General features: G+C 60.3%; 60 protein-coding genes (2 of these 60 cut by a window edge). 26 read left to right on the forward strand and 34 right to left on the reverse strand.

The annotated features are described in order from the left end of the window. On the forward strand, positions 1-291 hold the 3' portion of the coding sequence (locus V0U79_RS01880) for an exopolysaccharide biosynthesis polyprenyl glycosylphosphotransferase (RefSeq protein ID WP_330197760.1). 1,215 nt of this gene lie to the left of the window's left edge; only the last 291 of its 1,506 coding nucleotides appear in the window; its start codon lies off the left edge, out of view; it ends in the stop codon at positions 289-291. On the opposite strand, the gene V0U79_RS01885 is transcribed toward V0U79_RS01880, so the two are convergent. Next, entirely contained in the window at positions 288-1,406 is a 1,119-nt protein-coding gene (locus V0U79_RS01885) for a glycoside hydrolase family 5 protein (protein WP_330197761.1), read from the reverse strand. The two genes, V0U79_RS01880 and V0U79_RS01885, sit on opposite strands and share 4 nt — an antisense overlap. Further along, on the reverse strand, positions 1,400-2,488 hold the full coding sequence (locus tag V0U79_RS01890; RefSeq protein ID WP_330197762.1) for a GNAT family N-acetyltransferase: 1,089 nt from the start codon (positions 2,486-2,488) through the stop codon (positions 1,400-1,402). The genes V0U79_RS01885 and V0U79_RS01890 overlap by 7 nt, the downstream gene beginning before the upstream one ends. A 135-nt stretch (positions 2,489-2,623) precedes the next feature. Here V0U79_RS01890 and V0U79_RS01895 point away from each other — a divergent pair, with 135 nt between their 5' ends. The 3 genes from V0U79_RS01895 to V0U79_RS01905 are packed head-to-tail and all read left to right on the forward strand — an operon-like array spanning position 2,624 to position 5,777. Next, the gene (locus V0U79_RS01895) at positions 2,624-4,081 is read left to right on the forward strand and encodes an oligosaccharide flippase family protein (protein ID WP_330197763.1); all 1,458 of its coding nucleotides are present in this window, start codon (positions 2,624-2,626) and stop codon (positions 4,079-4,081) included. Beyond that, positions 4,078-5,013, forward strand: a complete 936-nt coding sequence (locus V0U79_RS01900; protein WP_330197764.1) for a glycosyltransferase family 2 protein — start codon at positions 4,078-4,080, stop codon at positions 5,011-5,013. The genes V0U79_RS01895 and V0U79_RS01900 overlap by 4 nt, the downstream gene beginning before the upstream one ends. Continuing rightward, a complete protein-coding gene (locus V0U79_RS01905) occupies positions 5,010-5,777 on the forward strand; it encodes a polysaccharide deacetylase family protein (RefSeq protein WP_330197765.1) in 768 nt (255 codons plus the stop codon). The genes V0U79_RS01900 and V0U79_RS01905 overlap by 4 nt, the downstream gene beginning before the upstream one ends. On the opposite strand, the gene V0U79_RS01910 is transcribed toward V0U79_RS01905, so the two are convergent. The 3 genes from V0U79_RS01910 to V0U79_RS01920 are packed head-to-tail and all read right to left on the reverse strand — an operon-like array spanning position 5,753 to position 9,227. After that, positions 5,753-7,021, reverse strand: a complete 1,269-nt coding sequence (locus V0U79_RS01910; RefSeq protein ID WP_330197766.1) for an O-antigen ligase family protein — start codon at positions 7,019-7,021, stop codon at positions 5,753-5,755. The genes V0U79_RS01905 and V0U79_RS01910 overlap by 25 nt on opposite strands. Continuing rightward, entirely contained in the window at positions 7,018-7,677 is a 660-nt protein-coding gene (locus V0U79_RS01915; protein WP_330197767.1) for a hypothetical protein, read from the reverse strand. Before V0U79_RS01915 ends, V0U79_RS01910 begins: the two co-directional genes overlap by 4 nt. Positions 7,678-7,718: 41 nt before the next feature. Next, positions 7,719-9,227: a GumC family protein gene (locus tag V0U79_RS01920; protein ID WP_330197768.1), complete on the reverse strand. Its 1,509-nt coding sequence runs from the start codon at positions 9,225-9,227 to the stop codon at positions 7,719-7,721. Between the two features lie 91 nt (positions 9,228-9,318). Here V0U79_RS01920 and V0U79_RS01925 point away from each other — a divergent pair, with 91 nt between their 5' ends. After that, on the forward strand, positions 9,319-10,131 hold the full coding sequence (locus tag V0U79_RS01925) for a polysaccharide biosynthesis/export family protein (RefSeq protein ID WP_330197769.1): 813 nt from the start codon (positions 9,319-9,321) through the stop codon (positions 10,129-10,131). An 8-nt stretch (positions 10,132-10,139) separates the two neighbouring features. On the opposite strand, the gene V0U79_RS01930 is transcribed toward V0U79_RS01925, so the two are convergent. Then, positions 10,140-10,412 (reverse strand): SEL1-like repeat protein, encoded by a 273-nt coding sequence (locus V0U79_RS01930; protein ID WP_330197770.1) that lies wholly within the window; start codon positions 10,410-10,412, stop codon positions 10,140-10,142. A 362-nt stretch (positions 10,413-10,774) separates the two neighbouring features. Here V0U79_RS01930 and V0U79_RS01935 point away from each other — a divergent pair, with 362 nt between their 5' ends. Further along, complete coding sequence (locus tag V0U79_RS01935) at positions 10,775-11,719, forward strand: isopenicillin N synthase family dioxygenase (RefSeq protein WP_330197771.1); 945 nt, start codon at positions 10,775-10,777, stop codon at positions 11,717-11,719. Here the strand turns inward: V0U79_RS01935 and V0U79_RS01940 are convergent. The 9 genes from V0U79_RS01940 to gatC form a co-directional block, all read right to left on the reverse strand. Next, a complete protein-coding gene (locus tag V0U79_RS01940) occupies positions 11,716-11,853 on the reverse strand; it encodes a hypothetical protein (protein WP_330197772.1) in 138 nt (45 codons plus the stop codon). The genes V0U79_RS01935 and V0U79_RS01940 overlap by 4 nt on opposite strands. A 146-nt stretch (positions 11,854-11,999) precedes the next feature. Beyond that, positions 12,000-12,131: a hypothetical protein gene (locus V0U79_RS01945; RefSeq protein WP_330197773.1), complete on the reverse strand. Its 132-nt coding sequence runs from the start codon at positions 12,129-12,131 to the stop codon at positions 12,000-12,002. A 2-nt stretch (positions 12,132-12,133) separates the two neighbouring features. After that, positions 12,134-12,367 carry a GFA family protein gene (locus V0U79_RS13685; RefSeq protein WP_373696419.1) on the reverse strand — a complete coding sequence of 78 codons (234 nt, stop codon included), beginning with the start codon at positions 12,365-12,367 and terminating at the stop codon, positions 12,134-12,136. Between the two features lie 156 nt (positions 12,368-12,523). Next, the gene (locus V0U79_RS01955; protein WP_330197775.1) at positions 12,524-12,889 is read right to left on the reverse strand and encodes a hypothetical protein; all 366 of its coding nucleotides are present in this window, start codon (positions 12,887-12,889) and stop codon (positions 12,524-12,526) included. A 49-nt stretch (positions 12,890-12,938) separates the two neighbouring features. Beyond that, the gene (gene gatB / locus V0U79_RS01960; RefSeq protein WP_330197776.1) at positions 12,939-14,432 is read right to left on the reverse strand and encodes an Asp-tRNA(Asn)/Glu-tRNA(Gln) amidotransferase subunit GatB; all 1,494 of its coding nucleotides are present in this window, start codon (positions 14,430-14,432) and stop codon (positions 12,939-12,941) included. Beyond that, positions 14,429-14,674: a hypothetical protein gene (locus tag V0U79_RS01965; RefSeq protein ID WP_330197777.1), complete on the reverse strand. Its 246-nt coding sequence runs from the start codon at positions 14,672-14,674 to the stop codon at positions 14,429-14,431. The genes gatB and V0U79_RS01965 overlap by 4 nt, the downstream gene beginning before the upstream one ends. After that, positions 14,671-16,146: an Asp-tRNA(Asn)/Glu-tRNA(Gln) amidotransferase subunit GatA gene (gene gatA, locus V0U79_RS01970; RefSeq protein WP_330197778.1), complete on the reverse strand. Its 1,476-nt coding sequence runs from the start codon at positions 16,144-16,146 to the stop codon at positions 14,671-14,673. Before gatA ends, V0U79_RS01965 begins: the two co-directional genes overlap by 4 nt. Next, positions 16,143-16,625: a GNAT family N-acetyltransferase gene (locus V0U79_RS01975; RefSeq protein WP_330197779.1), complete on the reverse strand. Its 483-nt coding sequence runs from the start codon at positions 16,623-16,625 to the stop codon at positions 16,143-16,145. The genes gatA and V0U79_RS01975 overlap by 4 nt, the downstream gene beginning before the upstream one ends. Next, the gene (gene gatC, locus V0U79_RS01980) at positions 16,625-16,912 is read right to left on the reverse strand and encodes an Asp-tRNA(Asn)/Glu-tRNA(Gln) amidotransferase subunit GatC (RefSeq protein WP_330197780.1); all 288 of its coding nucleotides are present in this window, start codon (positions 16,910-16,912) and stop codon (positions 16,625-16,627) included. Before gatC ends, V0U79_RS01975 begins: the two co-directional genes overlap by 1 nt. 112 nt (positions 16,913-17,024) lie before the next feature. Here gatC and ruvX point away from each other — a divergent pair, with 112 nt between their 5' ends. Together ruvX and V0U79_RS01990 are read left to right on the forward strand one after the other, a co-directional pair. Next, complete coding sequence (gene ruvX, locus V0U79_RS01985) at positions 17,025-17,468, forward strand: Holliday junction resolvase RuvX (protein WP_330197781.1); 444 nt, start codon at positions 17,025-17,027, stop codon at positions 17,466-17,468. Beyond that, positions 17,465-18,391 carry an AEC family transporter gene (locus tag V0U79_RS01990; protein WP_330197782.1) on the forward strand — a complete coding sequence of 309 codons (927 nt, stop codon included), beginning with the start codon at positions 17,465-17,467 and terminating at the stop codon, positions 18,389-18,391. Before ruvX ends, V0U79_RS01990 begins: the two co-directional genes overlap by 4 nt. On the opposite strand, the gene V0U79_RS01995 is transcribed toward V0U79_RS01990, so the two are convergent. Together V0U79_RS01995 and V0U79_RS02000 are read right to left on the reverse strand one after the other, a co-directional pair. Further along, the gene (locus tag V0U79_RS01995; protein ID WP_330197783.1) at positions 18,388-19,350 is read right to left on the reverse strand and encodes an MBL fold metallo-hydrolase; all 963 of its coding nucleotides are present in this window, start codon (positions 19,348-19,350) and stop codon (positions 18,388-18,390) included. The two genes, V0U79_RS01990 and V0U79_RS01995, sit on opposite strands and share 4 nt — an antisense overlap. Continuing rightward, the gene (locus V0U79_RS02000; protein WP_330197784.1) at positions 19,350-19,856 is read right to left on the reverse strand and encodes a GNAT family N-acetyltransferase; all 507 of its coding nucleotides are present in this window, start codon (positions 19,854-19,856) and stop codon (positions 19,350-19,352) included. The genes V0U79_RS01995 and V0U79_RS02000 overlap by 1 nt, the downstream gene beginning before the upstream one ends. A gap of 85 nt (positions 19,857-19,941) precedes the next feature. Between V0U79_RS02000 and V0U79_RS02005 the strand changes: the two genes are divergently transcribed. The 4 genes from V0U79_RS02005 to dprA are packed head-to-tail and all read left to right on the forward strand — an operon-like array spanning position 19,942 to position 23,911. Further along, a complete protein-coding gene (locus V0U79_RS02005) occupies positions 19,942-20,910 on the forward strand; it encodes an aspartate carbamoyltransferase catalytic subunit (protein ID WP_373696425.1) in 969 nt (322 codons plus the stop codon). Beyond that, on the forward strand, positions 20,907-22,184 hold the full coding sequence (locus tag V0U79_RS02010) for a dihydroorotase (protein WP_330197786.1): 1,278 nt from the start codon (positions 20,907-20,909) through the stop codon (positions 22,182-22,184). The genes V0U79_RS02005 and V0U79_RS02010 overlap by 4 nt, the downstream gene beginning before the upstream one ends. Positions 22,185-22,187: 3 nt before the next feature. Then, the gene (gene plsY / locus V0U79_RS02015) at positions 22,188-22,793 is read left to right on the forward strand and encodes a glycerol-3-phosphate 1-O-acyltransferase PlsY (RefSeq protein WP_330197787.1); all 606 of its coding nucleotides are present in this window, start codon (positions 22,188-22,190) and stop codon (positions 22,791-22,793) included. Then, positions 22,790-23,911, forward strand: coding sequence for a DNA-processing protein DprA (dprA, locus tag V0U79_RS02020; protein ID WP_330197788.1), 1,122 nt, complete (start codon positions 22,790-22,792; stop codon positions 23,909-23,911). The genes plsY and dprA overlap by 4 nt, the downstream gene beginning before the upstream one ends. Here the strand turns inward: dprA and V0U79_RS02025 are convergent. After that, entirely contained in the window at positions 23,890-24,078 is a 189-nt protein-coding gene (locus V0U79_RS02025; RefSeq protein WP_330197789.1) for a hypothetical protein, read from the reverse strand. The two genes, dprA and V0U79_RS02025, sit on opposite strands and share 22 nt — an antisense overlap. A 152-nt stretch (positions 24,079-24,230) precedes the next feature. Between V0U79_RS02025 and topA the strand changes: the two genes are divergently transcribed. The 5 genes from topA to rpmG all read left to right on the forward strand — a co-directional run bounded on the left by topA (position 24,231) and on the right by rpmG (position 31,144). Continuing rightward, the gene (gene topA / locus V0U79_RS02030; protein WP_330197790.1) at positions 24,231-26,792 is read left to right on the forward strand and encodes a type I DNA topoisomerase; all 2,562 of its coding nucleotides are present in this window, start codon (positions 24,231-24,233) and stop codon (positions 26,790-26,792) included. After that, complete coding sequence (gene rnr / locus V0U79_RS02035) at positions 26,789-29,041, forward strand: ribonuclease R (protein ID WP_330197791.1); 2,253 nt, start codon at positions 26,789-26,791, stop codon at positions 29,039-29,041. The genes topA and rnr overlap by 4 nt, the downstream gene beginning before the upstream one ends. After that, on the forward strand, positions 29,038-29,706 hold the full coding sequence (locus V0U79_RS02040) for an NUDIX domain-containing protein (protein WP_330197792.1): 669 nt from the start codon (positions 29,038-29,040) through the stop codon (positions 29,704-29,706). Before rnr ends, V0U79_RS02040 begins: the two co-directional genes overlap by 4 nt. Continuing rightward, positions 29,693-30,910 (forward strand): MFS transporter, encoded by a 1,218-nt coding sequence (locus V0U79_RS02045; protein ID WP_330197793.1) that lies wholly within the window; start codon positions 29,693-29,695, stop codon positions 30,908-30,910. Before V0U79_RS02040 ends, V0U79_RS02045 begins: the two co-directional genes overlap by 14 nt. A gap of 66 nt (positions 30,911-30,976) precedes the next feature. Further along, on the forward strand, positions 30,977-31,144 hold the full coding sequence (rpmG, locus tag V0U79_RS02050; RefSeq protein WP_330197794.1) for a 50S ribosomal protein L33: 168 nt from the start codon (positions 30,977-30,979) through the stop codon (positions 31,142-31,144). Between the two features lie 19 nt (positions 31,145-31,163). Here rpmG and V0U79_RS02055 read toward each other — a convergent pair whose 3' ends face one another. After that, positions 31,164-32,537: a PleD family two-component system response regulator gene (locus V0U79_RS02055; protein ID WP_330197795.1), complete on the reverse strand. Its 1,374-nt coding sequence runs from the start codon at positions 32,535-32,537 to the stop codon at positions 31,164-31,166. Beyond that, entirely contained in the window at positions 32,534-32,911 is a 378-nt protein-coding gene (locus V0U79_RS02060; protein ID WP_330197796.1) for a response regulator, read from the reverse strand. Before V0U79_RS02060 ends, V0U79_RS02055 begins: the two co-directional genes overlap by 4 nt. Positions 32,912-33,094: 183 nt before the next feature. On the opposite strand from V0U79_RS02060, the gene V0U79_RS02065 reads away from it, so the two are divergent. From V0U79_RS02065 to V0U79_RS02075, 3 genes are all read left to right on the forward strand, one after another. After that, positions 33,095-33,997, forward strand: a complete 903-nt coding sequence (locus tag V0U79_RS02065) for an ROK family protein (protein WP_330197797.1) — start codon at positions 33,095-33,097, stop codon at positions 33,995-33,997. After that, complete coding sequence (locus tag V0U79_RS02070) at positions 33,994-35,259, forward strand: DNA polymerase IV (protein WP_330197798.1); 1,266 nt, start codon at positions 33,994-33,996, stop codon at positions 35,257-35,259. The genes V0U79_RS02065 and V0U79_RS02070 overlap by 4 nt, the downstream gene beginning before the upstream one ends. A gap of 92 nt (positions 35,260-35,351) precedes the next feature. After that, positions 35,352-35,813: a RidA family protein gene (locus V0U79_RS02075; protein ID WP_330197799.1), complete on the forward strand. Its 462-nt coding sequence runs from the start codon at positions 35,352-35,354 to the stop codon at positions 35,811-35,813. Here V0U79_RS02075 and V0U79_RS02080 read toward each other — a convergent pair. Together V0U79_RS02080 and V0U79_RS02085 are read right to left on the reverse strand one after the other, a co-directional pair. Then, a complete protein-coding gene (locus tag V0U79_RS02080; RefSeq protein ID WP_330197800.1) occupies positions 35,810-36,430 on the reverse strand; it encodes a Pr6Pr family membrane protein in 621 nt (206 codons plus the stop codon). The two genes, V0U79_RS02075 and V0U79_RS02080, sit on opposite strands and share 4 nt — an antisense overlap. Then, positions 36,427-37,170 carry an SDR family NAD(P)-dependent oxidoreductase gene (locus V0U79_RS02085; RefSeq protein WP_330197801.1) on the reverse strand — a complete coding sequence of 248 codons (744 nt, stop codon included), beginning with the start codon at positions 37,168-37,170 and terminating at the stop codon, positions 36,427-36,429. Before V0U79_RS02085 ends, V0U79_RS02080 begins: the two co-directional genes overlap by 4 nt. Positions 37,171-37,249: 79 nt before the next feature. Here V0U79_RS02085 and V0U79_RS02090 point away from each other — a divergent pair, with 79 nt between their 5' ends. From V0U79_RS02090 to V0U79_RS02100, 3 genes are read left to right on the forward strand one after another with little or no spacing between them, the layout of a single operon-like run. Beyond that, positions 37,250-38,395, forward strand: coding sequence for a GNAT family N-acetyltransferase (locus V0U79_RS02090; protein WP_330197802.1), 1,146 nt, complete (start codon positions 37,250-37,252; stop codon positions 38,393-38,395). A gap of 16 nt (positions 38,396-38,411) precedes the next feature. Then, positions 38,412-38,855, forward strand: coding sequence for a putative signal transducing protein (locus V0U79_RS02095; RefSeq protein WP_330197803.1), 444 nt, complete (start codon positions 38,412-38,414; stop codon positions 38,853-38,855). Positions 38,856-38,866: 11 nt separating this feature from the next. After that, positions 38,867-39,298, forward strand: coding sequence for an HIT family protein (locus tag V0U79_RS02100; protein WP_330197804.1), 432 nt, complete (start codon positions 38,867-38,869; stop codon positions 39,296-39,298). Here V0U79_RS02100 and V0U79_RS02105 read toward each other — a convergent pair. Then, complete coding sequence (locus V0U79_RS02105) at positions 39,295-40,116, reverse strand: DUF2306 domain-containing protein (protein ID WP_330197805.1); 822 nt, start codon at positions 40,114-40,116, stop codon at positions 39,295-39,297. The two genes, V0U79_RS02100 and V0U79_RS02105, sit on opposite strands and share 4 nt — an antisense overlap. 166 nt (positions 40,117-40,282) lie before the next feature. On the opposite strand from V0U79_RS02105, the gene V0U79_RS02110 reads away from it, so the two are divergent. Continuing rightward, positions 40,283-41,383, forward strand: coding sequence for a helix-turn-helix domain-containing protein (locus tag V0U79_RS02110; RefSeq protein ID WP_330197806.1), 1,101 nt, complete (start codon positions 40,283-40,285; stop codon positions 41,381-41,383). Between the two features lie 5 nt (positions 41,384-41,388). Here V0U79_RS02110 and clpA read toward each other — a convergent pair whose 3' ends face one another. From clpA to V0U79_RS02125, 3 genes are all read right to left on the reverse strand, one after another. Next, the gene (gene clpA, locus V0U79_RS02115) at positions 41,389-43,713 is read right to left on the reverse strand and encodes an ATP-dependent Clp protease ATP-binding subunit ClpA (protein WP_330197807.1); all 2,325 of its coding nucleotides are present in this window, start codon (positions 43,711-43,713) and stop codon (positions 41,389-41,391) included. 3 nt (positions 43,714-43,716) lie between these two features. Continuing rightward, positions 43,717-44,046, reverse strand: coding sequence for an ATP-dependent Clp protease adapter ClpS (clpS, locus tag V0U79_RS02120; RefSeq protein ID WP_330197808.1), 330 nt, complete (start codon positions 44,044-44,046; stop codon positions 43,717-43,719). A gap of 232 nt (positions 44,047-44,278) precedes the next feature. Next, positions 44,279-44,935 (reverse strand): phasin family protein, encoded by a 657-nt coding sequence (locus tag V0U79_RS02125; protein ID WP_330197809.1) that lies wholly within the window; start codon positions 44,933-44,935, stop codon positions 44,279-44,281. A gap of 178 nt (positions 44,936-45,113) precedes the next feature. Here V0U79_RS02125 and V0U79_RS02130 point away from each other — a divergent pair, with 178 nt between their 5' ends. Beyond that, positions 45,114-46,361 (forward strand): D-alanyl-D-alanine carboxypeptidase family protein, encoded by a 1,248-nt coding sequence (locus tag V0U79_RS02130; RefSeq protein ID WP_330197810.1) that lies wholly within the window; start codon positions 45,114-45,116, stop codon positions 46,359-46,361. Here V0U79_RS02130 and V0U79_RS02135 read toward each other — a convergent pair. From V0U79_RS02135 to V0U79_RS02145, 3 genes are all read right to left on the reverse strand, one after another. Next, positions 46,358-46,801: a J domain-containing protein gene (locus V0U79_RS02135; RefSeq protein WP_330197811.1), complete on the reverse strand. Its 444-nt coding sequence runs from the start codon at positions 46,799-46,801 to the stop codon at positions 46,358-46,360. The genes V0U79_RS02130 and V0U79_RS02135 overlap by 4 nt on opposite strands. Next, positions 46,801-47,682, reverse strand: a complete 882-nt coding sequence (locus V0U79_RS02140; protein ID WP_330197812.1) for a division plane positioning ATPase MipZ — start codon at positions 47,680-47,682, stop codon at positions 46,801-46,803. The genes V0U79_RS02135 and V0U79_RS02140 overlap by 1 nt, the downstream gene beginning before the upstream one ends. 88 nt (positions 47,683-47,770) lie before the next feature. Further along, a complete protein-coding gene (locus V0U79_RS02145; protein ID WP_330197813.1) occupies positions 47,771-48,319 on the reverse strand; it encodes an SPOR domain-containing protein in 549 nt (182 codons plus the stop codon). Positions 48,320-48,382: 63 nt separating this feature from the next. Between V0U79_RS02145 and panC the strand changes: the two genes are divergently transcribed. Continuing rightward, positions 48,383-49,276 (forward strand): pantoate--beta-alanine ligase, encoded by an 894-nt coding sequence (gene panC / locus V0U79_RS02150; RefSeq protein WP_330197814.1) that lies wholly within the window; start codon positions 48,383-48,385, stop codon positions 49,274-49,276. Here the strand turns inward: panC and V0U79_RS02155 are convergent. The 5 genes from V0U79_RS02155 to V0U79_RS02175 form a co-directional block, all read right to left on the reverse strand. Continuing rightward, positions 49,253-49,690 carry a DUF1489 family protein gene (locus V0U79_RS02155; RefSeq protein ID WP_330197815.1) on the reverse strand — a complete coding sequence of 146 codons (438 nt, stop codon included), beginning with the start codon at positions 49,688-49,690 and terminating at the stop codon, positions 49,253-49,255. The genes panC and V0U79_RS02155 overlap by 24 nt on opposite strands. A 38-nt stretch (positions 49,691-49,728) precedes the next feature. Then, a complete protein-coding gene (locus tag V0U79_RS02160; protein ID WP_330197816.1) occupies positions 49,729-50,457 on the reverse strand; it encodes a hypothetical protein in 729 nt (242 codons plus the stop codon). Between the two features lie 86 nt (positions 50,458-50,543). Continuing rightward, a complete protein-coding gene (locus tag V0U79_RS02165; RefSeq protein WP_330197817.1) occupies positions 50,544-51,494 on the reverse strand; it encodes a hypothetical protein in 951 nt (316 codons plus the stop codon). A gap of 155 nt (positions 51,495-51,649) precedes the next feature. Beyond that, on the reverse strand, positions 51,650-53,830 hold the full coding sequence (locus V0U79_RS02170; RefSeq protein ID WP_330197818.1) for an ATP-binding protein: 2,181 nt from the start codon (positions 53,828-53,830) through the stop codon (positions 51,650-51,652). 1 nt (position 53,831) lies between these two features. Further along, on the reverse strand, positions 53,832-54,624 hold the 3' portion of the coding sequence (locus V0U79_RS02175; RefSeq protein WP_330197819.1) for a DUF817 domain-containing protein. Its footprint extends 2 nt past the window's final position; the window shows 793 of its 795 coding nt (coding positions 3-795); its start codon straddles the right edge of the window (only 1 of its three bases is visible, at position 54,624); its stop codon occupies positions 53,832-53,834.

Consider the following 54,624-nt stretch of genomic DNA (forward strand, 5'->3'; position numbering starts at 1 on the left):
GGCGATATGTCGCTTGTCGGACCTCGCCCGCATGCCCCGGGCATGAAAACGGGGGGAACCCTGACCTCCAGCCTTGTCGCCGAATACGCGCACCGCCATCGCGTGAAGCCGGGCCTGACCGGTTGGGCTCAGGTCAATGGTTCACGCGGTCCGCTTCATACCCCCGAAGCTGCACGGGAACGTATCCGCTACGATGTGGAGTATATCACTCGCGCCAGCCTCTGGTTTGATTTCTGGATCATGCTGCGGACCGGCCCGGCCCTGCTGGGCGACAAGATCAATATCCGCTAGGGCCGGATCGAATTTCGCGACCAGTAGCGCCTCAGGACCTGCAGCAAAGGCGCATTGGCCATCCGGCGGTTATTTCCTGTATCAGACCCCATGAGCGGGTTCCAGGCATTCTCGACCTGTTCATAAACCTGCCAACCGGTTGGCCAATGAAAGAAAGCGGAATTCGCCCCCTGCTCTTCCAGCGACTGCAAGCGTAATCTCAAAAACAGATCGGCATCCCGCACCCAACGCTGCACACCGAATTCACCGATCGCCCATCGCGTTGCAGACGGCGGCGAAATCGCAGCATCCGCCTCGTTAAAATAGGCCGCTCCACGTGCCGGTGCGTGCGTGTACTCATAGGGCGAATAATCGTGCAGCATCAGCACGGATAACGGAACAAGCGACAGATCAAGTTCCGCAGCATAATCGGCGTTGGCATAGCCGTCCGGGCTTAACAATACAGGTGTTTCCGCATCGGCCTCACGGATCGCGTTTGCCATCCGCATGGCAAATCGTGGCCAGTTGAAGTGCGTAACCACATGGCTGGCATTCGGCTCGACCATCGGCAGGTAGCCGGCAATGCCCCGATGTCCGGAAAATTGCTGCGCAACATAGCGCCACATGCTGCACCAGGCATCCTGGGCAAGCGGGTCTTGCCAGACACGCTCATTGATCATGGAAGCCGGGAACCAGTCGCCGGCACTGTCACGATGAAAGGTGAACTCGGAACGCCCCGGGCCGGACCGAAACCCGATCACCACAAAAATTCCGCGTTGCACGCAGCGCTCAACCAGCTCCGCCAGATGATCCTCGATCGCCGGGTCGGGCTGGTACGGCGCCCGCTCGGTGAATATTCCGGGATAAGACAAGAGGGCCAAATTGGCGCCCGCTGCCGCCAGCTCGTCCAGCGAACGATTCGTTATGGGGGCACCGACTGGCCCCGGTCCGAGAAACGTGTCCCCATCAATTTCCGGGTAAACGCGCCTTTGCGGGAAAACGACGCCGCGCAAATGCGGTCCGGACGCGTTGTCCCAGAGATCTATTTTGCTCCGGGTCTGACGCGTAGCGCTTCCCAGACCAAACGCCGCGCTTCCTGCGATCAGCACATGTCGGCGGCTGGGACCCGTTACCATGCGTAGAACGCCGCAAGCTTGTCGGCTTTCCGCATGGCGCGGCGCGGAAAGGACGCCAAACCCGGAACGGGCAGGCGTTCAAATCCTTCGGCCAATGCGTCTGCCGTATGCCGCAAGAGGCATGGGGCTGACCGTGTCATCACGCAGCCTTGCCAAAGCGGAACCTGATAAGACCCCATTTCTTCCTTGAAGCGATAATTCCCCGGTCCCAGATCCATCCCGATCTCGCCACGAGCGGCTGCGTCCCGAAGAATTTCCATTAACAGTAATATGCCGGGACTGACCCGGCTGTGATCGGGGTCATACACCGGGAACCAGTAGTGTGAGAGCTTTTCGCTAGCCATTCCGATATGGGCGGCCGCGATCTTGTTCCCGATAAGCAAGGTTGAACATGTTCCCCGGAAACGGTCGGAACGTTTGGCCAGAAGCGCAGCGAGCAGTTTGCCGGTCCAGCCCACTGAGAAAACGTCAAAAACGCCAGTGCGGCGATATTGTTCGCGCTTCCAGGCAACCACTGTGCTCAAGACTTCCGGACGGAAGTCTTCGATTCGGTATTCAAAGCCTTCTTCCATCGCTTCCAGACGTCGCTGACGAGAGCGTATGTTCCGCATTGCGCTGGAACTCATTTTCTTCCGATTGTCGACATAAGCATCAAATCCCGAGGCCAGGTCGCAGATCCACGATCCGTCCTGGACCACGCCATGATTGCGCCATGCCTGCCGGACACCGGCGGCACTATGAAACTCCAGAAGCCCAACATTAGCTGCGCGCATATAGTCTAGCGGATCTGCATCATAGCCCGGCGGCACAATCAGCCCGTGAACGTCGCCCAGAGGCCCGGCGAGCGGCCGAGCATATCCGAATTTGCCAAGCTGCAAGGGCAGGAAGCCGGCGATCTGATCCGCTTTCCGTCCTACGATAACGCGCGTATCGCTCCGCACCTCCTCGCAACAGTCGGCAAACTCTATCCGGAAATAGGGGCTGGCCAGCTCGTCATTATGATCCGTGAAGCTGACCCAGGCCTCGCGCTCTGCAGCGCTCAGCTCGCTCGGCTTTTTCAACTCTGCTGAAAGACGCGACATAAACCGGCACCCTGAAAACTCCGGCGAACACTAGCCGAACAGGGTTGAATATTCCTTTCGATTGAAATCAGCGTGTTCACGGCATTTTAGGTGGTTTGTGACAGGCTCCGCGTTCAGATCGGAGGCCGGGCCCGGATGCTAGGCAAACACATTCTCGGATATCTGCCGGTGCAGATTGCCCGGGCCCTTGTCGGGTTCGGCGGCGTTGCCGTGCTGACACGGCTGATGCCGGCTGAAATGTATGGTCAATACGCTCTGGCGCTGACCGCCATGCACATAACCGCAATGGCATTTCATACCTGGCTGGATGCGGCCGTCGCCCGCTTCCATGAAAGGGCCTCGGAGCGCGGCCAGCTGGCAGCACATCTTGCAACCATCTACACGACCTTTGCCTGGGTTTCTGCGGGCCTGATCCTGCTCGGTGCGCTCGGCCTCTGGGTCGCACCGCTTTCGATCGAGATGAAAACCGCTCTGGCTTTCGCGCTTGGCTCGCTGATCCTGCGTTCAATGCTGATGATCGGTCTGGAGACGAGACGGGCTGCTGGCGAAGTCACAGCCTATTCGGTCTATGAGACCTTTTCGACACTAGCCGGTTTTGCTCTCGGAATCGGCATTCTTCTGGTCACACCTCTCGGGGCAGCAGGGCCAATTGCCGGGCTTGCGCTTGCCAGCCTGATCACCCTTTTCTTCGAGTTTCCGGCGCAAGCGCGCAAGACGCGTGGCGGCAAGCTGCGCAAACGGCGCATCGCGGTCTATTTTGCTTATGGCTTGCCGGTCTCGATTTCCCTGGTGTTCGAGCATTTGTTATCGGCGGGAGACCGCTTCCTGATCGCCGGGCTGATGAATGAGGCCGCCGTCGGTATCTATTCCGCCGGTTATGGCCTGGCCGACCGGACGATCGATATTCTGTTTATCTGGCTGGGCGCCGCCGCCACGCCGTTGATGATCCGGGCGTTGGAACGTGACGGCGAGGATGCAGCCCGGGAAGTCGCTGGCCAATCTGCGCGCGTGATGGGTTTGCTGGGATTTCCTGCAGCAGCAGGCCTTGCGCTGGTTGCCGCCCCATTGACCAGCGTGATGGTTGGTGAGGAGTTTCGGGCAGGCGCCACGCTTATTCTTCCCTGGATTGCCCTGGCCGGCCTGATGAAAGGCCTGATGACCTATTATTTCCACGAAGCCTTTATCCTTCGCCGGAAAACCCGCTGGATGGCCGCCATCATGGCCGCCGCCGCAATTTTCAATATCGGCCTCAACATCGCGCTGATCCCGCACTTCGGCATTGCCGGCGCAGCAGCCGCAACCCTGGCCGCCTATGCCGCCAGCCTGGTCGCCTGCGCAGTGATTGGCCGCAATCTCTTTCCACTGCCCCTGCCCTGGCTGGACTGGGGCAAGGCTGCCATGGCGACGCTTGGCATGGCGGCAATTGTCATGTCCCTGCCATTGAGCGGGCCGGCATTCGTCGTCCTGATGGCCAAGGCTATTGCGGGTGGGCTGACCTATGTGGCGATCGCTCTTGCCCTGAATATTGCGGGCTGCCGCAGCTGGCTGGGCGTTGCACAGAACTGGTTGCGGCCTTCGGAGGCGGTGTCATGAGCGAGTATGCCGACTTCGCCAATCCCGCCGCCCTGGACCTTTCGCACGCGCAATTATCAGTCCTTGTGCCATTTTATCGGGACGACCCGATGCCGCTGGCAAAAGCCCTCGCCGCTGGGGCCGAAACATCCGGCCTTCCGGTGGAAATCCTGCTTTTCGACGATGGCGAACCTGATCCCGAATTGAACGCAGCCGTCAACGTCGGAATTCGTGATTTCACGGTAGCAACGCGCCTGCTGACGTCCCGGCGCAATGTCGGCCGGGCCGCAGGGCGTAACCGGCTGGCTTCAGCAGCGATTGGCGATTGGCTTCTCTTTCTTGATGCCGACATGACGATCGGTCCGGATTTTCTTCGTGGTTGGCTGGATCTGATCAGCCAATATGAGTTCGATGCAGCGTTTGGCGGCTATACAGCTGATCCTGTCACTCGGGGCGATCACCGGCTTCACGCCGCGCTCGCCCGTTCCAGCGACGAGAACACCGCAGACCGGAGAAACCGGATCGGGGCGACGGCCTTCTGCACCAGCAACCTCCTCGTCAAGGCCGATCTGATGCGCAGCACGCCATTCGACGAACACTTCACCGGCTGGGGCTGGGAGGATGTCGACTGGGCCGTGAGAGCGGATCAACGCGGCGAACTCGTCCATTTCGACCACCCCGCAGGTCATTCCGGTTGGCAGACACCCGATATCCTGCTTCGGAAGTTCAAGGACGCCGCCGTGAACTATGCCCGGCTTCTGGAAAAGCATCCCCAGCTGGCACAATTGCCGGGCGCCAAGGCGGCTCGTTTCCTGAAAGCTGTGCCGGGGCAAGCCTTGCTGCGCGGTGTTTGGGCCTTGATGGCGCAATCCCCCGTCGCGCCGATGAAAGCACGCACCACAGCACTGAAATTGTGGCGGGCCAGCTGGGCCGCTGAGGCCATTCACTCATGACACAACAGGCTTACATCCCTGCCCGCGGCCTCCGGGGCAAGTTCGGTCGCCTCGCCGCGCGATTGTTCGAGCGTGATCCGATCCGGATTGCGCCGGATCGCTTTGTCGTCAGCTTCACTTTTGACGACTTTCCCAGATCAGCCGTCGAGAACGGATTGCCTGAACTGGAAAAGCGCGGCTGGCGCGGCACATGGTATGCAGCGGCGGGATTTGCCGGTCAGCGCAATCATCATGGCGCCCTGCTTGAACCGGATGACCTCGCTCAACTGGCGCGGTCGGGGCATGAAATCGGATGCCATACCCATAATCACATCGATCTGGGACAGGCGCCCGCTGACCGGGTTTACCAGGAAATCGACGACAACCGCATCTCGCTGGCGAATATGGGCCATGCGCAATCATTGACGGCTTTTGCCTATCCTTATGGCGAATCCTCGCCACGCACCAAGCGAGTACTGAGCGGTCAGTTCGAAACCCTTCGTGGTGTCCGGCCGGGCATCAACCGCTCCGGTGATGACCGTCATCTTCTGAAATCTGTCGGTATTGATGGCGGGCCGGAGGGCATTCAGCGCGTTCTGGACTTCATCGCCGAGGGCCGCGAGACACCTGGTTGGCTGATACTTTATGCTCACGACATTCAGGACAAACCGACCGAGTGGGGTTGCACGCCAGCGGATTTCCGCCGGGTTTGCGAGGTTGTCGATGACAGTGGTGCCTCTGTGCTGCCCGTCACAGACGCTTACCGTTCGCTTGTCCGGTCATAGCGCGCCGGCAAGGCAAGCCGTGCGGCTGTCGCGACAAACAGAACCCAGATAATGCTGTTGCGTTGCGCGAGATTGCTCTCGGATACGCTGATCAGCGCCAGCAATACCAGGAAGATCAGCGCCCAATAGGCTTCCGGCCCCCGAAACAACCGGCCCAGAGCCCTGAACAGGCTGCTACCAAGCGACAACACCATCAACGCGACTCCCGGCACCCCCACCGAGAGCGCCAGCTCCAGCCAGCCATTATGCGCGGTTGGAACATCCCATTGCGTGCGTTGGCGAACCCAGAACGCCGGCCCGTAATCACCTTGCCAGAAGGCGCTGTATCCAAAACCCGTCCAGGGCCGGGTCTGGACCTGTTCTGCGAGTACGACCCAGATGTCGGTCCGCCCAGTCAACGTCGCATCCCGGCCAAGCGCTTCGAGAACCGCCACCGGCGCGATCGACAGGACCAGCCCGGCGATAAAAGCCAGAAGCCCGCCGCCGAGAAGGATCAAGGCCGCAAACCCGAAACCGCGCCTGACCAGATGAATGGCAGCACTACCCGAGAGCGCCAGCAGCAAGGCCAGCAAGGCTGTCTTCGAGGTGGACATCAGCACCATGGCTGCCATGAAGCCCGCCATCCCCCACCAGATAAAACGCCGATGGGGCTGACAGACGGACGCTGCAATCGCCGCCGCCGTTCCGAACGCCATCATCGCGCCCAGAGTGTTCTTTTCCCAGAATATGCCGCGCCAAGCACCGACATGGATGTCATGGTGGACACCCATTGTAGGATAGCCCAGAGAGATCGCTGCACTCAGCACGCCGATCACCACAAACACCACGGCGATCAACGGGATCAGCTCGCGCCAGCTGAACCGCGAAGCCAGCAAAATGCCAAACAGGGTCGTCATGATCAGCGCAAAGCCACGCCGCTGGGTAATCCCGGAATCCACCGACCACAGAAACGATACAAAGCAGAGTAACGACAGTGCCAGAATAAGCGGCGTTCGCCAGATCACATCCAGTGTCCGGCCCGGCGTCACCGCCAGCCATAGCAGCGTCAGCCCGTAGACCGGCAGCCACATCGTCCGCAGCAGCGCAGAACTTTCCGGATCTCCATCCGCCGCCAATAACGGCCCGAGCAAACCTTGTGACAAGAGGAAAAGGATGATCCCGGCCGCCAGGAATTCCAGCGGCCGAAGCAGGTTCAGACGCGGCGCTGCGCGAAACGCATCGATATGAGGCGTGAGGACACTCAAGCGGCCCGGCGCGCGGCTCGCGCCCGGTTCGAGACGATGCCGGCGACCACACCGCCTCGCTGTTCAATGGCCTGCCGGCGCGCTGCGATGGACTGCTCGCTCCAGCGCATATCGTCGGCCACCAGAATGACGCCATCGACATCACTGGTGACCGGCAGAATTGCCCGAGAGGACCCCGGCGCATCGATAACGGCCAGATCGATACTGCCGCGAACCGCTTTCCAGTAATCGGGAGAGCGGCCAAACTCGAGCCGCTCGATGGCACCGCGTTGGCGCTGGAATTCGGTGACATAAAGATGATCGGCGACAGGGTGGGCAACCAGACGCGCTCGCGTTCCATCCGGCGAAGCCCGCCAGAAGGGCTGACGCCCGAAGGATGCATCGAACGTCTCGTCGACCTGCCCCCTGAGCTGTTGCCAATGTCCATTGCGCGCAAAGTCGAGGTCAAACAGCCAGACACCGCGCCGGGAACGCGCGGCCGCGGCTCTTGCGAATTCCCGCGCTACCGTTGACGTCCCTGCCCCTTTGCTGGCGCCGAGGAACATCAGAACACGCCCCTTGCCGCCCGGGCGCGCGATGGGCTCCAGCTGGTCTACCAGCGCTCTCATTTCAAAAGACAGATCAACCATCGAATCGCTACGAATCGCTCTTTGCACGCAGGATTCCCCGCGACCGGTTAACGGCGAGCCAACGCCGGCTATCTTCGCGGCATTCTTGCCAGCACAGGAACACCCGCGACCCGGGCCGGCATGGGCACGGGACCGCTGGCGGCCGCATCTCCAGTGCGGCGTGATTGCGGAACCGGACGCCGCGGGGCGCTCGGGCTGATATGGTTTATCCAATAGCCCCGCAGCAGCCCAAGAAGCACAGCGGCACCGGCCGCAAAGATAAAGGACGCCACAACGCCCAGCTTTTTCAGCGAAGAGCCTTCCGGTGGCGCATAGGCACGTTCGACGATCCGGACAGCGTCTGCACTGCCGGGTGCCAGGGCCTGACGGGCTTCGGCTTCGGCCTGCTGGGTCGCCAGCGAATTCGCCGCCGTTTCAGTCGCCGTCACGTCCTGGGCCAGCCGCTCATACTCGGCCCGGATCGAGCGCATGCGCTGCACCTCGGCCTGCACGGTATTCAGCTGCGACTGAATGGCCCCTGCACGCCGGTTTTCGCCTGCCGCAACTGCCTCCAGCCGCAATTGTTCCTGGATGAGGCCTTGCCGGACTTCATTGATACCCGTCCGGGTCTGGCCAAGACCTTCGACGCCACCGCCGGCAATGAACTCTTCCAGCTCGGTAATTTCGCGATCAATGGCAACGACCGGCGGTGCTGTTTCAAGATAGCGGGCCAACAGGCTTTCTCGCTCGAGACGCTTCTCGATCAGCAGGTTTTCGGCATTGCTCTCGACATAAAGCTCCAGTGTTTCAGGCATTTCGGCGACACGCGCCTCGATTGCCGCTGCTGCCGCAGACGCGGCCTGCCTTTCCGACTGCGCCGTCGCCAGTGCTGTTCTGAGGGTCGTCGCCTGTGTAACCGCAGCCTCCAGATCGGCATCGAAATCGGTGATGTCGTGCTCTGTCAGAAAGGCATCCAGCGCTGTCAACGCATTGGAATAGGCCTGATCCGACTGCAAGCGTCGGTCGGCGATTCCGGACGAGCCATCGCCGGTCAGCACTTCCTGCCGGTATTCAAGATAGGCATCAACGATCGCGTCGAGCACCTGCTCGGCCTGATCTGCGCTTTCCGACTCAAGTGTCGGGATAAGTACGGAAGCGCTTGGCGCCCGCTGAATGGAAAAACTCTGCCGCAGATTCCGCAGGGCCAGGGCCTCGGTACCGCCATGCTGCATGACGGCGCTGACACCTACCGTTTCCAGGGCCCGGCGCCGCACAGTCTCGGAATTCATGATTTCCGATTCGGACTGCATGACCTGCTCGATGATGAAGCCCTCGCCCGAACCGGCGGCCCCGGGCGTCAAATCCTCATCGTCGAGAAGAACCAGAAGCCGCGCACGCGCCTCGTAGGTCTTGTTCAGCATCAGGATGGACGCGGCGGCACCAAAAGCAAAAAGGATCAGGAAAACCACAAGGATAATACCACGCTGCGACCAGATCATCTCGATCAGGTCGAACAGATCCAGATCCCGCCGTCCCTCTTCGTCAGGGCCCGGCGGAACAGGCGGCCTCTGGCCCGGTCCGGAATACGCGCGACTCATGAAACAGAGAAAAGCGGCGGCCGGTTTAATTTTTCATTATCCGAACCGCGAAAGGTTGGTGTTCCGGTAAGATTTATCAGGCGAGTCGTTCATGACGCGTATTCTGCTTCTTCTCGCAGCGTTCTTCGCAGCCCTTTTTCTCGGCGGATGTGGTGCTACCCGCGCGGTCGGCAATGCTGTGACCAGCCCGTTCGAGCGAGCCCCCAGACAACCCGATTACTATTCCTGGGAAACAACGCGTGGATCAGGATCCACGGCCCCTGCCGGCTGGGGCGATATTGAATTCGTCCAGTGGCGAAACGAGGATCCGGCCTTCCGTCTGTTTCCGGGCGATACGATCGACGTCACGGTTCATACCGCTTCGGAACTGAACCGCACGGCGACAGTGGGGCCGGATGGACGGGTCAACCTGCCCCTGGCAGGCCGTGTCATGGTGGCGGGACGCACAGACGCCGAGGCGGCCTCTGCCATCGCCGATTCCTATACGACGATGCTGCGCAATCCGATTGTCGAGGTTACCGCCACGGAATTCGGTGCCCAGAACATTATTGTCGGCGGACAGGTAAACTCGCCGGGCATGTACGCCATGCCCTCGCGCATCGGCGCGCTGGAAGCGGTGATCCTGGCGGGAGGATTCCGGGATACAGCCGCGCGCGGCGACGTGGTCGTGCTTCGGCGTTCGCCGTCAGGCGATGGGCTGATGATGCGGACGGTCAATCTCCACCGGGCCCTCAGGGGCGATGGAGAAGCCGACGGCTTCGTGCTTCAGCGCCATGATATTGTTTTTGTACCGCGCTCGACGGTCGCCGAAGTCACCTTGTTCATCGAACAGTATGTCTACGGCATCCTGCCGCTCGACCAGGCGTTCTCCTACGCCATCGCGAACGCGATCAACAACAATTAGATCAAACGCTAGTGACGCGTCGCCAGCCAGTCGCGGGCAGCGCGCTGCGCAGCCGAAATCTGGAATGAGTCCATCTCGTCGGAGATTTCCTGGCGATAATACTTGGCCGCTTCACAGCCCATCAGCGTCGCCAGGTTGAACCATTTGTGCGCCTCGACATAGTCGATCGTGCCGCCCTGGCCGGTCGAATAGAGAATGCCCAGCTTGCAGAGATCTTCGCCCGTCGGATCGGTATTGACCGCATCGTGGGCTTGCGCCGTTTCAACGTCAGTGAAAGCCATTTTGGCCCCCCATCATTTTCCCTCCCGTGCCGGCTTTGCCGTTGTCACTTGGAAGGTGTTCCACCCAATGCCCCGGCAGTTTTCTGCCTCGGACAATTTGGAGATTCGCTGGAAGGGGTTCCCATAAGGTAAAGAAAAAGCAGGGTTAATCGATTTATTTGGTTTATTTCCGTTAGGGATTCTTGAAATCGGTTAAGCCGTCTGAATCAGCTCTGAATCGCCCTCCGAAACCCTTACTGAAACCGGCTGAACTGTTAGGACCTGTCTTCAAATCCTTACCGATGCGTCGATCCGTCCTGCACGGAAGGGATTGCGAACCCGGAGCGCCTATCTAAAGAAAAGGCAGAAAGACAGGTGAACCGATGACCGACCAGATGATCCCGCCCGTATCGCTGACGCTCGACGATACCAACCCGGATGTTTTCGCTGCCGAGCTGGGCGAGGAATTCCGGCGCTTCGGTTTTGCGGTGATATCCGATCATGGCATCGATCAGTCGATCATTGATAATGCCGTCGACCGCGCCAAGGCCTTCTTTGCACTGCCCGTCGAGACCAAGCAGAAGTATTATATCGAAGGCGGCGCCGGTCAGCGCGGCTATACGCCGTTCGGCCGTGAAGCCGCAAAGGGCGAAGCTGCGATCGATCTCAAGGAATTCTGGCATGTCGGCCGCGATCTGCCGCCCGGCCATCCCTTCCGCGCCACCATGCCGGATAATATCGTCCCGTCAGAAATCGATGACTGGGAGGCGGTCACACGGCTCTACAAGACGCTGGACCAACTGGGCATGCGCCTGCTGCGCGCTGTCGCCCGCGATCTGGTCCTGCCCGAGAACTTCTTCGATGATCCGGTAACCGACGGCAATTCCATCCTGCGCCTGCTGCACTATCCGGCCCAGGAAAGCACCCTGCCCGAAGGCTCGATCCGCGCAGCGGCACACGAGGACATCAACACGATCACACTATTGCTGGGTGCCGAAGAAGCCGGCCTTCAGGTCATCGACCGGCGCACCAATGAGTGGATCGATGTGAACCCGCCGGCCGGATGCCTGGTCATCAATGTCGGCGACATGCTGCAGCGACTGACAAATAATGTCCTGCCGTCCACGACGCACCGCGTGGTGAACCCGGCACCGGAGCGCCAGAAGTTCGCCCGCTATTCCGTGCCCTTCTTCCTGCACTTCCGGCCGGACTATGAGATCCGCACGCTGGACAGCTGTATCAGCGATGACAATCCCAACCGCTATCCCGAGCCGATCACGGCCCAGGACTATTTGCTGGAACGCCTGCGCGAAATCCGCTTGCTCTAGATCATCGTCGAAATAACGAGGGCACCCAGGCCGGCGGATGACATCGCGCCGACAAGAGTCAGGGCAAATCCGTTTTCTTTCCAGCTCTGGCCATCACGCAGGCGGCGAACGGATTCCTTGGTACGGTTGATCATGGGGAGGTCTCCTTTTGTTGTTATGGGCCTCGACATAATCAGACACCGGCCTGAAACAAGCCCATCTGGGAAACCGGAACATGGGAAAGTGAAGTCGGGAATCCCGGTTGGCGCCGAAGGTGCTTCTGGCTGCCCATAACCGGCAATCAAGTATCGTGATCGGGATACTGGCGATTTGTGGCTTTTGCCAGGGCCTCGCCTTCCGGATCATCCTCGTCCGTAGTGCCGAAGTTCGGTAGATCCGCCATCGTCGCCAGCTGTGGCAGTTTGCTCTCCATGCTCAGTTCGAACACCAGCGGGATCGAAGCGGATCATCGAACGAGCCGATGGACATCGAGATGTGTTCATTGCCGTCATTCAGGAAGAAGAGAGGGGTCCCGCAATCCTTGCAGAAGCCGCGCTGATTGCCTTGCGAGCTGAAAAAAGTTGCAGGTTCGCCGCGGGTCCACGAGAAATCATCCCAACAAACGCCGACCAGCGCCGCAAAGAAATTGCCGAATGCTTTCGGGCACATCCGGCAACGGCACAGATGCGGATTGTCTCGAAGACCTTACGCGCGGAACCGGACGGCGCCGCACTGGCAGCCGCCGGTCCTCAGCGTGTTATCGAGTTTGGTCATGAGACAAAACCTCAATATACCCCAAAAATTTGAGCTGCAACTGAGCCTCGCTTATTTTTGCCTAGGGTTCGCGAACCGCACAGCGAAAACTCCAAACCAGATCGCAACCGGCGTCAGTATCAAGCCCGACAAAAGCCCGAAGACAATAGCAGCTAAATCCACCCGGCTTTGAGCCTCAACGAATGAGCCGATCAACTCGACCGAAGCGACACTCCCACAGATTGCCAATCCTCCAGCCAAAGCGCGCCAAGCGAAAAATCGTACCGAATAAGAGGCCTTGTCTGCCAATACACCCCAAACCGAAAAGACCCAGACACCCCAAAACACAAAGACACCGAGGGTTGAAAGCACCGCGGATATTCCGGCCCAATTCGGATTGCTAAACAGCAACAAGGCAGACGTCGCAAAAAACAACATTCCTAGTGGAATCCACTGCTTCTGCCACAGCGGAAGCCGGGACCAGAACCTAAACACCCAGCTTCTTCCGCAGAATGTCGTTGACCGCCTTGGGATTGGCCTTGCCCTGCATGGCCTTCATCACCTGGCCGACAAACCAGCCCATGGCCTTGGGCTTTTCCTTCACGGAGGCGGCCTGATCGGGATTGTCGGCGATCAGCTGGTCAATCACGGCCTCGATGGCGCCGGTATCGGTAACCTGCTTCAGCCCGCGATCCTCGACGATCTGCTTCGGGCTGCCGCCTTCGGCCCAGACGATCTCGAACACGTCCTTGCCGATCTTGCCGGAGATCACATCCGTGGAGATCAGCTCGATCAGCTCGCCCAGCTGGTCGGCAGAGACCGGGCTGTCGGTAATGTCCAGGCCTTCCTTGTTCAGGCGCCCGAACAATTCATTGTTCACCCAGTTCGCGGCCAGCTTGGCATCACGCCCTTCGGCAACGGTCTCGAAATAGGCGGCACGGTCCTTGTCGGCGGCCAGCACCGATGCATCATATTCGCTGAGACCCAGCGACGAGACAAAGCGCTTGCGCTTGTCGGCGGGCAATTCCGGCAGATCGGCCTTGATCTCGGCGATCCGTTCCGGCGCAATTTCCAGCGGCAACAGGTCCGGGCACGGGAAATATCGGTAATCATGCGCTTCTTCCTTGGAGCGCATGGACCGGGTGACGCCCTTGTTGGCATCAAACAGCCGGGTTTCCTGATCTACCGTCCCGCCCTCTTCGACCAGATCGATCTGGCGGCGGGCTTCATATTCGATCGCCTGCATGATGAAGCGCATGGAATTGACGTTCTTGATCTCGCAACGCGTGCCGAGATGCGAGAAATCACCTGTTTCACGGAATTTCTCGTATGCGCCCGGCTTGCAGATGGACACGTTCACGTCGGCGCGCATCTGGCCCTTTTCCATGTCACCGCCACACGTGCCCAGATAGCGGACAATGGTGCGCAGCGTTTTCATGTAGGCCGCGGCCTCTTCTGGCGAGCGGATGTGCGGGCGCGAGACGATTTCCATCAGCGCCACGCCCGACCGGTTCAGATCGACATAGGTCGCATTGGGATCCAGATCGTGGATCGACTTGCCGGCATCCTGCTCCAGGTGCAGGCGTTCAATGCCCACCGTGAACAGCGAGCCATCATCGCGCTCGCATTCGATCTCGCCTTCTCCGACAATCGGAAACTGGAACTGGCTGATCTGATAGCCCTGCGGCAGATCCGGATAGAAATAATTCTTCCGGTCGAAGCGCGAATACTCATTGATCTTCGCGTTGAGACCCAGGCCCGTGCGGACGGCCTGCTCCACGCAATAGGAATTGATCACCGGCAACATGCCCGGCATCGCCGCATCCACCAGGCTCACCTGGGTGTTGGGTGCCGCGCCGTATTCCGTCGCCGATCCGGAGAAGAGTTTCGAATTGGACGCCACCTGGGCATGAACTTCCATGCCGATGACAATTTCCCAATCGCCGGTCACACCGGACAATACATAGCTGTGATCGCTCATTCCTGATCCCCGGGTTGAGCTGTTTCATTCTGTTGGTTGGCGGCGACGACAATGCGCCATGCCGCGGTCGTGAAGGCCCCGAAAAACACACCGGCAATGCCAAGGCAAAGCGCGACGATGCCGAACACCATGCCATTGGCCATTTCGATCCGGCCGGTCATCAAGAGCGCGCCGATGATCGCGAACACGCCGCCGATCAGGATGGCCGGGCGGGCGAAGCGGAGGATTGGATGCGGGCTCACCACCACTTCTCCGGCTTGTGGTTGAAGCCGGCGGCATCTTCCAGCGCAGCGCCGACCGAGAACATGGTGGCCTCATCCAGTGCCGGTGTGATGATCTGCAGGCCCAGCGGCAAGCCGGACGCATCCAGCCCCGCCGGCACAGACATGGCCGGAACACCGGCAATGTTGGCTGTCACCGTGAAGATGTCATTGAGATACATCGAGATCGGATCGTCAGACTTGGTGCCCAGCGCAAAAGCTGCGGACGGCGTTGAGGGCGTCAGCAGCGCATCGCACTTTTCGAAGGCCTTCTCGAAATCCTCGAGGATGCGGCGGCGCACTTTCAGCGCCTTCAGATAATAGGCATCATAATAGCCTGCCGACAGCACATAGGTGCCCATCAGCACCCGGCGCTGAACCTCGTCACCAAACCCTTCGGCGCGGGACTTCTCATACGTGTCGGTCAGATTGCTGCCTTCGACCCGCAATCCGTAGCGCATGCCGTCATAGCGCGCCAGGTTGGACGAGGCCTCAGCCGGGTTGATGATGTAATAGGTCGGCAGCGCATACTTGGTGTGCGGCAGCGAGACATCGACGATTTCGCAACCGGCCGCCTTCAGCCAGTCCACGCCCTGCTGCCACAGCTTTTCGATCTCGGACGGCATGCCGTCCATCACGTATTCCTTCGGAACACCGATGCGCTTGCCCTTAACCGAAGCGGATGCGGCGGCAATCCAGTCCGGCACATCCAGCGGCAGCGAGGTCGATTCCTTCGGGTCATGCCCCGACATGGCCTGCATCAGGATGGCAGAATCCTTCACCGTCCTGGCGAAAGGACCCGGATGGTCCAGCGAGGACGCAAACGCCACTGCGCCCCAGCGCGAGGCCCGGCCATAAGTGCCCTTCACGCCGACCGTGCCGGTAAAGGCCGCTGGCTGGCGGATGGATCCGCCCGTATCGGTGCCCGTCGCGCCATAGGCGATATCGGCAGCCACCGCAGCCGCAGAGCCGCCGGAAGAACCGCCCGGCGTCAGCTGGGCGTCAGATCCGTTCGCGCGCCAGGGATTGATGACATTGCCGAAATAGGAGGTTTCGTTCGACGAGCCCATGGCGAACTCGTCCATATTGGTCTTGCCGAGAAAAACGCCGCCTTCCGCCCAGAGTTTCGACGTCACGGTCGATTCATAAGGCGGCTTGAACCCGTCGAGAATGTGAGAGCACGCCGTGGTGGACACACCGTCGACCGCAAACAGATCCTTCACCGCAATCGGCGCGCCTTCGATCAGACCGCCCTCGCCCTTGGCCAGCTTGTCATCCGACGCCTTGGCCATGGCCAGCGTCTTGTCGCGATCAAAAGCGGTGAACGCGTTCAGCGCGCCCTGCGAGGCTTCAGCCGCATCCAGCGCGGCGGTCGCCACTTCGGTCGCGGACACTTCGCGCGCCTTCAGCTTGGCAGTGATGTCAGCAAGGGAAAGGGAGAGAAAATCAGTCATGACCCTGCGGCCTCTTTGATTGGGAGGGCGTATTCAAAATAGATGTTCTGTTCGCTTTCGGGCGGATAATCGCCAAAGGGCCCGCGGCGGACATAGCCGGCGGCCTGATAGAGGCCGATGGCGGCGTCCTGCAGCGAGCCGGTTTCGAGCCGCACGGATGAATAGCCATGCTGGCGGGCGCACTCGTGCGCAGTGTTCAACAGGGCTTTGGCAATGCCCTGTCCGCGCGCCTTAGGCGTGACGAACATGCGCTTGATCTCGGCATAGTCGGGGTAGCGCCGCAGCGCGATGGTTCCGACTTTCTTGCCATCCGCCGTTTCGGCCATGAAGAAGTCGATAGCGTCATCGACCAGTTCTTCCGGCAGGAGCGGGAAATTGTTCTCGTCATCATAATGCCCCGACAAACCGGCATCGAGCGCAGCGATGAGCTCGCGCGCTTCCGCACTCAGCGGATCAGCCGGCTTGACGGTAATGGCCATTATTCGACGCTCTTGGGGACGACGAAGAAGCCCTCTTCGGACTGAGGCGCATTGGCCAGCACCTTGTCGCGAATACCGCCATCCGAGACGACGTCCTCGCGTTGCGGCAACGGGAATTTCACCGGCGTCGTCATCGGCTCGACGCCGTCCGTGTCGACCTCATTGAGCTGTTCGATCCAGTTCAATATGCCGTTCAGCTCGCCGGTCAGCGCCGTCAGCCGGTCGCTCGGCTCGGCAATCCGCGCCAGGCGCGCAATACGCTTCACATCGTCTTCGGTGACGGCCATGACTTTCGCCCCAATTCTTGGAAGAACTCCAGAAAGCGACTGAGTAGCAATGCGCGTTGTGCGGTGCAAGAAAGCTTGACTGAATTTCGCTGCAGGCGCACCCAAAGCACACATGACCGACACTGCCTCTTTTCCGGCCACTGGCCCGCTGCTTGCCCTTGATCCCGGCGAGAAAACCATCGGCATTGCGGTCTCGAACGCCGCGCGCACGGTGGTCACACCGGTCGAGACCATAAGGCGCGGCAAGTTCACCGCCGATGCGCAGCGCGTCTTCGCCCTTTTTGATGAGTTCGGCTGCGAGGGCCTCGTAATCGGCTTGCCGATCAATATGGACGGTTCGATCGGCCCGCGCGCCCAGTCCGCCCGGGCTCTTGGCACCAATTTGCGCCGCCTGCGCGAGATACCCATCCACTTTCAGGATGAACGCCTGTCCTCCGACAAGGCGGAAGACCGCTTGCGGGCCGCCGGCAAGAAACGCGATGAAATCGAAAAGGTCATCGATGCCTATGCCGCGGCGGTTATCCTGGAGGATGCGATCGAGGCGCTGAGCGCATGAGCCCGATTCTAGGCGCACTCCTGCCCATCTTTGCGGTGATTGGCGTCGGCTGGGGCCTTCGCCGCTCCGGCCTGATGCCGGCCGAGCAATGGCCCGCCATTTCGCGCCTCGCCTATATCGGCCTGTCGCCGGCTCTTTTGTTCTCGGTGATCTCGCGCGCCGATTTCCACACCATCACGGTGGCGCCGGCTGTCCTGGCCGCGGCGCTCGGCTTTCTTTCGATGGGCATTCTGGTGATCGCCCTGAAACCGCTAATCCGGACGGATGGGCCGGCCTTCACCAGCATTTTCCAGGGAGCGGTCCGTTGGAACGGGCTGGTCATCCTCGCCCTGGCTACTTTGTCCTTCGGACTGGATGGCGAGGTGCTGGTCTCGCTGATCATGGTCGTCACCATTCCCATTGTGAACATCATGGCGGTGTCGGTTCTGACGGTCTGGGGCACCAGCGCGAAAAAGCCGGATGTCCAGTCCGTGATCTGGCGGATCATCTCCAACCCGCTCATTCTCGGCTGCCTGGCGGGTGGTGTTGCCAATATTTTCGGCTGGTTCCAGACCGGCCCGGTCGCAGAAGTGCTGGCGCTGATGGGGCGGGCCGCCCTTCCCCTTATTCTGCTAGCCGTCGGGGCAGCGCTGGATTTCTCCGCCCTCAACGCCCGCCGCCACCTGCTGGCGATCTCGGTGACACTGAAGCTGATCGTGGCACCGCTGGTTTTCGGTGCCATCGCCTGGGCACTGGGTGTGCGAGGCGATGCGCTGGCGATCGTCGTGCTCGTAGGCGCCTCACCCGGCGCGGCCTCTGCCTATGTGCTGGCCCAGCAGCTCGGCGGAGACCGGAGGCTGACTGCTGGAGACGTTACTGCTTCGACCCTGTTTTCGATGATCACCTTGCCACTTGCCGTCTGGATTGCGGTGCAAATGGGCTAGAGGCAGATCCGCTCGCCCTCGCGGGCAATCCGGTATCCGCGTTCCAGAACTTCCTGTGTTTCAGCGCTGTCATCGTAGCGGATCGGGTTTGTGTGATTGTAGTGGATGAAGCGGATCCGCTGGCGGATTTCGTCGGGATAATCCTGGAACAGATCCATGGTTTCCGTGACGCGCGGGTGCGGTATGGCGCTCATGTCCCGGCCAGGCAGCTCATGATCGTCGAAGAAGGTGGCATCGACATAGACGAGATCGTTTTCCATCACGATGTCCTCGATGCGCGTGCCCCATTCTGCCCATTCCTCCCAGCTGTCGATATCCGGGATGAAGATCACGGAAATCTCCGGCCCCTGGATGCGATAGCCCACCGTGTCAGCAAATTCGCGGCGATGCGGGACGTGCAGCGGATCGACCCTGAGGCGCGAGGTTTCCATGCTCTGGATGGGATTTTCCGAATAGTCCGGCTCGCCGGGCTGGACATCATGCGGGCGAGGTCCCGGCTGGAATTCGTCGACGCGGATATTGCCATAAGCGATCAGCTGGCTCCACGGGCCGCTATTTGTCAGAAAGTCCTGCATTCTCGGTGGTGCGAAAACCGGCACATTGTCCGCACTCATCGACTCAAAGCCCAGGAACATCAGCCCGGTGTAATGGCCGATATGGGCATGCGTGAGAAAAATACCGTCAGGCGCTCCGCTTGTGCCCGCAATGGCATTCAGATCATGGACCTGTTCGCGAAAATCCGGCGTCGCCTCGAACAGGTATCGCGTGCCGGATTCGTGATCGACGACGCCCAGCGACACGACGCGGTGGCGCAGGCTTTCATCTTCCCAGGCCGGATCGGCCTGCACATTGATCTGGGGGATACCGCCATCCTGACCGACACCCAGAACAACCAGTTCGACATCGCATTGTTCCGCCGCAGTCATCTGCAAGGCAGCCGCCGCCAAAAATCCGATCATCAATCCACCCCCACGCGCTGGCTGCGATATTCCATCAGCGCCACATCGCGCCATTCCCCGGCGCGAGGACCGAAGCCCATCCTGCCCAGCCGCTCGCGCGTTCCGACCATGCGATAGCCGCAGGCTTCATGCAAACGGATGGAGGCGAGATTGTCGGTGAATATGCCGGCATTCAGCGTCCATATGCCTGCGGCCTCCGCGGCCCGAACGAACGCGGTCAGCAGCGCCTTGCCGATGCCCTGTCCGCGCGCCGCTTCGGCAATATAGATCGTGCCTTCGGCAACACCGCCATAGACGCAGCGGTCTGACACGCCGGAGGCCGCGGCCCAACCCACAACATGGCCGTCCAGCTCTGCCACCAGGCGCGGCTGCTTCAAGCGCTTGGCGTCGAACCCGGCCCAGTCCGGAGGTTCGCTTTCAAACGTGGCATGCCCCGTCGCGATTCCCTCGGCATAGATCGCCAGCACCGGGTCGGCGTCTGCCGCCGTCATGTCACGGATTTTCATGGGCTTCTCCACACCGGGCTGGGACACTGTGCTTGCGATGGCGCTCATCTCACCCTATACCGCCCGAAATCAGCTGGGAATTCACATGGGTCGCGCCGACTTTACCTATGACTTTCCGCATGACCGCCTGATCTCGGTCGATGATCTCAATCCATTGGACATCCAGATCCTGTTCGAGCGGGCCGAGCACTGGCTCGGAATCAATCGCTCGCCGGACAAGAAGCACGACGTTCTCAAGGGGCTGACCCAGATCAACCTCTTCTTCGAACCGTCCACCCGGACGCTGGCCTCCTTCGAGCTGGCCGGAAAGCGGCTGGGCGCGGATGTCGTCAATTTCTCGGCCTCGAATTCCTCGGCCAAGAAGGGCGAGACCCTCGCTGACACGGCCCGTACGCTGGCCGCCATGCGTCCGGATATGATCGTGGTGCGCCACCAGGCATCAGGCGCCGCCAGCTTTATCCATGCGGAAACCAGTATCGCCACCGTGAATGCGGGTGACGGCATGCACTCCCATCCAACGCAAGGCCTGCTTGACCTGTTCGCCCTCACCCGCCGCATAGGCGATGTCGGCGGCAAGCGCGTGCTGATCGTTGGCGACATCCTGCACAGCCGCGTGGCGCGGTCTGATGTCGGCATGCTGAACCTTCTGGGCGCGGAAATCCGCCTGTGCGCCCCGCCAACCTTGCTTCCCACCGATGTCGACCGCTGGGGCGCGGAGATCTTCCACGATCTGGACGAAGCGCTGGAAGGCTGTGACGCGGTTATCACGCTGCGCCTGCAACGTGAACGCATGAGCGGCGCTCTGATCCCGTCCGAGCGCGAATACTTCCATTTCTGGGGCGTCACCGAGCGGCGGCTGGAGTTTGCCAATCCGGACTGTGTGATCATGCATCCCGGACCGATGAACCGGAATGTCGAAATCGACAGTGCATTGGCCGATCACCCGGAGCGCAGCCTGATCCTCGACCAGGTAGAAGCTGGCGTTGCCATCCGCATGGCGGTGCTGGAACAGCTCGGCACAAGGGCTCGGCGCAATTCCGGAGATATTGCATGACGGCCATCACGATCCGGAACGCCCGTATTGTTGACCCTGCAACAGGTCATGACGAGCTCGGCAGTCTGCGTGTGGTTGATGGTTTCATCGACGAGATCGGCGACGGGATCGCGCGCGATGAAGACCATATCATCGATGCCAATGGCGCTATTCTCGCTCCGGCCCTGATTGATTTGCGCGCCTGCGTGGAGCCGGCCTTCACCCCCAGAGGTGAGACAGTGGACTCGCTGGCGCAAGCCGCGGCAGCCGGAGGCATCGGCACACTGGTGATTGCGCCATCGGCCGAGTTTCCGATCGATACACCGGAAACCGTTACCGGTCTGAAATCCGCCGCCCGGCCCAGCCCGGTCCGCATCATGATGGCCGGCGGTGCAACGCGCAGCCTTGCTGGCGAACAACTGGCCGAAATCGGTCTGATGGCGGAATGTGGCGCAGCCTTTCTGTCGCAAGGCAATGCTTCGACCGCCAATACGAGCGCACTCAGAAACCTGTTCAACTACGCTTCCGGATTTGAACTGTGGCTCGCTTGTCCGGCGCGCGATCCTCATCTTTCTGACGGCACGGTCGCGACTGAAAGCGAAGCGGCAGCCCGCAAGGGGCTGATGACAGAACCCACCGTTTCGGAACGCATTGCCATTGACCGGCTGGCAGCCCTCGCCGAACTGACCGGTGCCCGCCTGATGATCGACCGGGTCTCGACCGCTGAAGGTCTTGAAGCGCTCGGCCGGGCCCGCCAGCGCGGCATCGAGATTTGCGCTACGGCTTCCATCGCCAACCTGACACTGAACGCCGTCGATGCGGACGGGATGGATCCGGCCTACCGGCTGACCCCGCCTCTGCGCAGCGAAGATGATCGCCGCGCGCTCGTCGCAGGCGTTATAAGCGGACAGATCGACGCGATTGTCTCCGATCACTGCCCGATGGAGATGGACCGGAAAGCGCAGCCTTTCGCAGAGGCAGCGCCCGGCTCGACGTCGCTTGAGACAGTGCTGGCGGCGATGCTGGGTCTGGTCCATGAAAACGAGCTGGATCTCGTAGATGCCCTGCGTCCGCTCACTTCAGGCCCCGCCGACCTCCTGGGCCTCAATCAGGGACGCCTGCAGGAAGGCGCACCAGCCGATCTGGTTCTGATTGATGGCGATGCGCCCTGGGTGTTCGGGGCAGAGCAGAGCCGCTCGGCCCGGCGCAACAGCGCCTGGCAAAATCGCCGATTTCAGGGACAGGTCTTGATGACAATGATCGATGGAGGCATTGTCTACAACTTAAGGGAGTAGGCCATGACCGGCTGGGAACTCATTTCGATCATCATCGCCGTAATCGGCGGCTATCTGCTGGGGTCTATCCCCTTCGGCCTGGTCCTGACGCGAATGGCCGGCCTCGGTGATATTCGCGAGATCGGTTCTAAGAATATCGGGGCGACGAATGTCTTGCGCACAGGGCGCAAGGATCTGGCGGCCGCTACGCTGATCCTCGACGCCGCCAAGGCCGGTATCGCAGCACTGATATTCGCCGCTCTGTTCAATCCGACAGCCGGCCTTGTCGCCGGTGGTGCGGCTTTCCTCGGGCATTGCTTTCCGGTCTGGCTGAAGTTCAAGGGCGGAAAAGGTGTGGCGACATTCTACGGCACCCTGTTCGCCGTCGCCTGGCCTGTGGGCATTCTCGCCGCGCTGACCTGGATCGGCATGGCGCTCTTGTTGCGGATCTCATCGCTGAGTGCGCTTGTGGCCGCCGCGCTGGCTCCGCTGATCGCCTATCTGTTCGACATGCCGGGCGTTGCCCTGCTCTGCCTTTTCCTGGCAGCGCTGATCTTCTGGCGTCACCGCGCCAACATCCAGCGGCTGATGTCGGGTGAAGAGCCGCGTATCGGCGCCAAGCCTGCGTGAAGCGGGGCGAGCTCAGCTTTCCGGAACGCATCGACTGGCTGAGGCTCGCGCGAACAGCGCAGGTCGGCCCTGTCACTTTCAACAAGCTGATCGACCGCTATGGCGATGCCGCCTGTGCGCTGGACGCCCTGCCGGAACTCGCAAGGAAGGGTGGCCGCCGCGGCGCCATCAAAATCGTCAGCCGGGACGAAGCCGAGCAGGAAATGGCGGCGAGCGAGGACTATGACGCCCGAATAATCATGGCCTGCGAACCTGATTTTCCAGACTTGCTGTTCGCTATCGACCCGCCCCCACCCGTCATCACGGTCAAGGGACACCTGACGCCCGACGATGCGCCGTGCTGCGCCATTGTCGGTTCGCGTAACGCGTCGGCCATCGGCATGCGTTTTGCCCGCGACATGGCCGCAGAGCTGGGGCGCAGCGGTATCACGATCGTCTCGGGCCTTGCGCGCGGTATTGATGGCGCGGCGCATAGTGGCTCACTGGCAACCGGCACCATTGCCGTTCTGGCCGGTGGCATTGACCACATCTATCCACCCGAACACGCCGAACTCCATGCCGCCATCGCCCGGGATGGATTGCTGGTGACAGAATCTCGTCTCGGCGCCACGCCGACAGCCAAGGATTTCCCGCGGCGCAACCGCCTGATCTCGGGCCTGTCTCTGGGAACGCTGGTTATCGAGGCGGCCATGCGATCCGGCTCACTGATCACTGCGAGGCTGGCTGCCGAACAAGGCCGGGAAGTGATGGCAGCACCAGGATCGCCACTCGATCCGCGCGCCAAGGGTTCCAACAAGCTGATCCGCGATGGGGCTGTTCTGATCGAGACCGCTGACGATGTGCTGGACGTCTTGCGTCACGCCAAGCGCCCGGTCGCCGCCGAGTCTGACCCGCAGGACTATACGCATGACGCCCTCCCCGAAACAGGACCGGCGGCTCGCGAACGTGTTCTGGACTTGCTGTCCCCTTCGCCCGTAGCGATTGACGACCTCGTACGGCATTCCGGTCTGGCCACCGGTGAGGTTCACGCTGTCCTGATCGAACTGGAAATTGCCGGCCGCGCCGTCATTCTGCCCGGCGGCACTGTCCAGCTTGGCTATGAAGAAGCGGGCGATTGAAATCCGTCAGACTCAGTCACGATGACCAGTGCGGCCGCCTCAAGCACTCTGGCGGTTCCCTGCAAATCGGATTGATGCGAGAGCCGGACCAGCTCGATCAGCATTTCATGAATGAAGGCGGCGGTCTCGTCCTGCGCCAGTTTTTCGATCGGATGCCCGCTTGCCATATAAGTCCCCATGAGAGTCCGGTTCCCATATTGCGTATACAATCTTTAATTGCAAGCGTTTGAGCCGAGTTGACAGGTCTTGCTGCCTCAATCAGTTTCCGCCGCCGTTTCCCGACCTATCATTCCTGGTCAGAATTTCCGGAAGTCATTGAATGAACGTCGTTGTTGTCGAATCGCCGGCCAAGGCCAAAACCATCGGAAAATATCTCGGCAAGGACTACGAAGTCCTGGCCAGTTACGGTCATGTCCGCGATCTGCCACCCAAGGATGGCTCGGTTCGTCCGGACGAGGACTTCGCCATGGATTGGGAGATCGACGCCCAGTCCGTGAAGCGCGTCAAAGCGATCGCCGATGCCGTGAAGGACGCTGACCGCCTGGTACTGGCAACTGACCCGGATCGTGAAGGCGAGGCTATATCCTGGCACCTGCTCGAAGCACTGACAAAGCGCCGCGTCCTCAAGGATGTGAAGGTCCAGCGGGTGGCGTTCAACGCCATCACCAAATCCGCGATCCTTGAGGCGATGAGTCACCCGCGCGCCATCGATATGGAACTGGTCGAGGCCTATCTGGCCCGGCGCGCGCTGGACTATCTGGTCGGCTTCACCCTCTCGCCCGTCTTGTGGCGCAAGCTGCCCGGAGCGCGCTCCGCCGGCCGCGTCCAGTCTGTGGCGCTCCGCATTATTTGCGACCGGGAACTCGAAATCGAGAAATTCCGCGCCGAGGAGTACTGGACCGTGGATGCAGACCTGGTGTCTGGCAGCTCCTCGCCCTTCCGCGCAAAACTTGTGAAGTTCGAGGGCAACAAACTCCAGAAGCTGTCCATTAAGGACCGCGCCATGGCGACGGCGGCCGCCGAGGCGATCAAGGCGGCATCACTTTCGATCACCGCCGTCGAAGCCAAACCGGCCAAACGTAATCCGCTTCCGCCATTCACAACGTCGACCCTGCAGCAGGAAGCCGCCCGCAAGCTCGGTTTCAACGCGCAGCGCACCATGCGGACTGCGCAGAAACTCTATGAAGGCGTGAATATCGGCGGCGAGACCGTTGGCCTGATCACTTATATGCGGACCGACGGCGTCGATATGGCCCCCGAAGCCATCACCCAGGTCCGAGACGTGATCAGCGCGCGCTATGGCTCGCTCTACAGCCCGTCCAGCCCGCGCTATTACAAGTCCAAGCAGCGCAATGCCCAGGAAGCTCACGAAGCCATCCGGCCGACCAGCTTTTCGCGCGCACCGGAAGATCTGCACCTCGATGAGGACCAGGCCCGGCTTTATGAACTGATCTGGAAGCGCGCCGTGGCCAGCCAGATGGAAAGTGCCCGGTTCGAGCGCACCACGATCGATATCGACAGCGCCGACAAAAAGCTTGCCCTGCGTGCGACAGGCTCGGTTCTGCTGTTTGACGGCTTCCTGACGCTTTACCAGGAAGGCCGCGACGACGAGGACGAGGAAGGCGAAACGCGCCTTCCGAAAGTGGAAAGCGGGGCCTCTGCCGAAGCCAGGAAGACCCACGCGGACCAACACTTCACCCAACCGCCGCCGCGCTTTACCGAGGCCTCGCTGGTCAAGCGCCTGGAAGAACTCGGCATTGGCCGTCCGTCGACCTATGCCTCCACGCTGACGGTGCTGCGCGACCGCGAATATGTCCGGATGGAGAAAAACCGCTTCATCCCCGAGGACAAGGGCCGCGTTGTCACTGCCTTCCTCGAGAATTTCTTCGAGCGCTATGTCGAATATGATTTCACGGCCGATCTTGAAGACCAGCTCGACAAGGTTTCGCGAGGAGATCTCGACTGGAAGAAATTGCTGCGCGATTTCTGGGCCAATTTCTCCGGCGATGTCGAGAAGATCGGCGAATTGCGCATCGGCGAAGTTCTCGAAGCCCTGAATGAAGCCCTGGCGCCGCATATCTTTCCGGAAAAGGAAGATGGCACCGATCCGCGTCTTTGCCCGTCCTGTAATGAGGGCCGGCTGTCCATCCGCCTCGGCAAGTTCGGTGCCTTCCTCGGCTGCTCGAATTATCCCGATTGCAAATTCACCCGGCCTCTGGGCGCAACCGAGGAAGGCGCAACGGTAGAAGGCGATGGCGAGCTGGGCGTTGATCCGGAAAGCGGCGAACCAGTCTATTTGAAGGATGGGCGTTTCGGCCCCTATCTCGAGATCACCCTGCCCGGAGAGGAAAAGCCCAAGCGCTCGTCTCTGCCCAAGGGCTGGAGCAAGGAAGACATCACGCTGGAAAAGGCACTCCGCCTGTTGTCATTGCCGCGTGAAGTGGGACCGCACCCCGAAGACGGCGAGATGATCGAGGCCGGCCTTGGCCGCTATGGGCCTTTCGTCAAACACGGCAAGCTTTACGCCAATTTGCCCAATATCGAGGAAGTTTTCGAGATTGGCCTTAATCGGGCCGTCACCGTTCTCGCCGAGAAAAAAGCGTCGCGCGGCGCGCCCCAATCCCTGAAGGATCTGGGGGAGCATGAGGGAGAGCCGGTGCGCGTGATGAGCGGCCGCTATGGCCCCTACATCAAATACAAGAAAATCAACGCCACGATTCCGCGTGGAACTGACCCCGAATCCATCGATCTTGAAACGGCGATGAAACTCGTCGCCGAAAAAGAGGCCAAGGGCGGCAAGAAACCGGCGCGCAAGAAGGCGAGCTCTGCTAAGAAGAAGGCTCCGGCCAAGAAGAAAGCGGCAGCGAAGAAAAAGGCGTGACCTCAAAGTCCAAGTCAGGCGAACAGCCCCTCAATCGCGACAGCGTGCTCGAAGCCATCCGCCTCGGACAGGGTGAGTTTGGCAAGCGCGAGATTGCCAGAGCCCTGCGCCTGAAAGGCGACGACAAGATCGCGCTGAAATTCTGCCTGCGTGAGCTGCTCGACGAGGGCCTGATCCGCAAGGAAGGCCGCAGCGCCTTTGCCCTGACCGAAGCCCTGCCCAGCGTCACAGTCGTTATCATTCATGATCGCGACAATGATGGTGAATTGCTCGCACGCCCTGAAAAGTCCCGTGACGATCCGCCGATCATCCGCATGGCCCCCGGCGAAGGCGCTGGCGGACGCGGGCATCCGGCACTCGGGGTTGGCGATCGCGCGCTCGTCCGGCTCTTCCCCGAAGACGATGGCAGCTATGAAGCCCGTCTGATCCGCAAGCTGGGACAAAGTGCTCACAAAATTTTGTGCGTTTTGAAGAAAGGCCGCGGTCAGCCGCGCCTGAAGCCTGTGGACCGTCGCGCGAAAAACGAATTGCTTCCGGCAAAGGGCGAGGCCGAAAAGGCAAAGGACGGCGATCTGGTGCTCTGCCGTCTCGGCCGCGAACACCGGCACGGTTTGAAAACGGCGATCATCGAGGAAGTGATTGGCGATGCGAACTCGCCGCGCGCGGGCAGCCTGATTGCCCTTCATTCCCATGGCATTCCGACAGGATTTGGGGATGAGGAACTCGCGGAAGTCCAGCAGCTGAAGCCCGTTACCATCGGTGACCGGACCGACCTCAGGGACATCCCGCTGATCACGATCGATCCGATCGATGCCCGGGACCATGATGATGCGGTCTGGGCGGCTCCGGATGATGACCCGAAGAATCCTGACGGCTGGCGGGTCATCGTCGCCATTGCCGATGTCGCTGCCTATGTGAAACCGGGCTCTGCGCTGGATCGCGGCGCGCTGAAGCGCGGTAACTCCGTCTATCTTCCGGACCGCGTTGTTCCGATGTTGCCGGAACGCCTGTCCAACGATCTCTGCTCCCTGCGCGAGCTGGAGGAGCGGCCCTGCATGGCCGTCGAGATGATCTTCGACGCCAATGGTCACAAATGCCGCCACCATTTCATCCGGGGCTGGATGAAGTCCGCGGCAAAGCTGGCCTATGACCACGCGCAGGCGGCCATTAATGGCCATCCCAACGACAAGACCGGGCCATTACTGGAGCCGGTTCTGAAGCCCTTGTGGGGGGCCTATCGTGCGCTTGCGAAAGCAAGGAAGGAACGCGGCCCGCTTGAAATCGACGCCCCGGAACGGAAAGTCCGGATCGGCGAAGACGGGCATGTCACCCGGATCGAGACCCGTGACCGCTTTGATGCTCACAAGCTGATCGAGGAGTTCATGATCCAGGCCAATGTCTGCGCCGCGGAAACGCTGGAGCAGAAGGGCCGGCCACTGATCTACCGGGCACACGAACCGCCCAGTCTGGAGAAAATGGAATCCCTGGCGGATTTCCTGTCCACGATTGACATGAAATGGTCAAAGGGTGAGCCACCGCGGCCTGACCGCTTCAACCGGCTGCTGGAGCAGGCGCGCGGCGGCGAGCACTATGAAACCGTCAATGAGGTTGTTCTCCGCAGCCAGTCGCAGGCCGTCTATTCCGTTGAAAATCCCGGACATTACGGCCTCAATCTGCGCCGGTATGCCCACTTCACATCGCCCATCCGGCGCTATGCCGACCTGACCGCTCACCGCGCTCTGATCCGCGGATGCAAGCTGGGCAAGGACGGTCAGACCGACGCAGAAGCCTCGCAACTCGAAGCCATCGCCGAAGACATTTCCACTCTGGAACGCCGGGCCATGGCCGCGGAACGCGATGCGACCGACCGCTTTATCGCGCAATTCCTCGCCGAGCGCGTGGGTTCAGAGTTCGAGGGACGGATAACCGGTGTCACCCGGTTTGGCTGCTTCGTACGTCTGGAGGAAACCGGCGCCGACGGTCTGGTTCCCGTCAGCCGCCTGGGACAGGAACGCTTTTTCCATGATGAAGCGCTTCACGCGCTTGTCGGAAATGAAACTGGCAACATGTACCGGCTGGGCATGCCTGTGACAGTGCGCCTCGACGAAGCCACACCCATCACCGGCGGCCTGCTGTTTGAAATGCTGACGCCACCTGAAAGGGGGCCGAAACGGCGCAGAGGGGCCCAGCGCGGCCGCCCAAAGCCGGCATTCCGCAAAGGCCCGAGGAAAAAAGGGCGGCGCAGATGAGTGGGCAAAAACCCAGAGCCCTGCGCCCCAAGCTGGCCGGCACACTGATTCTCACGCGCCGGACAAGGCGCGGCCGCGAAATCCTGATGGGAAAGCGATCCTCCAAGCATGCCTTCATGCCAGAGCAATATGTCTTTCCCGGTGGCCGCGTGGACCGGGCCGATCACTATGCCCCGCTGGCCGGTATGATGACGGGCGATGATGCGAAATGCATGACCCGCATTCTTGGAGAACGGCGCGCCTGGGCGGCCGCAGCAGCAGCCATCCGGGAAACCGCCGAGGAAGCCGGCTATCTGGTGGGGCAACCCGGGAAGCTTGAGGCTCGGCATGCCAATTGGCGCCCGTTCAGACGGGGCGAGGTTCGCCCGGATGCCTCCTCGCTGCAACTGATCGCACGCGCCATCACACCGCCCGGACGGGTTCGCCGCTTTGATGCCTGGTTCTTCCATGCGGATGCGGATGAAGCCATTGCCGGCGAGGTCAGGCTGAAATCCGAGGAATTGCTGGATATCCGCTGGGTGACCGCCAAGGAAGCCGAAGGCCTTCCCTTGCCGCATATCACTCGCTTTGTCCTGGGTGAGCTGGAACGCCGCCTGTCCGATCCTGACATCCGCCCCCGTCACTTCAGAGAATTGGCAAGACGCATGCGGGTTGATCCGCTATAGGCGCGCCATGTTCGCTGCCTGGATGATCTCGCCGGAATACGGCCGTTTGCGCTCGCTGATCGCTGCGATCTTCTGCGCCACGCTATGCGGCTGCGGCTTCACCCTGCTGATGCCGGTCATGGCACTGAACCTGGAAGCCATGACCGGGTCAGGCGTGGTCGTCGGCCTGAATGGTGCCGTTACTGCCCTGTCGACTATTGTCGCAACCCCCTTCGTTCCCAGACTGATGCAGCGCTGGCGGGGCCGGCCGCTGATCGTTACCAGCCTGGCTGTGACCGCGCTGACCATCCCTTTCTTTCCGCTATTTCCCGAGGTCTGGCTGTGGTTCGCACTTCGCTTTGCGATGGGATTGGCGATCACCGTTGTTTTTGTGGCATCCGAGACCTGGATCAACCAAATCTCCCCACCGGAAAAGCGCGCCACAGTGCTGGGGCTTTATGCAACAGCCCTGGCAAGCGGTTTTGGCGCGGGAGGGCTTTTGCTCGCGGCACTGGGATCCAGCGGCTGGGCACCCTGGCTGGCCGCTTTCCTGCTGTTTTCAGGCGGCTCTCTGCCCATACTCTTCCTGCGTGGCCCGGGTATCGAACAGCCGGACGCCGATTCGGCCAGTATCTCGGCCATGATCCGCGCAGCTGGCATTGCCCCTGCGGCCATCGGCGCCGGCCTTCTGTTCGGCGCGACCGAGACCATGTTTTTTGCTCTCTTCCCGGTTTATGGCGAACGCATCGGCCTGATCGATACCGCGATCGGATTCATGATGGCCGCAGGCGCTCTGGGCGGAATCATTCTGCAAGCCCCGCTTGGACGTCTCGCCGATTCTGTCGGCCGCCTGCGTGTAGCGATCATGGCTGCAATCGTATGCGTAATCGGGCCGGGACTTGTGTACCTTTCGGGCGCGGCACCACTGGCCCTTTATGCCGTGATGTTTGGTTATGTCGGCATCGCGACAGGCCTCTACACGCTTGGTCTGGCGCTGATCGGCGAACGCTTTGACGGCGGCAGCCTGGTTGGTGCCAATGCGGCTTTCGTCATGGCCTATGGCGTGGGCTCGCTTTTCGGTCCAGCGATCGGAGGTGGAGCCATGGATGCCATTGACCCTCAAGGTGTTCTGATTGTTTCGAGCGCGCTGGCCCTCACCTATCTGATCTTCCTGCTGGTACGGCATTTCACACGGAAGCAGCAGTTGACAGGCGGCAAGCCATGAGTATGTTCCGCGGCTCGCTCGCCGGATAGGACCGGTGGGCCGTCATGTGCATCAGGGAATAACGTCATGGCCAAGCCGACAACCATCAAGATCCGCCTGAACTCGACGGCGGGAACCGGCTATTTCTATGTCACCAAGAAAAACGCCCGCACGATGACGGAAAAAATGGTCGTCCGGAAATATGATCCGGTGGCCAAAAAGCATGTCGAGTTCAAAGAAGGCAAGATCAAGTAAGCCGTTAGGCTCGCGATCTTCAGGCGGCCTGGGCCGCCTCATCCGCTACAACTCTGTTCCGTCCTGATGCCTTGGCGCGATAAAGCGCCTCGTCAGCTCTACGCAGCACTGAATCGCCATCCTCTCCAGGGGCGATCTGCGCGACACCGATCGAAACCGTAACATTGAGAACGCCGGCATCACCGGGCAGCCGGAAGGGCTGCTCTGCTATCGCGTTTCGTAATCGCTCGGCGCCGATCCTTGCGTCAGCCAGGCTGGCCTCCGGCATCAGAACAACGAATTCCTCACCGCCGAAGCGGGCCGCCAGATCGATCGCACGCAATTGTTTCCGGACCCGCTCTGCAAATTCCACCAGCACGGCATCGCCGGCATCATGGCCATAGGTATCATTGACCCGCTTGAAGTGGTCTAGGTCTGCAATCACAACCGATGCCGCCATCTCGCCTGATGCGACCAGTTCGGAGGCCTGCTGCAGCCGGGATGAAAGGTATCGGCGGTTATTGAGGCCGGTCAGCGGATCGATCACGGCCATTTCCAGACTGTCTTCCAGCCTTTCGCGCAGTGTGTCGGCGTAACGCTTGCGGCGCAGCTGGGTGCGAATCCGGGCATTCAGTTCGCCGCTGTCGATCGGCCGGTTGACGATATCATTAACGCCCAGGTCCAGCGCCCTGACCGAACGGGACATCTCATCAGGATCAACGATCGCGAGGATGGGGACATTTCGCGTTTCATTGTTTGACCTGATGCGGGCGCAGATGCGCAGCGCGTCATAGCCCTTCGCCGTCAGATCAACGAGGATCAGATCATAGCCCTGGCTGGAAAGCTCCACCGCGCGTTCTGGTGACAACTCGACGTCAACGAACAGATTATCGGGCAGTTTCCGGGCAATATGCTGGGCGACACGTTCTTCTCCGGATGCCAGGAGAATTCTCGCATCATCAACGAGGTCATTTAGATTTTCGCTCAGTGAGACGCCCCGCTCCTCGGCGCGCTCCTCCCGCAATCGCAGCTCATCGAGCAATTCTTTCAGGCGGAGCAGCGAACGCAGACGGGCAAAGAGTGGCAGATTGTCGACCGGCTTGGTCAGAAAATCATCGGCACCGCTGTCCAGCCCCCTGACGCGGTCCTCGGGCTGATCGAGCGCGGTCACATGGATGACGGGAATATGCCGTGTGCGCTTGTCGGATTTCAGCCGCCGGCAAACTTCAAAGCCATCCATTCCGGGCATCATCACATCCAGCAGAATTACATCCGGCTGTTCTTCGCGCGCTTTTTCAATGGCTGACGGACCGTCATAGGCGGTCACGACCTCGAAATACTCGGCTTTCAGCTTGGCTTCGAGAAGTCGGACATTGGCTTCCTGGTCGTCGACGACGAGGACCCGAGCACTCATGCCGCCTCCTCGCCAAGGAAGCTGCGGATGGTCTCGATAAACACCGACACGGTAATCGGCTTGGACATGTAGGCTTCGCATCCGCCCTCGCGGATCCGTTCCTCGTCCCCCTTCATCGCAAACGCCGTCACTGCCACAACCGGGATCGGCGACAGTTCTTCATCATCCTTCAGCCACTTGGTCACTTCCAGCCCGGAGACTTCCGGCAGCTGTATGTCCATGAGAATGAGATCGGGGGAATGCTCGCGGGCAAGGTCGAGCGCGTTCAGACCATTATTCGTGCCGACAGTCTCGTAGCCATGGGCTTCGAGCAAATCGGAGAAGAGCTTCATATTGAGCTCATTGTCCTCGACGATGAGAACCTTTTTGGGCATGACCTGAAGCATAACGCCGCCGCGTTCCCGTTGTTCTGGCAAGCTTGAGCCTGCCCTTGTTTCACCCCGCTGACATTAAGCCAGATGATCCTTAATCAAGGATGAGTCGGCGTCGAACTTTTCTCCCTTTCCGGAACAAGATAAGAACTTCAGGATAATCACAACCGGGCTGGAATCGGAAGCATGGATCGAATCGGTATTGATCTTGGTGGTACCAAAACCGAAGTCGCGGTAATCGATTCGGCTGGCCACACACGCTTTTCCAAGCGCGCCCCGACCCCGCGGCCCTATGCAGAAAAAATCGTGGTTATCGCCAGCCTGGTGAGTGAGGCCCGCGAATTCTGCCAGAGTGATTCGGTTTCAATCGGCATTGGCCACCCCGGATCCATCAATCCGGCGACCGGCAAAATGCGCAATGCCAACTCGACGGAACTCAACGGACACCCGCTGGACAAGGATATCGAGGCCGCCATCGGACAGCCGGTCCGTTGCGCCAACGACGCCAATTGTTTTGCCCTTTCGGAAGCCGTTGACGGCGCCGGTGCCGGCGCCTCGAGCGTCTTTGGCGTGATCCTGGGAACCGGCGTTGGCGGCGGGCTGGTCATCGATGGCAAACTGCACCAGGGACATGGCCTGCTGGGGGGTGAATGGGGGCATAATGGCCTTCCCTGGCCCAATCAGGATGAAGTTCCCGGCCGCGACTGCAAGTGCGGACTTCGCGGTTGCATGGAAACCTGGCTGTCCGGGCCGGGCCTAACAGATGACCATTTGAACCGGTCGAAGGCATTCCTTTCACCCAGTCAGATCGTGGCTGCGGCCATTGAGGGCCACTCCGGCGCGACCCTGACCATGGAGCGCTTTTACGATCGCCTGGCGCGCGGCCTGTCGACCGTCATCAATATTGTCGACCCCGAAGTGATCGTGCTGGGTGGCGGACTGTCGAACATCAACGGATTGGCAGACGCCGTTCTCGAACGCCTTCCAGCCTATGTTTTCTCCGATCAGGTCACGACAAAGGTCCGCAAGCACAAGCATGGCGACAGCTCCGGCGTGCGCGGGGCCGCATGGCTCTGGCCACTGGAATGAGCGATATGGCTGGATATTGCCGCGCCTGCCTCGGCCCTGCCGGGGACGCCGGCACATGCCGGAATTGCGGCCACCACCGCCTCATCAGGCATCCCGAGATCAATCAATTGTCCATCGCCCATATCGATTGCGATGCCTTCTATGCAGCGATCGAAAAGCGGGACGACCCGTCTCTTGAGGACAAGCCGGTTATTATTGGCGGTGGCAAGCGCGGCGTCGTGTCTACCGCCTGCTACGTGGCCCGCCTCTACGGCGTTAAATCCGCCATGCCCATGTTCAAGGCATTGAAGGCCTGTCCGGATGCCGTGGTGATTTCGCCGCGCATGAGTGTCTATGCCGAGGAAGGCGGACGTATCCGCGAAATAATGCGTGAGGTCACGCCCGTCGTTGAACCCTTGTCGATTGACGAAGCCTTTCTCGACCTTACGGGCACCGAGCGCCTGCACCATGCCCCGCCTGCGCTGACGCTGCTGAAGCTGCAGCGCAGAATTCGCGACATTGTCGGCATCACGGTCTCGGTCGGACTGTCCTACAACAAGTTTCTCGCCAAGACGGCTTCAGATCAGGACAAGCCTGACGGCTTCTTTATCCTGGGCCGCACAGATGCGCCGGCCTTCCTGGAGCGACAGCCGACGAGAGCTGTTTTCGGCGTTGGCCCGGTATTTGCCGCGCGCCTTGAAAAGGATGGTATCAAGACCCTCTCCGACGTGATCAAGGTGGGCGAGAAAGCCATGGCAGATCGCTATGGCGATGGAGGCTATCGCCTGGCGCGCCTCGCGAAAGGTGAAGACTTCCGCAGCGTAACGCCGGATCGCCAACGCAAGAGCGTATCGTCCGAGACAACCTTCTTTGAAGATATCGCCGGCTATGAGGAGCTGGAAAAGCGCTTGTGGAAACAATGCGTCCGGGTCGCCGACATGGCCAAGAAAAAGGATATTTCCGGCTATGTTGTGACCCTGAAGCTGCGGACCCAGGCCTTCCGGATCATCACCAGAAGACGCACGCTTTCCGAGCCCACCCAGCTGGCCGATACGCTCTTCCGGGTCGGCCGGGAATTATTGAAAACCGAAGCGGACGGGCGGAAATTCCGGCTGATCGGGATCGGCATTTCAAATCTCGTGAATGGAAGTTCGGATCCCCGGGATTTACTGGACCCTGATGCTCCCAAACGCGCCGCAGCCGAACGGGCGATGGACAAGGCTCGCGCCAAATTCGGCTCTGAAGCCGTGATCAAGGGACGATCGCTCAAGTCCCGCCAATAGCCCGCCCTGGCCAGCACAACCCGGCAGGCCAAGCCGCTTGCCTCGCCTCCCGCACAGTGTAGGAGTGAGGCGAAAGCGACAGGAGCCGTGCCATGAGCGATGCCGAAAAACGACTTTCCGATCTGGGCCTTGCCTTGCCTGAAGCCGCTGCCCCGGTGGCAAATTACGTGCCTTACGTCACCACCGGAAATCTCGTCTTCGTCTCCGGCCAGATATCCCTTGGCCCCGATGGGCTGGTGACGGGACGGCTGGGCGAGTCGATGAATGTCGAACAGGGTCAGGCAGCCGCGCGCCTTTGCGCACTGAACCTTATGGCTCAGCTGAAAGCCGCTCTTGATGGCGACCTCTCCCGCCTGGTTCGCGTGGTCAAACTGGGCGGATTTGTGTGCGCCACCCCCGAGTTCGAGGCGATTCCGAAAGTCATCAACGGAGCCTCGGATCTGATGGTCGAAGTTTTCGGTGATGCCGGGCGGCATGCACGCTCGGCCGTATCCTGCCCGGCCCTGCCTCTGGGGGCGGCCGTCGAAATCGACGGTATTTTCGAGATTGCCTAACCCGCCAGCCGGGCCTGCAACTTGCCGACACCCACAAACACGAGACCGGTGAGGATGAAGGCGATGATCAGCCCCGCCAGGTTGACCAGCACACCGACATATCCCAGCGCGCCTACGTCCATGAAATTATAGGGATAAAACCCGGTCACAGCGCCCTTGGCCAGCGTGTAGAGTGTGTAGAGGAAGGGATAAATCTGCCACGCGAGAACCTGCCCATAGCGGGTTGAACGCTGACCGGACAAAAGCAGCCATTCCAGGAAAATCGCGGCTGGAACCAGCGTATGAAGCACCTGATTGGCGTACCAGGAAACGCCCGTGGGATGATGGTCGGCTGCCAGGAGCAGGTGATAAACAATCCCTACAAGCACGATATACATCGTGATGGCCGTGCGAATGCTATCCCGGCCAAAAACCCGCGCCACGCGGCTATCCGGTGCCAGCGCCATAGCGCCCCAGCCAATGGCCACCAATGAATTGGTCAAAATAGTGAAATAGCTGAAAAATCGTATGGTTGCGCCAAATGCGCCAATGTCCACATCGCCCAGAAAGGCCCAATACTGGATAATGACCGCAAGCCCGGCGGCCAATGCGATTACGCCACGGATCAGTCGCGTCATGCGGTCATTCCTCCGCAAACCTTCAGCGTGGTTCCATTGATATAGGAAGCCTCATCGCTGGCCAGGAAGGCCACCGCCGCAGCAACCTCATCAGCTTCGCCATACCGGCCCAGCGGTACCATCATTTTCTGGAGATCAGCGGTCTGGCCATCGGCCGGATTCATGTCGGTATCAATCGGACCCGGCTGGACCACATTCGCCCGGATACCCTTGCGGCCGAATTCGCGGCCGGCAGCGCGGGTAATCAGTTCAACCCCGGCTTTCGACGACGAATAAACGCCGACACCGGCCACCTGCGCGGCATCGCCGGCAACAGAACCGATCGTCACAATGGAACCGCCCGCCCCCATCACCTGATAAGCGGCCCGGAGACCTTCGAAGACGGCCGTGAGATTGATTGCCAGCATATTGTCCCAGACTTCGTCGGAACATTTGGCTAGCGAGGTCAGAGGATAGACGCCCGCATTGTTCACCAGCACATCCAGACGGCCATAGCGATTGGCCACATCGGCGATGACCGCCGCCGTGGTACCACGCTGGGCGGCATCACAATGGACGGCCTCGGCCTTGCGGCCCATACCCCGTATCTCCTCGGCCACAGCTTCGGCTTTCGCCTGCGAGCCCCCATAGGTCAGGACGACATCGGCGCCCTCCGCGGCCAGCCGACGCGCTATCGCCGCGCCGATCCCGCGCGATCCACCGGTCACCAGCGCAACCTTGCCATCAAATCTGTTGGTCATGTCATTCCCTCCCGTTTGGGACAGACATATTCCGAAGAACAACTTTCCCCAATAGCTGATTGCGCCTATCTCGGAGAAGATGACCGGGATCACGATCCGCACTGTTTCCAGCCTGTCCGAAGTGGAGAAATCCGCCTGGGATGCCATTGCGAATCCGGCCGGAGAGGCATTCGATCCATTCCTGTCCTGGGATTTACTTCAGGCTCTGGAGGAAAGCGGCTGCGCCACAACGCAAACCGGCTGGCAGAATGTCCATTTTCTCGCCGAAACAGATGATGGCGGCCTGGCGGGCGCCCTGCCCGCCTATGCCAAGGCGCACTCCTATGGCGAATATGTCTTCGACCACGCCTGGGCAGACGCCTTCGAGCGGGCCGGCGGGCGTTACTATCCCAAGCTCCTGAGCGCCATCCCCTTCACACCGGCCACCGGGCGGCGTCTTCTGGCAAGGGATCCAGAGGTTCGGACAGGCCTCGCACGGGCAGCCATGCAGATCACCGAACAGAACGGTCTGCCGGTCTGGTCCATCAATTTTCCGGCCAATGCCGATCTCGAAACCGGCCGGGAACTCGGCATGCTCCATCGCATCGACCGGCAGTATATCTGGGAGAACCGGGAATATGCCTCATATGAGAGTTTCCTCGGCGATCTCTCTTCGCGCAAACGGAAGGCGCTGAAAAAGGAACGCGCAGCGGCCAGTGAGGGCATCGAGATTGTCGGCCTGACCGGCGATGATCTCAGGCCCGAACACTGGGATGTGTTCTTCAAATGCTATCAGGAGACCGGCAGCCGCAAATGGGGCCGCCCCTATCTCAACCGGGACTTCTTCGATCTGATCCACCAGCGCATGGCCGACAGGATCCTGCTGGTCATGGCCAGGGAAGACGGGCGCTATTTTGCCGCCGCTCTGAACTTCATCGGATCGGAAGCCCTCTTCGGGCGGTATTGGGGCAGCCTTTACGAAAAGCCCTTCCTGCATTTCGAGCTCTGCTATCACCGGGCCATTGATTTTGCGATCGCCAACGGCCTCGACCGCGTCGAGGCCGGCGCCCAAGGCGAACACAAGCTGGCGCGCGGCTATCGTCCGAGAGCCGTGCATTCCCTGCACTATTTTCCCGATGAGAGTTTCCGCAACGCCGTGGCTGATTATCTTGACTATGAACGCTGTGCGGTATTGGCCGATATCGAGGCGCAGCAGGCTGAATTGCCTTTCAAGAAGCTCGACTGACTGCTAGAGGTTGAGTATGGATCGCATGGTTCAGATCGCAGACTTCTGGTCTGCCGGCGAAGCCGCAACGGCGGTGTCTGCCTTGCGGGCGGCCGGCATTCCGGCGATTTGCCCGGATTATCATAGCGGTCATTATCTGCCCTATTTCGGCATGGGAGCTACCGCTTGCAGGGTGATGGTTCCGGAACCGGATCTGGACCTTGCGGAATCGATCATCGGCGTCAAACCGGACAGCGAATACCGGCTGAACCCCTGCCCGGAATGTGGCGGCAATGGCCTGCAGAAACGCAACTGGTTGATCACCCTGCCCTACATGTTCTGGATGTTGATCACGGGATCGTATGGCTACGGAAACCGGTTCTGGCTCCAGGATCGCAGGAAATGCATGTCCTGCGGTCATGAATGGTTGCCGGACAACGCTTCGAACCTGCATCCTGACGACCTCCAGAACACCAGTTAAGGGGCCACCCGATGAGCCTTTCAGGCAGCTATGACGACCAGAATATCTTCGCGAAAATCCTGCGCGGTGAAGCGCCGTGCGTTAAAATTTTCGAGGACGATGCCGTCATCGCCTTCATGGATATCTTTCCGCAATCGCCTGGCCATTGCCTGGTTGTGCCCAAGGAGCCGGCCCGCAATCTGCTCGAAATGACGCCGGACGCTTCTGCGGCCGCTATTCAACGCGTGCAGAATCTGGCCCGGGCCGTCGAGACCGCGCTGGAGCCGGATGGCATTGTCGTCACCCAGTTCAACGGTGGCCCGGCCGGCCAGACCGTGTTTCACATCCACTTTCACATCATTCCGCGATGGGAGGATGTACCGCTCGGCCGCCATGGGGGCGGCCAAGCGGATATGGACGAGTTGAAAGCGCAGGCCGGGAAGATCGCCGCTGCGCTGGACTAGACGTGCGGGCTCCACATCATCATCCAGGCCCCGAAAACACCCAGCGCCGTAATGCCAGCGGCCACCAGCATCACCCCTGATGTGGCCAGCTTGAAACCGGACGAACGGCTATCGGACGCCGCCAGATAGATTTCCAGAATGGCCAGGGGCAACAGATAGCTGCCAAAGGCGATGAAAATGTCGAACGGGCCATTCAGGCTCCGGCTCATGCCCGCACCGCCTGTCAGGATCGCCCAGGCCATATAGCCGAGCCGCGTGAACCAGACGCCACTCAGCAGGATAAAGGTCCGCATGGCCCAGCGCCGGTGGCGGTCAATCTCGCGGCGCCTGGCAAAATAGAACGCCACGGCGATGGTCACGAGCGCCAGAAGGCCGTTGATCGTGGTTCCCCAACCGCCGATCTCTGTCAGCCGCGAACCGCGCCCCCAGATCATCCAGATACCGCCAATCGCCATGACAGCGCCGATCGTCAGATAGGTGCGGCCGGTCCAGCGATGCAGGGCCGGGAATCTCTTCCGGACGGGCGGCATGAGCTGCATCGTGCCGCCGATACAGATAATGACCGTCAGCAAGGTATGAGAAATGAAAGCCAGATTGCCGACCAGGTCTCCGGCCGTGAAACCCTGGATCAGGCCGGTTTCATCCCACTCAGCCCAATTCCCCGCCACCGTCTCTGGCGCATAGGCGGCGATGACATAATAGGCAAACAGCCATTGCCCGATCATGGCCGTCAGGAACCAGAGCAGCCCGCTGGATTTGAGAATTCGTTGGGGAGATACCGCCGTTTTCGGCGGCTGTGCGATAGCGTCGACCGACATTTTTTAATCCTCTGCTTCGACGACTGCCCTGACCGGCAGACTGCCCGCAGAGGACAATGAAAATCCGGGCCAATCTCGCCGATTTGCAAATCGGCCAAAAAAATCCTGCGCACTTGCCTCCAACGGGGCATCAGGCGCATCATGCGCCGATATTCAGGAGGAAGACATGCTGGATTTCGGCATGGGATTGAAATTGCTGGCAGCATTGGCCGCCGCCGGTTGGCTGGCATGGATGGTATTCCACCAGCGCTGGTCGCGCCTGCACATCATGTGGGCCGTTTTCTGTGCCGGGCTCGTTGCCATCATGGCGATCGAGGTTTTCGGGCGGCAAGCTGTCGGCCCCGCTTATCCGTTTCTGGCCATCATCAGCTGCGCGAGCTGCTCCTTCTTCTGGCTGACATCACGCGAATTATTCCGGCACAAACCGGCTCTCGGATGGCCGGAAATGGCGCTGGTGTTCGGCATTTTCCTGCCGACCATATTTGACCAGATCGCACTGGCCACCGGATTCGGCGCAGTTATCGGCGAAGCCGCGCTGGCCAGCACAATGGAACGGCTCGACGGACTTCAGACCCTTTTCAGCTCCGCTGCGCTGGTTCTCGCTTTTGGTGAAGGTCTGAACGGCTGGTCGGGAATCAGTGATCAGGAAAAGCGCATTCGCTACATTTTCCTGTCCAGCTTCGGTGCGGGCGTCGGGATTTGCGTCATGCTGTTCGACCATGGTCGCCTGGAATTGATATCGCCAGGGGTCACCATGGCCATCCAGGGCATTTGCGCAGCTGGAATCATGGTCACGGCCAGCATTGCCATTATCCATCGGCAAGGACACCCGCTGCCCGCAGGCTCCACACGCAAGGCCCCTCCGGCCAGCGAAGAAGAAATTACGCTTGCAAAGCGTGCTGAAACACTGGTTGCCGGTGGTGCCTATCTTGATCCCGACCTGAAGGTGGCAACACTTGCCCGGCGTCTGAATGAAAAGGATTACAGGCTGTCGCGGGCTATTGTGGCAGGGCTGAACCAAAGCAATTTCAATCGCTTCGTGAACAAGTTTAGAATTCAGCATGCCAAGCAATTGCTGGCGGATCCAGAGCACTCGCGCCGCGGCATATTGAATGTGGCACTCGATAGCGGGTTTGCATCGCTTGGCCCCTTCAACCGCGCCTTCAAGGAAGCCACTGGCCTTACGCCACGCGAATACCGCGAACAGCAAAAAGCCGCTGCCAGAACCGGCAACGGCCTCTCGTCTAACGAAGTCTTTGCGGAATAGGCGCGCTAGCGCACCGGCTCCTTGGTTTTCTTCTTGCCGCCGCCGCGGGATTTCTTCGGCTTGATCCGGTCACCCGGTGTAATGTCGAAATCGAGGCGCTCCTTGTCGGCCGCATCGACGTCCACTTTCACCAGTCCGCCGTTTTTCAGCTGACCAAACAGGATCTCGTCAGCCAGGGGCTTCTTGATGTGCTCCTGTATGACACGGGATAGCGGCCGGGCACCGAATTTCTGGTCATAGCCGCGCGTTGACAGCCACTCGGTGGCCGCGTCCGACAGCTCGAAAGTCACACCACGATCGGCCAGCTGGGCTTCCAGCTGCAGAACGAACTTCTGGACGACCTTGGCAACGATGGGCTGCGACAGGCCGGAGAACGGAATGATCGCATCCAGACGGTTGCGGAATTCCGGGGTGAACAGCTTTTCAATGGCTGCCTGATCCTCGCCCTCCCGCTTGTCGCGGCCAAAACCAATGGCTTCCTTGGCGGCATCTGCCGCGCCGGCATTCGTGGTCATGATCACCACGACATTGCGGAAATCGACCGTCTTGCCGTTGGAGTCTGTCAAACTGCCATGGTCCATCACCTGCAAGAGAATGTTGAACAGGTCCGGATGCGCTTTCTCGATTTCATCGAGCAGCAGAACGGCATGGCGATGCTGGTCAACCGCATCTGTCAGGAGACCACCCTGATCATGGCCAACATAGCCGGGCGGTGCGCCGATCAGGCGCGAAACGGTATGACGCTCCATGTATTCGGACATGTCGAAGCGCAACAGCTCGACGCCCAGTATGGAGGCCAGCTGCTTGGCGACTTCGGTCTTGCCGACACCGGTCGGACCGGAGAACAAGTAATTGCCAATCGGCTTTTCCGGTTCGCGCAGGCCCGCACGGGCCAGCTTGATCGCCGAGGCCAGCTTTTCGATCGCTTCATCCTGGCCGAACACGACATGGCGCAGATCGGATGCCAGTGACTTCAGAGCCACCTCATCGTCCTTCGATACCGACTTCTCCGGGATCCGCGCCATCTTTGCGACAACGGTTTCCACGTCTTTGACGCTGATTGTTTTCTTGCGCTTGGACGCCGGTTGCAGCCGCATCCGGGCGCCCGCTTCATCGATCACGTCGATGGCTTTGTCCGGCAGCTTGCGATCCGTGATGTACCGGGCCGACAGATCCACCGCCGTTTTCACCGCATCATTGGTGAAACGCACATCGTGGAAATCCTCGAAATACGGCTTCAGGCCCATCAGGATCTTGACCGTGTCGTCCTTGGTTGGCTCGACCACGTCGATCTTCTGGAAACGCCGGGCCAGCGCCCGGTCCTTCTCGAAGTGCTGGCGGAATTCCTTGTAGGTCGTCGAGCCCATGCAGCGCAGGCTGCCAGACTGCAGCGCCGGCTTCAGCAGGTTCGAAGCATCCATGGCTCCGCCCGATGTGGCGCCGGCACCGATCACGGTATGGATCTCGTCAATGAAGAGCACTGCGCCATCCGTGTCCTCAAGCTCCTTGACCACCTGTTTCACGCGCTCTTCGAAATCACCGCGATAACGCGTACCGGCCAGCAGCGAACCCATGTCCAGCGAATAGATCGTCGCGTCCTGCAAGACCTCGGGGACGTCCTTCTCGACAATCTTCCGGGCCAGGCCTTCGGCGATGGCCGTCTTGCCAACACCCGGGTCCCCGACCAGAAGCGGGTTGTTCTTGCGGCGGCGGCACAGCACCTGAACGCAGCGCTCCACCTCGGCTTCGCGGCCAATAAGCGGATCAACGCCGCCCTCACGCGCCTTGGCATTCAGGTCGACGCAGTAGGCCGACAGCGCGTCGCTGTCTTTTTCCTCTTCGTCTTCCTCTTCCATCGCACCGCGCACGGGCCGGGCTTCGCTTTCGCCCGGGCGCTTGGCAATGCCATGGGAAATATAGTTCACGGCGTCATAGCGGGTCATATCCCGCTCTGCCAGGAAATGAGCGGCATGGCTTTCGCGCTCTGCAAAGATCGCGACCAGCACATTTGCGCCGGTTACTTCTTCCCGCCCGGCATTCTGAACGTGAATGACCGCGCGCTGGATCACACGCTGGAAACCGGTCGTTGGCTTGGCGTCCTCATTATCGTCTACGGCGAGCTCGCCCAGTTCGGCATCCACAAAAGCAGTGAGAGTGGCCTTCAATTCTCCCAGATCGACATCGCACGCCTTCATCACACCGGCGGCATCCTCGTCATCGACAAGGGCCAGCAGCAAGTGTTCGAGCGTTGCGAATTCATGTCCACGCTCATTCGCAAACCCGAGGGCGCGATGCAGCGTGTCTTCGAGGGAGGTTGAAAATGAGGGCAAGTTCTATTCCTTTTCCATCGTGCATTGCAGCGGGTGCTGCGCGCGCCGGGCCAGATCCATCACCTGTGCCACCTTCGTCTCGGCGATCTCGAAGGTGAACACACCGCAGACCCCCACGCCATTCTGATGCACATGAAGCATGATCTGCGTCGCTTCTTCCGGCGACTTGTTGAAGATGCGCATCAGCACCTCGACGACAAACTCCATCGGAGTGAAGTCGTCGTTCAGCATGATCACCCGGTACATAGACGGTTTCTTCGTCTTGGGCCGGGTTCGTGTTGCGACTCCGGTCTGGCGGTTCGGGTCGCTGGGTTTATCGCGGCGCTCACTCATCGATTCGGCTCGTCGCTAGAGCCTTATTAGATATGCAAGCATCGCGAAGTTGGAAGACCTTTCGCGTTGTCATGCACAGCTTGAGTCGGCTGTGGAGCGAAATTGTGACACAGGATCGGTTAAAATCCGGCAATCAGGCAAAGAAAAAGGCCCGGCGGAAAGCCGCCGGGCCAGTTGGGGAGAAAATGTTCAGGGCAGGCTCGGGGAGAGCAAGCCTGCCCTGAAGCCGGCCTTAGCGGGCCGACTGAACCATTTCGACCGATGCCGCAAAGCGGTCATTGATCGGCTTGGATACTTCCTTGACGGCTCCGGCATACAGGTCGGAGGTCTTGTTCAGCTCTGCCAGGAACAGGTCCATGGAAGACTTCACGAAATCGGTCTGGACTTCGATCATGTCCTGAACCGACTTGGCGGTCGTCAGGGCTTTCGTCGCGGCAACAGCCGATTCCATCGACGTCTTGGCGTAGGCCACGGCGTTTGCGTTCAGCGTTTCAGCATTCTTACCAGCAGCGGTGGCAGAAGCGATGACCGCGTCAACGTTTTCCTTGGCGTAGGCGTTGATTTCGTTGACAGATTTCAGCGACTTCTCGAAACCTTCCTTGAAAGCCTCGTTGCCGGCGGCGGTCATTTTCTCGATCGTCTCATTGACGGCGGTGGTTTGGGCATTGGTCATGATCTTCACGTCCTTTTTCGGGGAGGATTTGGCTTTTGCCGGCTTGCGGGCCGGCTTTTTCTTTGCGGTTTTGACCGCGGTTTTCTTGGCAACCGGGGCGGCTTTCCTGGCCGCACGCTTGGCCGGAGCTTTCCGGGCGACCGGCTTCTTCGCCGTGTCGACCTTGGCTTCGGTTTTTGCCGCTTCAGCGGCCGGTTTGGTAATCTCTTCAGTCATTTCGAACTCTTTTTCGCGACTCATTTGTTCGCAGTTGCAGCATTTATATGCCGCATTCTCGCACTTGCGTCAATAAAATTGTTGCGCTGCACAATAATTATTTTTGTGCCGGTTTTAACGCCCTCGCAAGACCTTGCTGCGTGTATTTCCGGCCATGAATGCACCGCGCGGATGGATTTTGGCGTTCCTGGTAGCGCTGTCCGCTTTGCTATCCGGCGAAGCGCAGGCGGACACGCGCCGCTATGCCGCTTTTGTTGCAGACGCGAACACCGGTGAAATCCTGCATAGCCGATTGGCCGATGCCCGCCGCTACCCGGCATCGCTGACCAAGATGATGACGCTCTACTTGCTGTTTGAGGCGATCGAAAGCGGCGAATTGAGCCTCTCCGACACGTTGACCGTCTCTCGCATCGCCGCTGGCCAGCAACCGTCAAATCTCGATCTCGACGAGGGCGACACCCTCACCGTCGAGACAGCAATCCGGGCACTCATCATCAAGAGCGCCAACGATGTCGCTGTTGTTGTCGCCGAGGAGTTGGGCGGAACCGAACGCGCCTTTGCGGTCGAGATGACAGCTCGCGCCCGCGAACTCGGCCTGTCCAATACGACCTTCCGCAATGCATCGGGATTGCCGAATTCACGTCAGGTGACAACTGCGCGGGACATGGCGCGGCTAACCATCGCCCTTCGCCGCGATTTCCCGCAATACATGCCTTATTTCTCCGAACGCAGCTTTACCTACGACGGCCGGACCTACCGCTCGCACAATAATCTGATCGGACGTGTCGAGGGCGTGGACGGCATGAAAACCGGGTATATCCGGGCATCGGGTTTCAATATCGCCACAACGGCCCAGCGAGGTGACCGCCGTCTTGTCGCTGTCGTCATGGGCGGACCGACGGCCGCCTATCGTGACACGCACGCCGAACAATTGATCGAGGCCGCATTCCGGTCACTCGACAATCGCCAGTCACTGATCATGGCGGCCCGGACACTCACCCCGCGCCTCAACCCGATCCGCGAACAGGATTTGCTGGCAACCCACATAGCATCGCTTGATTTGTCACTGCCTGTCGCCCAGGGCGACGGTGAAAGCCTGCCGCCGCTGAGGGTCGAAATGTCCGATGATCTCGGCCCGGCGCCCGGCTCGCTGCGGGAGCCAACGCTGACCGGTCTCGCATCGGACTGGTCAGTTCAGGTCGGTGCGTATGCCGATGAGGCGGCCGCGCGAGCACGCCTGGAAACGGTGCAGGCGATGACGGATGATCTCGCAGAAGCAGCGCTCTACACGCCTCGTTTCGAAACAAATGGCCGGACTGTCTTCCGCGCCCGCTTTACCGGTGTTGGCGCCGAAAGCGCCCGGCGGATCTGCGCCCATCTGGCAACGCTGGAAGAGCCCTGCTTCGCTGTCGCCCCCGGCGGCTAGCGCTTCAGCAAGATATCCCGCGCCTCGGTCAGGCGCCGCGACAAGCCATCCGTACCGCCGGAATCCGGGTGAACGCGCTTCATTAACGACCGGTAAGCCGTATTGATTTCATCCTCTGAAGGATCTCCGGCCAAGCCGAGGGTTTCAAGGGCCTCGGCGCGGCTCATGCCCGTAGTAGCCGGCGGATTATCCCCTGACCGCTTCTTTGGTTTGGGCCGGAACCCGGCACCAACCGCCATCAGCCCCACACCGAAAGTGGCCAGCGGTGCCCCCAGAACGGCAAGCCCGCGAAGCGTCAGCAATCCGCCGAAAACGGCCGCAGCCAATCCCATCAGGATGCGCGACCAGCGCGCGGCTTCGGCCGTTTTCATCCGCGAAAAGGCCCGCGCTGCAATGACAAGAATGATCAGAAGGGCAAAGCCCAGAAGCAGAAATGGCATCAGAAGGGCAGTTTAGTGCCCGCCAATTCGGGAAGTTTCAAGACCGTCAGCAGATCGCGCAATTCCTGCCGGGCGGCAACGTGGCTCATGGAGAACACTACGCTTGAGCCGTCTTCCGTCAGGTCCAGCAGGGTCAGGCCCAGAGGGAAGAGTTCGCGATAGATCACCCGCTCGGCAAAGCCCGGAGCCATGCGGAAACCAATCCGCTCGGACAGCGCCTTCAAACCTTCGCCGACCCGGCGCTTGTTGCGCGCATCCAGCTGCGACATGCGATTTCGCATGACAACCCAGTCAATGGACGTCTTGTCATTTTTCGCGCGCTTCTTGCGGCAGTCCCAGACCATCTCGGAATAAACGCTGGGCCGGCCGACTTCGAATGTCTTTGCATCAATCTCGGCCAATAGATCGAAATCGATAAAGCTGTCATTGACCGGCGTGATGATGGTGTCGGCCTGTGCATGCGCCAGTCGCGAATAATGCGTATCGGCGCCCGGCGCATCAATCACGATGAAATCACAACTCGCCTTCAATTCGCTGAAAGCGGCCTGGAAACGGGCATTTTCCTCGGTTTCTGCCTCATCAAGATGGCGCAACGTGCTGGCTTCGACACGGCGTTCGATCGGCATCGGTAATTCGACACCGTAGGAGTTGATCCAGTTCTGGCGGTTGGACAGATAGCGCCCGAAAGATCGCTGACGCAGATCGAGATCAATCACGCCAACAGATTTGTGCATCCGCAACAACGCGACGGTGAGATGCATGGCGACGGTCGACTTGCCCGCCCCGCCCTTCTCATTGCCAACAATGATGACATGCGCACCGGAATTACGGCGAATAAGGCGAAAGCCACCGGAGCGCTCGGAACGCGTGGAAAAATTCATCGGGACACCAGATGTCGGAAACCGTTCATGCCCCTTATAGAGCAAGTCCGGTGCCATGCCTAATGACTGATTCGTTTTGTGAAGAATCTTACGGTTCGAGCGGGCGCCCGGTGAAATCTGTCACGGCGCACCAGCCACCCGTCGCTTCGACTTCCCGGCAAGCCAGACGGGCGTCTGCAGCGGTATCAAACGGACCCGCCTTCAGCCGGAGGAAGAGACCGCGCGAACCGAGATCGGCCTCCTCAATGCGAGCCATGCGATCGCCAAACAGGTCCGGGAACAAACCCTGAAGCATCATCCAGCCCGACACCGCATTGGCCTCGTCCCGATATGACGCAAGATGCACTGCGTGCATCAGGCTGATGCCCCCATCGGGGTCGGCGGCAATCGGGTCCGGTTCGGGCGGTGGCTCGGCGGGCGCCGCCAGCCGCAGCGCCAGGGCCCGCATCTCATTATCAACAGCCTCCAGCGCTGCCGGGTCATAGCGCGCGCGATAATCGAGTTCTGACGCGAGTTGGGCAGCGACAATGGCGCCATGCGTATCCGCCACCGGCGCTTGCGCAACGGGCTCTTCCCGCGTGGTCATGCATGCGGACAGGCCAGCCGACAGAGCAAGAAAGATCACAAAGCGCATCATGATGACTGTCTAGTGCGAGTCGCCTGTCTTGCGTCCAGCGTGCAGCCGCATTATCCGGCAGGAATGAGTGATCTTTCTGCCCTGCCTGTCCCTGCGACGGCTTCGACCGACGAGCTGCGGAGCATTGTGGCCGATTGGCGCCGGGCCGGGCTTCGGATCGGATTTGTGCCAACCATGGGCGCCCTGCATGAGGGCCACCTCTCCCTGATCCGGATGGCGCACGAAAATGCCGACAAGGTGGTCGCGAGCATTTTCGTCAATCCGACCCAGTTTGCACCGCACGAGGATTTCGACGCCTATCCGCGAACACTGGATGAGGACGCCGCCAAGCTGGCGAACGCCAAATGCGATCTGCTTTATGCCCCCCTCGCCTCGGAGATGTATCCGGAAGGCTTTTCCGCCAGACTGACGGTGGAAGGCCCGGCCCGCGGGCTCGAAAGTGATTTCCGCCCGCATTTCTTCGGCGGCGTGGCGATCGTGGTTGCCAAGCTGTTCAACCGCGTCCAGCCCGACATCGCCGTCTTCGGCGAGAAGGATTACCAGCAATTGCTGGTCATCCGTCAGATGGTCCGCGATCTGGATCTGCCGATCGGGATCATCCCCGGGCCAACGCTGCGCGAGCGGGACGGGCTCGCCCTCTCCTCGCGCAATGCCTACCTTTCGACGCACGAAAGGGACGTTTCGGCCGGCCTGAATGTCATCCTCAAGGACTTCGCTTCCGACCTTTCCGCCGGCACGGACTGGGAAACGGCCCAGGGCAAGGCGCTCGCCAAAACGGCCAGCGCGTTTGATCGTGTTGATTACATCGAAGCCCGCTGCGCTGAGACGCTTGCGCCCCTGCCTGCCGGACCGGTCCGGCAGCCCGCCCGGGTTCTGGCTGCGGTCTGGCTGGGCAAGACGCGGCTGATCGACAATTTGCCCGTGGAACAAGCGCTACCAGGCGCCGATTTCGAGTAGTTTGCGGCGAAGCTCTGCGGGCAATTCGGCCCCGCCTGCAGACGGATCAGACAGATCCATGGGCGCATCATCCGGCTTCAGATACCGCCAGCCCTGGAAAGGACGCCGCGCGGCGGGTGCTGTCCGGACCAACTCATTATCCAGGACGATGGCGCAGCGCTTGATGCCGTCATCGCCAATGACTTCCTGCAGATCAATGATCTTCTGGCGTACCTGGATCACCCGCCGGATCACCCAGTAAAGACTTCCGCCATCCAGCAGCTTGTCGGCCTGTTTGGGAAACATGCGGGTGACATGCATGGACTGCCAGATTTCACCCCGCGCCTCGGCCGAGGCCTTCGCTCCTGAGCGATAACGCTCGAGATCCTCGATCGAATCCGCGCCCACGCAGAGTTTCACCAGATGCATCGTCATGGCTTCAAGAGCTAGGCCAAACGCCCGATATGGCCAAGTCAGGGCTCCACATATTCCACATCTGAAAAGCGGAAGGACAAATCCTGCTGCTGCCGCTGGAACAGGGCGCTCACATCCACCTGCGTGGACATGGAGGTCATGACCGGCGCCGGCAGGCCTTCGATCTGCTCGAAGCCCAGCAGCATCTCGAAACTGTGAATCCGGGCCGCGGGGTGCGGCTTGAAGCTGCGCGGCGCGAAAATCCGGATCTGGTCGACATGGCCCAGAGGCGCGATCCGTACCTCGCCGTCCAGAAATTCGTCCATCCCGTCATTTTCCTCGCCGGTCTCGAGCACAGGCTGAAAGCGATAGGACAGACCAAAGGTCACGCCTTCAACGAGCTCGACATCGCCGGCGATCATCGCCGCTGTCTCCGCATCGAAAAACAGACCCGAACGGCCTATGGAGACGGAGCCATCGGCTTCCTCTTCATCGTCATTGGCGGTGTTCATGTCCGACCACATCTCGGCCAGCTCACCGTCCAGCGCGTCTGCATTAGCAGGGCTTACCAACGTCCAGTCGGCACCATCCGGCTGAGTGCCATCGAAGCGCACCTGCATGGTTTCGCCGGCAACATCAATGTCCAGTGTGAACCGCCAGACGGCGGTTTCAGGCGCCTCATAGGTCCGTGACAGCGCGTCTGCGAGCGGCTGCGGATAAGTGGAAAGGTCGGAAGAATAGGCAGCGGACGTGACAAGCAACGCCACCGCGGAACAAACCCATTTCATGAAAGCAAAATCCCTTTGCCCGATCCTGTGTCCCCCGACGCAGCGAGCAAAGGGATTTTCCCCACTCAATTCAAGTGACAGTTATGTCAGGCGGCCCGGTCCCGGAAACCGGTGGGCGAATTGCCGTCGATATCGAAAGTCCGTTCGCTGACCGGCAGAGGCTTGGTGTTCCGCCAGATCACTTTCGCCATGCGGGACAAGGCGATTTTCAGATAGGCCGCCGGGCCCGACGTATCCGTAGATCTCGGGGTTATTCCGAAACGCCGGCGCAAGACACCATTGGCGTGCAGCACGCCGTTTCTCAGCATGGATTCCGGAGTCACGATTTCCATCGTGACAGAGACATTCATGCCCGACAGATTCTGAACCCGGTGCGGACCATGCAGCGGCCAGGATGCGAACATGCCCGGCTCGAGATCAATCGCTTCACACTCATTGTCCCAGCTCGGTTCAAACGGCAAATCCTCGGTGGTTTCCTTGTGCAGGATGGCTTCAAGGCGCTCTTCGGTGACGTAGGGCGCTTCAGCCGGATAAACCCGGAAGCGCTTCTTGCCGCGAACGTGCCAGAGAATGGTTTCTGACGGATCGGAATGGATGAAGACCTGTGCGGTGGGCGAGGAGATCAGAATGCCACTCTCGGCGCTCAACACCTTGTAGCCCGGATTATTGGCCTTCATGTCGGCGAGCATCTGATCATACAGCGGGCGGTAGACCGGATCGACCGACATCGCCTCGCGCAGATTGATCCAGAGCTTTCCGGCGCGAACCGCTTCCAGCACCTCCATACCGGACAGATCGCCGGGATCGCCGGTGCGCCAGCTGTCGGCCCCGTCGTCAAGCTCACCCATTGTACAGAAATCAATCAGGTCCGCCGGATGGCGTTCGATGAGCGCCGCCAGCGCCTCGTCGGAAAATTCCGGGCGCGTATGCAGATCATGCTGGCCCACAACGAACTTCTTGCGGAATCCGGATTGCGCTTCATTGCCCCATTCCGTGACAACTTTCGCGTTTTTCTGGGTTTCGCCTGTCCCGATCATGGTCATCTCCCTGTTTCCCCTAAGAGGAGAGCAAGGATCGGGCCAGTTCTGGCTTTTCTCCCCCTGCTTGCGGGGGGAGTGGCCTGAAAGGCCGAGGGGGCATGGCCCCCTCCGTCAGCTTCGCTGCCACCTCCCCCGTGAACGGGAGAGGAAAATCAAGCCGCGGCCTCTTCCTCATCGGCCAGAGTGACGAGCGCATCACCCTCACCCACCTGATCGCCGGCCGCGATGGATATGCTGGCGATGACACCATCTCGCGGAGCGGCCAGCGCATGCTCCATTTTCATGGCTTCCAGCACGAGCAGTTTCTGGCCCTTTGAGACGGTGTCACCTTCAGCGACATTCAGCGACAACACCTTGCCCGGCATGGGCGCCTTGACCAGACCGCCAGCCTCGGCGGCATCGGCTGCCGCGTCGGGGCGAAACTCCGAGAACAAATGACGCTCGCCGTCGAGCATTACGGCGAGTTGGTCGCCCTCAAAATGGCAAACAAGCTCTACACGTTCTCCCGAGTCATTGGTCCAGAACATTCGCGGCCACGCTGCGAAAACGCCGTCTACCTCGAATTCATGCGTTTCTCCGCAGCAAACAACGCTGACGGATTTTTCTTTGACTTCAGCGACCGGACGATAAGAACCGGCCTCATCGGACAACGCCAAAGCGAAAGTTTTTCTTCCGAAAGGGCGCCAACCATCGCCAGTATTCCAGGGCGAGTTGGGATCATTCGAATGACTGGCTATCCGGTTCATGAATACCGACGAAATCCCATTTGATCGAACATAGGGGCCAAGGTCAGCTTCGGCGAATGTCGACGAGAAAGTCGAATTCAAGTTCTCGCTGAAAACAGCCAACGCAGCGACAGCTGCGCTTGCCGCAGCTTCTGAAGAAAGAAGCGGATCGACCAAATCTCGAAGGTTTCGATCTATAAATCCGGTTTCGACATCGCCGTTGATGAATGCATTGTGCTTCAAGCACCGAACCAAAAACGCTACGTTGGTTTTCACGCCCAATATCGCCGCATGCTTGAGGCTGTCGGATAGGGAAGTTAATGCGGCAACGCGCGTCGGTGCCCACGCAATAACTTTCGCGATCATTGGGTCATAATGCATGCTGACTTCGCCGCCGCGTTCGACGGCAGAGTCAATCCGACCGTATTTATTCTGGACAGCCGATAGGTTTGGAGCAACCGAGTCCGCCTCATATTGGAGCGAGACGGGGATGCCGCGATCCGGCCTCGGCAGTCTTATCTGAAAAGCATCCAACCGCCCGATACTCGGCAGGAAGCCGTTCGCCGGGTCCTCGGCATAGAGGCGCGCTTCGATCGCATGACCGTTCAGGTGAATCGCGTCCTGTTCCGGCACCGATCCACCGGCAGCCACCTTCAGCTGCAACTCAACCAGGTCCAGCCCCGTCACCATTTCGGTGACCGGGTGTTCGACCTGAAGGCGGGTATTCATCTCCATGAAGAAGAAGCCGTCCTCGCGCAGCGCGCCGGAGCCATCAACGATGAACTCGACCGTGCCGGCACCTTCGTAATTCACGGCCTTGGCGGCCTGGACCGCCGCTGAACACATGGCGGCGCGCACATTTGGCGTCATGCCCGGCGCCGGGGCTTCCTCGATGACCTTCTGATGGCGGCGTTGGAGAGAGCAATCGCGCTCGAACAGGTGAATGACGCGGCCACGGCTGTCGCCAAAAACCTGCACCTCGATATGGCGCGGATTTTCGATGAATTTCTCGATCAGCACTTCGTCATTACCGAAGGAGGATTTTGCTTCCCGCTTGCAGCTGTCGAGCGCGTCGGCAAAGTCTGCGGCCGCAACGACCTTGCGCATGCCCTTGCCGCCGCCACCGGCGACCGCCTTGATCAGCACCGGATAGCCGATCGCATCGGCGGCATTCTGCAGATGCTCGGGGTCCTGATTGTCACCGTGATAGCCGGGCGTCACCGGCACGCCGGCCTCTTCCATCAGCTTCTTGGCGCGGTCTTTCAGCCCCATCGCCTCGATCGATTCCGGCGACGGCCCGACAAACTTAATCCCCGCTTCCGCACAGGCGCGGGCAAAGTCAGCATTTTCGGACAGAAAACCATAGCCGGGGTGAATGGCTTCCGCGCCGGTCTGTTTGGCGGCCTCGAGGATCTTGTCGGCGCGCAGATAGCTTTCCGCGCTTGGTGCCGGGCCCAGCAGCACAGCCTCATCCGCCTCGCGGACATGCGGCGCATCCGCGTCGGCTTCGGAATAGACCGCCACCGTCCTAATGCCCATCCGCTTGGCCGTGCGCATGACACGCCGGGCGATTTCCCCGCGATTGGCGATCAGAAGCGTCTTGAACATGTCAGGCTTTCCCCGCTTTTGGCGTGCTCGTGCTGTGAACCCCGGCCACAAGCACGAAACTGATGATCATCAGGAGATACCACGATCCCAGCTTTTGAATAGACACCATGCGCCAGCCGGCTTCCTGCCCCGGATAGGCCCAGGCCCGCGCAAACGTCCCGATGTTCTCGGCAAACCAGATGAAAAGCGCCACCAGAAGCAAGCCGATCACCAGCGGCATGAAACGGTGTTTCTCGTCCGGCCGGAACCAGATCACGCAAGGCCCATAGATCAGGATGGTGGCCGCATAGAGCGCCCATCGGATATCGATCGTGAAATGGTGGGTGAAGAAATTGATGTAGATCGCGAGCGCCAGCAGGCCTTGCAGCCACAGCGGCGGAAACCGGTCGAACCGGAATTCGAAGATCCGCCAGACCCGCGCGATATAGCTACCGACGCTGGCATACATGAAGCCGGAAAACAGCGGCACGCCGGCGATCCGCAAATAAGCGTCCTCGGGATAGATCCACGAACCGGCGTAAGTCTTGAAGATCTCCATCACCGTGCCGACGACATGGAAAACCAGGATGACTTTCGCCTCTTCCCAGCTTTCCAGTTTTGTTGCCAGCAAGGCGATCTGGATCGCCAAAGCGGACAGGGTCAGGAAATCATAGCGCGGCAGCGGCGCGTCATCGGGATAGAAGAGAAACGTCCCCAGAAGCAGCGCAACCATCGCCCCGCCAAACAGGCAGGCCCAGGCCTGCTTGATGCCGAAGGAGACAAATTCGAACAGGAATTGCGTGACGGGTCCGCGC

Source organism: Hyphobacterium lacteum (assembly GCF_036330345.1).
GTDB classification, from domain to species: Bacteria; Pseudomonadota; Alphaproteobacteria; order Caulobacterales; family Maricaulaceae; genus Hyphobacterium; species Hyphobacterium lacteum.

Excerpts from the sequence above, each read along its gene's own strand:
- V0U79_RS02110 (WP_330197806.1), top strand. The coding sequence starts at position 40,283 with ATGCTGGATTTCGGCATGGGATTGAAATTGCTGGCAGCATTGGCCGCC.
- V0U79_RS01955 (WP_330197775.1), bottom strand. The coding sequence starts at position 12,889 with ATGTTGTTTTTTGCGACGTCTGCCTTGTTGCTGTTTAGCAATCCGAAT.
- V0U79_RS02070 (WP_330197798.1), top strand. The coding sequence starts at position 33,994 with ATGAGCGATATGGCTGGATATTGCCGCGCCTGCCTCGGCCCTGCCGGG.
- V0U79_RS01900 (WP_330197764.1), top strand. The coding sequence starts at position 4,078 with ATGAGCGAGTATGCCGACTTCGCCAATCCCGCCGCCCTGGACCTTTCG.
- clpS (WP_330197808.1), bottom strand. The coding sequence starts at position 44,046 with ATGAGTGAGCGCCGCGATAAACCCAGCGACCCGAACCGCCAGACCGGA.
- V0U79_RS02075 (WP_330197799.1), top strand. The coding sequence starts at position 35,352 with ATGAGCGATGCCGAAAAACGACTTTCCGATCTGGGCCTTGCCTTGCCT.
- V0U79_RS01895 (WP_330197763.1), top strand. The coding sequence starts at position 2,624 with ATGCTAGGCAAACACATTCTCGGATATCTGCCGGTGCAGATTGCCCGG.
- V0U79_RS02100 (WP_330197804.1), top strand. The coding sequence starts at position 38,867 with ATGAGCCTTTCAGGCAGCTATGACGACCAGAATATCTTCGCGAAAATC.
- V0U79_RS01930 (WP_330197770.1), bottom strand. The coding sequence starts at position 10,412 with ATGGCTTTCACTGACGTTGAAACGGCGCAAGCCCACGATGCGGTCAAT.
- V0U79_RS01885 (WP_330197761.1), bottom strand. The coding sequence starts at position 1,406 with ATGGTAACGGGTCCCAGCCGCCGACATGTGCTGATCGCAGGAAGCGCG.
- V0U79_RS02140 (WP_330197812.1), bottom strand. The coding sequence starts at position 47,682 with ATGAATTTTTCCACGCGTTCCGAGCGCTCCGGTGGCTTTCGCCTTATT.
- V0U79_RS01935 (WP_330197771.1), top strand. The coding sequence starts at position 10,775 with ATGACCGACCAGATGATCCCGCCCGTATCGCTGACGCTCGACGATACC.
- V0U79_RS02095 (WP_330197803.1), top strand. The coding sequence starts at position 38,412 with ATGGATCGCATGGTTCAGATCGCAGACTTCTGGTCTGCCGGCGAAGCC.
- V0U79_RS01905 (WP_330197765.1), top strand. The coding sequence starts at position 5,010 with ATGACACAACAGGCTTACATCCCTGCCCGCGGCCTCCGGGGCAAGTTC.
- plsY (WP_330197787.1), top strand. The coding sequence starts at position 22,188 with ATGACCGGCTGGGAACTCATTTCGATCATCATCGCCGTAATCGGCGGC.
- V0U79_RS02065 (WP_330197797.1), top strand. The coding sequence starts at position 33,095 with ATGGATCGAATCGGTATTGATCTTGGTGGTACCAAAACCGAAGTCGCG.
- V0U79_RS01940 (WP_330197772.1), bottom strand. The coding sequence starts at position 11,853 with ATGATCAACCGTACCAAGGAATCCGTTCGCCGCCTGCGTGATGGCCAG.
- V0U79_RS02060 (WP_330197796.1), bottom strand. The coding sequence starts at position 32,911 with ATGCCCAAAAAGGTTCTCATCGTCGAGGACAATGAGCTCAATATGAAG.
- topA (WP_330197790.1), top strand. The coding sequence starts at position 24,231 with ATGAACGTCGTTGTTGTCGAATCGCCGGCCAAGGCCAAAACCATCGGA.
- gatC (WP_330197780.1), bottom strand. The coding sequence starts at position 16,912 with ATGGCCGTCACCGAAGACGATGTGAAGCGTATTGCGCGCCTGGCGCGG.
- V0U79_RS01890 (WP_330197762.1), bottom strand. The coding sequence starts at position 2,488 with ATGTCGCGTCTTTCAGCAGAGTTGAAAAAGCCGAGCGAGCTGAGCGCT.
- V0U79_RS02055 (WP_330197795.1), bottom strand. The coding sequence starts at position 32,537 with ATGAGTGCTCGGGTCCTCGTCGTCGACGACCAGGAAGCCAATGTCCGA.
- gatB (WP_330197776.1), bottom strand. The coding sequence starts at position 14,432 with ATGAGCGATCACAGCTATGTATTGTCCGGTGTGACCGGCGATTGGGAA.
- V0U79_RS02090 (WP_330197802.1), top strand. The coding sequence starts at position 37,250 with ATGACCGGGATCACGATCCGCACTGTTTCCAGCCTGTCCGAAGTGGAG.
- gatA (WP_330197778.1), bottom strand. The coding sequence starts at position 16,146 with ATGACTGATTTTCTCTCCCTTTCCCTTGCTGACATCACTGCCAAGCTG.
- V0U79_RS02125 (WP_330197809.1), bottom strand. The coding sequence starts at position 44,935 with ATGACTGAAGAGATTACCAAACCGGCCGCTGAAGCGGCAAAAACCGAA.
- V0U79_RS01995 (WP_330197783.1), bottom strand. The coding sequence starts at position 19,350 with ATGATCGGATTTTTGGCGGCGGCTGCCTTGCAGATGACTGCGGCGGAA.
- rpmG (WP_330197794.1), top strand. The coding sequence starts at position 30,977 with ATGGCCAAGCCGACAACCATCAAGATCCGCCTGAACTCGACGGCGGGA.
- V0U79_RS02135 (WP_330197811.1), bottom strand. The coding sequence starts at position 46,801 with ATGCCATTTCTGCTTCTGGGCTTTGCCCTTCTGATCATTCTTGTCATT.
- V0U79_RS02080 (WP_330197800.1), bottom strand. The coding sequence starts at position 36,430 with ATGACGCGACTGATCCGTGGCGTAATCGCATTGGCCGCCGGGCTTGCG.
- V0U79_RS01990 (WP_330197782.1), top strand. The coding sequence starts at position 17,465 with ATGAGCCCGATTCTAGGCGCACTCCTGCCCATCTTTGCGGTGATTGGC.
- V0U79_RS02005 (WP_373696425.1), top strand. The coding sequence starts at position 19,942 with ATGGGTCGCGCCGACTTTACCTATGACTTTCCGCATGACCGCCTGATC.
- V0U79_RS02025 (WP_330197789.1), bottom strand. The coding sequence starts at position 24,078 with ATGGCAAGCGGGCATCCGATCGAAAAACTGGCGCAGGACGAGACCGCC.
- V0U79_RS01975 (WP_330197779.1), bottom strand. The coding sequence starts at position 16,625 with ATGGCCATTACCGTCAAGCCGGCTGATCCGCTGAGTGCGGAAGCGCGC.
- panC (WP_330197814.1), top strand. The coding sequence starts at position 48,383 with ATGAGTGATCTTTCTGCCCTGCCTGTCCCTGCGACGGCTTCGACCGAC.
- V0U79_RS02105 (WP_330197805.1), bottom strand. The coding sequence starts at position 40,116 with ATGTCGGTCGACGCTATCGCACAGCCGCCGAAAACGGCGGTATCTCCC.
- V0U79_RS01925 (WP_330197769.1), top strand. The coding sequence starts at position 9,319 with ATGACGCGTATTCTGCTTCTTCTCGCAGCGTTCTTCGCAGCCCTTTTT.
- V0U79_RS01920 (WP_330197768.1), bottom strand. The coding sequence starts at position 9,227 with ATGAGTCGCGCGTATTCCGGACCGGGCCAGAGGCCGCCTGTTCCGCCG.
- V0U79_RS02000 (WP_330197784.1), bottom strand. The coding sequence starts at position 19,856 with ATGAAAATCCGTGACATGACGGCGGCAGACGCCGACCCGGTGCTGGCG.
- V0U79_RS02145 (WP_330197813.1), bottom strand. The coding sequence starts at position 48,319 with ATGATGCGCTTTGTGATCTTTCTTGCTCTGTCGGCTGGCCTGTCCGCA.
- ruvX (WP_330197781.1), top strand. The coding sequence starts at position 17,025 with ATGACCGACACTGCCTCTTTTCCGGCCACTGGCCCGCTGCTTGCCCTT.
- V0U79_RS02170 (WP_330197818.1), bottom strand. The coding sequence starts at position 53,830 with ATGTTCAAGACGCTTCTGATCGCCAATCGCGGGGAAATCGCCCGGCGT.
- V0U79_RS02165 (WP_330197817.1), bottom strand. The coding sequence starts at position 51,494 with ATGATCGGGACAGGCGAAACCCAGAAAAACGCGAAAGTTGTCACGGAA.
- V0U79_RS01945 (WP_330197773.1), bottom strand. The coding sequence starts at position 12,131 with ATGGAGAGCAAACTGCCACAGCTGGCGACGATGGCGGATCTACCGAAC.
- V0U79_RS02040 (WP_330197792.1), top strand. The coding sequence starts at position 29,038 with ATGAGTGGGCAAAAACCCAGAGCCCTGCGCCCCAAGCTGGCCGGCACA.
- V0U79_RS02010 (WP_330197786.1), top strand. The coding sequence starts at position 20,907 with ATGACGGCCATCACGATCCGGAACGCCCGTATTGTTGACCCTGCAACA.
- V0U79_RS02160 (WP_330197816.1), bottom strand. The coding sequence starts at position 50,457 with ATGAAATGGGTTTGTTCCGCGGTGGCGTTGCTTGTCACGTCCGCTGCC.
- V0U79_RS02155 (WP_330197815.1), bottom strand. The coding sequence starts at position 49,690 with ATGACGATGCATCTGGTGAAACTCTGCGTGGGCGCGGATTCGATCGAG.
- V0U79_RS02085 (WP_330197801.1), bottom strand. The coding sequence starts at position 37,170 with ATGACCAACAGATTTGATGGCAAGGTTGCGCTGGTGACCGGTGGATCG.
- V0U79_RS13685 (WP_373696419.1), bottom strand. The coding sequence starts at position 12,367 with ATGTGCCCGAAAGCATTCGGCAATTTCTTTGCGGCGCTGGTCGGCGTT.